At 30.0% G+C, this 57,671-nt stretch carries 49 protein-coding genes (1 of these 49 running past the window's edge); 10 read left to right on the plus strand and 39 right to left on the minus strand.

Annotated features, from left to right (window positions below; all coding sequences use genetic code 11):
- Nucleotides 1–314: 314 nt before the first annotated feature.
- The gene (gene msrA / locus ACYUEW_RS05035; RefSeq protein WP_042384950.1) at nucleotides 315–788 is read right to left on the minus strand and encodes a peptide-methionine (S)-S-oxide reductase MsrA; all 474 of its coding nucleotides are present in this window, start codon (nucleotides 786–788) and stop codon (nucleotides 315–317) included.
- Between the two features lie 368 nt (nucleotides 789–1,156).
- Between msrA and ACYUEW_RS05040 the strand changes: the two genes are divergently transcribed.
- Entirely contained in the window at nucleotides 1,157–1,945 is a 789-nt protein-coding gene (locus ACYUEW_RS05040) for a response regulator (protein WP_043031947.1), read from the plus strand.
- Between the two features lie 179 nt (nucleotides 1,946–2,124).
- Here ACYUEW_RS05040 and ACYUEW_RS05045 read toward each other — a convergent pair whose 3' ends face one another.
- The 7 genes from ACYUEW_RS05045 to ACYUEW_RS05075 form a co-directional block, all read right to left on the minus strand.
- On the minus strand, nucleotides 2,125–3,585 hold the full coding sequence (locus ACYUEW_RS05045) for a HAMP domain-containing sensor histidine kinase (RefSeq protein ID WP_460276330.1): 1,461 nt from the start codon (nucleotides 3,583–3,585) through the stop codon (nucleotides 2,125–2,127).
- Nucleotides 3,582–4,271 (minus strand): response regulator transcription factor, encoded by a 690-nt coding sequence (locus ACYUEW_RS05050; protein WP_003485785.1) that lies wholly within the window; start codon nucleotides 4,269–4,271, stop codon nucleotides 3,582–3,584. Before ACYUEW_RS05050 ends, ACYUEW_RS05045 begins: the two co-directional genes overlap by 4 nt.
- Nucleotides 4,272–4,556: 285 nt before the next feature.
- Nucleotides 4,557–5,333, minus strand: a complete 777-nt coding sequence (locus tag ACYUEW_RS05055) for a hypothetical protein (protein ID WP_460276331.1) — start codon at nucleotides 5,331–5,333, stop codon at nucleotides 4,557–4,559.
- 160 nt (nucleotides 5,334–5,493) lie between these two features.
- Complete coding sequence (locus ACYUEW_RS05060; RefSeq protein WP_257411639.1) at nucleotides 5,494–6,345, minus strand: ABC transporter permease subunit; 852 nt, start codon at nucleotides 6,343–6,345, stop codon at nucleotides 5,494–5,496.
- Nucleotides 6,345–7,088, minus strand: a complete 744-nt coding sequence (locus tag ACYUEW_RS05065) for an ABC transporter ATP-binding protein (protein ID WP_460276332.1) — start codon at nucleotides 7,086–7,088, stop codon at nucleotides 6,345–6,347. The genes ACYUEW_RS05060 and ACYUEW_RS05065 overlap by 1 nt, the downstream gene beginning before the upstream one ends.
- Nucleotides 7,089–7,534: 446 nt before the next feature.
- Nucleotides 7,535–9,397: an ABC transporter ATP-binding protein gene (locus tag ACYUEW_RS05070; protein WP_003485779.1), complete on the minus strand. Its 1,863-nt coding sequence runs from the start codon at nucleotides 9,395–9,397 to the stop codon at nucleotides 7,535–7,537.
- Entirely contained in the window at nucleotides 9,394–11,721 is a 2,328-nt protein-coding gene (locus tag ACYUEW_RS05075) for an ABC transporter ATP-binding protein (RefSeq protein WP_460276333.1), read from the minus strand. The genes ACYUEW_RS05070 and ACYUEW_RS05075 overlap by 4 nt, the downstream gene beginning before the upstream one ends.
- A gap of 414 nt (nucleotides 11,722–12,135) precedes the next feature.
- Here ACYUEW_RS05075 and ACYUEW_RS05080 point away from each other — a divergent pair, with 414 nt between their 5' ends.
- Nucleotides 12,136–12,579 carry a MarR family winged helix-turn-helix transcriptional regulator gene (locus tag ACYUEW_RS05080; protein ID WP_003358480.1) on the plus strand — a complete coding sequence of 148 codons (444 nt, stop codon included), beginning with the start codon at nucleotides 12,136–12,138 and terminating at the stop codon, nucleotides 12,577–12,579.
- A gap of 311 nt (nucleotides 12,580–12,890) precedes the next feature.
- Here the strand turns inward: ACYUEW_RS05080 and ACYUEW_RS05085 are convergent, their stop codons facing one another.
- The 18 genes from ACYUEW_RS05085 to ACYUEW_RS05170 form a co-directional block, all read right to left on the minus strand.
- Nucleotides 12,891–13,574, minus strand: a complete 684-nt coding sequence (locus tag ACYUEW_RS05085; RefSeq protein ID WP_003485777.1) for a HesA/MoeB/ThiF family protein — start codon at nucleotides 13,572–13,574, stop codon at nucleotides 12,891–12,893.
- 1 nt (nucleotide 13,575) lies between these two features.
- Nucleotides 13,576–13,803, minus strand: a complete 228-nt coding sequence (locus tag ACYUEW_RS05090; protein WP_003485776.1) for a MoaD/ThiS family protein — start codon at nucleotides 13,801–13,803, stop codon at nucleotides 13,576–13,578.
- A 279-nt stretch (nucleotides 13,804–14,082) separates the two neighbouring features.
- Nucleotides 14,083–15,900 (minus strand): aldehyde ferredoxin oxidoreductase family protein, encoded by a 1,818-nt coding sequence (locus ACYUEW_RS05095; protein WP_163201419.1) that lies wholly within the window; start codon nucleotides 15,898–15,900, stop codon nucleotides 14,083–14,085.
- A gap of 388 nt (nucleotides 15,901–16,288) precedes the next feature.
- Nucleotides 16,289–18,184: a sigma-54-dependent Fis family transcriptional regulator gene (locus ACYUEW_RS05100; protein ID WP_085333318.1), complete on the minus strand. Its 1,896-nt coding sequence runs from the start codon at nucleotides 18,182–18,184 to the stop codon at nucleotides 16,289–16,291.
- A gap of 49 nt (nucleotides 18,185–18,233) precedes the next feature.
- The gene (locus ACYUEW_RS05105; RefSeq protein ID WP_003485773.1) at nucleotides 18,234–18,674 is read right to left on the minus strand and encodes an MOSC domain-containing protein; all 441 of its coding nucleotides are present in this window, start codon (nucleotides 18,672–18,674) and stop codon (nucleotides 18,234–18,236) included.
- 1 nt (nucleotide 18,675) lies between these two features.
- Nucleotides 18,676–19,155, minus strand: a complete 480-nt coding sequence (gene moaC, locus ACYUEW_RS05110; protein ID WP_460276334.1) for a cyclic pyranopterin monophosphate synthase MoaC — start codon at nucleotides 19,153–19,155, stop codon at nucleotides 18,676–18,678.
- 3 nt (nucleotides 19,156–19,158) lie between these two features.
- The gene (gene moaA / locus ACYUEW_RS05115; protein ID WP_030035223.1) at nucleotides 19,159–20,118 is read right to left on the minus strand and encodes a GTP 3',8-cyclase MoaA; all 960 of its coding nucleotides are present in this window, start codon (nucleotides 20,116–20,118) and stop codon (nucleotides 19,159–19,161) included.
- A 73-nt stretch (nucleotides 20,119–20,191) separates the two neighbouring features.
- On the minus strand, nucleotides 20,192–22,096 hold the full coding sequence (locus tag ACYUEW_RS05120) for a molybdopterin biosynthesis protein (protein ID WP_460276335.1): 1,905 nt from the start codon (nucleotides 22,094–22,096) through the stop codon (nucleotides 20,192–20,194).
- An 11-nt stretch (nucleotides 22,097–22,107) separates the two neighbouring features.
- Nucleotides 22,108–23,334 (minus strand): molybdopterin molybdotransferase MoeA, encoded by a 1,227-nt coding sequence (locus ACYUEW_RS05125; protein WP_460276336.1) that lies wholly within the window; start codon nucleotides 23,332–23,334, stop codon nucleotides 22,108–22,110.
- Between the two features lie 24 nt (nucleotides 23,335–23,358).
- The gene (mog, locus tag ACYUEW_RS05130) at nucleotides 23,359–23,847 is read right to left on the minus strand and encodes a molybdopterin adenylyltransferase (protein WP_460276337.1); all 489 of its coding nucleotides are present in this window, start codon (nucleotides 23,845–23,847) and stop codon (nucleotides 23,359–23,361) included.
- A 27-nt stretch (nucleotides 23,848–23,874) separates the two neighbouring features.
- Nucleotides 23,875–24,567, minus strand: coding sequence for an ATP-binding cassette domain-containing protein (locus ACYUEW_RS05135; protein WP_460276338.1), 693 nt, complete (start codon nucleotides 24,565–24,567; stop codon nucleotides 23,875–23,877).
- A complete protein-coding gene (locus ACYUEW_RS05140; protein WP_003496259.1) occupies nucleotides 24,564–25,235 on the minus strand; it encodes an ABC transporter permease in 672 nt (223 codons plus the stop codon). Before ACYUEW_RS05140 ends, ACYUEW_RS05135 begins: the two co-directional genes overlap by 4 nt.
- 8 nt (nucleotides 25,236–25,243) lie before the next feature.
- Nucleotides 25,244–26,095 carry an ABC transporter substrate-binding protein gene (locus ACYUEW_RS05145; RefSeq protein ID WP_003485762.1) on the minus strand — a complete coding sequence of 284 codons (852 nt, stop codon included), beginning with the start codon at nucleotides 26,093–26,095 and terminating at the stop codon, nucleotides 25,244–25,246.
- A 218-nt stretch (nucleotides 26,096–26,313) separates the two neighbouring features.
- The gene (locus ACYUEW_RS05150) at nucleotides 26,314–27,636 is read right to left on the minus strand and encodes an MATE family efflux transporter (protein WP_003485760.1); all 1,323 of its coding nucleotides are present in this window, start codon (nucleotides 27,634–27,636) and stop codon (nucleotides 26,314–26,316) included.
- Nucleotides 27,629–27,832 carry a hypothetical protein gene (locus tag ACYUEW_RS05155; RefSeq protein ID WP_460276339.1) on the minus strand — a complete coding sequence of 68 codons (204 nt, stop codon included), beginning with the start codon at nucleotides 27,830–27,832 and terminating at the stop codon, nucleotides 27,629–27,631. Before ACYUEW_RS05155 ends, ACYUEW_RS05150 begins: the two co-directional genes overlap by 8 nt.
- A gap of 239 nt (nucleotides 27,833–28,071) precedes the next feature.
- A complete protein-coding gene (locus ACYUEW_RS05160; protein WP_460276340.1) occupies nucleotides 28,072–28,716 on the minus strand; it encodes a TVP38/TMEM64 family protein in 645 nt (214 codons plus the stop codon).
- A gap of 463 nt (nucleotides 28,717–29,179) precedes the next feature.
- Complete coding sequence (locus ACYUEW_RS05165; RefSeq protein WP_003485753.1) at nucleotides 29,180–29,851, minus strand: ABC transporter ATP-binding protein; 672 nt, start codon at nucleotides 29,849–29,851, stop codon at nucleotides 29,180–29,182.
- Nucleotides 29,852–29,865: 14 nt separating this feature from the next.
- A complete protein-coding gene (locus ACYUEW_RS05170; RefSeq protein WP_003485751.1) occupies nucleotides 29,866–31,338 on the minus strand; it encodes an ABC transporter permease in 1,473 nt (490 codons plus the stop codon).
- 325 nt (nucleotides 31,339–31,663) lie between these two features.
- Here ACYUEW_RS05170 and ACYUEW_RS05175 point away from each other — a divergent pair, with 325 nt between their 5' ends.
- Nucleotides 31,664–31,822, plus strand: a complete 159-nt coding sequence (locus tag ACYUEW_RS05175; RefSeq protein WP_003485750.1) for a hypothetical protein — start codon at nucleotides 31,664–31,666, stop codon at nucleotides 31,820–31,822.
- A gap of 367 nt (nucleotides 31,823–32,189) precedes the next feature.
- Here the strand turns inward: ACYUEW_RS05175 and ACYUEW_RS05180 are convergent, their stop codons facing one another.
- The 3 genes from ACYUEW_RS05180 to ACYUEW_RS05190 form a co-directional block, all read right to left on the minus strand.
- Nucleotides 32,190–33,005, minus strand: a complete 816-nt coding sequence (locus ACYUEW_RS05180; RefSeq protein ID WP_043031950.1) for an alpha/beta fold hydrolase — start codon at nucleotides 33,003–33,005, stop codon at nucleotides 32,190–32,192.
- Nucleotides 33,006–33,276: 271 nt separating this feature from the next.
- A complete protein-coding gene (locus tag ACYUEW_RS05185; protein WP_460276341.1) occupies nucleotides 33,277–35,040 on the minus strand; it encodes an ABC transporter ATP-binding protein in 1,764 nt (587 codons plus the stop codon).
- Nucleotides 35,037–36,767 carry an ABC transporter ATP-binding protein gene (locus ACYUEW_RS05190; protein WP_460276342.1) on the minus strand — a complete coding sequence of 577 codons (1,731 nt, stop codon included), beginning with the start codon at nucleotides 36,765–36,767 and terminating at the stop codon, nucleotides 35,037–35,039. The genes ACYUEW_RS05185 and ACYUEW_RS05190 overlap by 4 nt, the downstream gene beginning before the upstream one ends.
- A gap of 114 nt (nucleotides 36,768–36,881) precedes the next feature.
- Here ACYUEW_RS05190 and ACYUEW_RS05195 point away from each other — a divergent pair, with 114 nt between their 5' ends.
- Together ACYUEW_RS05195 and ACYUEW_RS05200 are read left to right on the plus strand one after the other, a co-directional pair.
- On the plus strand, nucleotides 36,882–37,703 hold the full coding sequence (locus ACYUEW_RS05195) for a MerR family transcriptional regulator (protein ID WP_003485740.1): 822 nt from the start codon (nucleotides 36,882–36,884) through the stop codon (nucleotides 37,701–37,703).
- Nucleotides 37,704–38,051: 348 nt separating this feature from the next.
- A complete protein-coding gene (locus ACYUEW_RS05200) occupies nucleotides 38,052–38,678 on the plus strand; it encodes a flavodoxin family protein (RefSeq protein WP_003485738.1) in 627 nt (208 codons plus the stop codon).
- Nucleotides 38,679–39,157: 479 nt separating this feature from the next.
- Here the strand turns inward: ACYUEW_RS05200 and ACYUEW_RS05205 are convergent, their stop codons facing one another.
- Entirely contained in the window at nucleotides 39,158–39,313 is a 156-nt protein-coding gene (locus tag ACYUEW_RS05205) for a BBE domain-containing protein (protein WP_021135334.1), read from the minus strand.
- A 361-nt stretch (nucleotides 39,314–39,674) separates the two neighbouring features.
- On the opposite strand from ACYUEW_RS05205, the gene ACYUEW_RS05210 reads away from it, so the two are divergent.
- Together ACYUEW_RS05210 and ACYUEW_RS05215 are read left to right on the plus strand one after the other, a co-directional pair.
- A complete protein-coding gene (locus ACYUEW_RS05210; RefSeq protein ID WP_265203757.1) occupies nucleotides 39,675–40,673 on the plus strand; it encodes a leucine-rich repeat domain-containing protein in 999 nt (332 codons plus the stop codon).
- A gap of 21 nt (nucleotides 40,674–40,694) precedes the next feature.
- Nucleotides 40,695–42,779: a M6 family metalloprotease domain-containing protein gene (locus ACYUEW_RS05215; RefSeq protein WP_460276343.1), complete on the plus strand. Its 2,085-nt coding sequence runs from the start codon at nucleotides 40,695–40,697 to the stop codon at nucleotides 42,777–42,779.
- Nucleotides 42,780–43,082: 303 nt separating this feature from the next.
- Here ACYUEW_RS05215 and ACYUEW_RS05220 read toward each other — a convergent pair whose 3' ends face one another.
- The 6 genes from ACYUEW_RS05220 to ACYUEW_RS05245 form a co-directional block, all read right to left on the minus strand.
- A complete protein-coding gene (locus ACYUEW_RS05220) occupies nucleotides 43,083–45,170 on the minus strand; it encodes a sigma-54 interaction domain-containing protein (protein WP_460276344.1) in 2,088 nt (695 codons plus the stop codon).
- 364 nt (nucleotides 45,171–45,534) lie between these two features.
- On the minus strand, nucleotides 45,535–45,789 hold the full coding sequence (locus tag ACYUEW_RS05225; RefSeq protein WP_003405252.1) for a glutaredoxin: 255 nt from the start codon (nucleotides 45,787–45,789) through the stop codon (nucleotides 45,535–45,537).
- Between the two features lie 12 nt (nucleotides 45,790–45,801).
- Entirely contained in the window at nucleotides 45,802–46,170 is a 369-nt protein-coding gene (locus ACYUEW_RS05230; protein ID WP_043031959.1) for a RidA family protein, read from the minus strand.
- A gap of 40 nt (nucleotides 46,171–46,210) precedes the next feature.
- Nucleotides 46,211–46,465, minus strand: coding sequence for a glutaredoxin (locus ACYUEW_RS05235; RefSeq protein WP_003485715.1), 255 nt, complete (start codon nucleotides 46,463–46,465; stop codon nucleotides 46,211–46,213).
- A gap of 44 nt (nucleotides 46,466–46,509) precedes the next feature.
- Nucleotides 46,510–47,805 (minus strand): dicarboxylate/amino acid:cation symporter, encoded by a 1,296-nt coding sequence (locus tag ACYUEW_RS05240; protein WP_080333527.1) that lies wholly within the window; start codon nucleotides 47,803–47,805, stop codon nucleotides 46,510–46,512.
- 21 nt (nucleotides 47,806–47,826) lie between these two features.
- Entirely contained in the window at nucleotides 47,827–48,996 is a 1,170-nt protein-coding gene (locus ACYUEW_RS05245) for a MalY/PatB family protein (RefSeq protein ID WP_460276345.1), read from the minus strand.
- 313 nt (nucleotides 48,997–49,309) lie between these two features.
- Here ACYUEW_RS05245 and ACYUEW_RS05250 point away from each other — a divergent pair, with 313 nt between their 5' ends.
- The 3 genes from ACYUEW_RS05250 to ACYUEW_RS05260 all read left to right on the plus strand — a co-directional run bounded on the left by ACYUEW_RS05250 (nucleotide 49,310) and on the right by ACYUEW_RS05260 (nucleotide 54,180).
- Nucleotides 49,310–50,599, plus strand: a complete 1,290-nt coding sequence (locus ACYUEW_RS05250; protein WP_460276346.1) for an L-cysteine desulfidase family protein — start codon at nucleotides 49,310–49,312, stop codon at nucleotides 50,597–50,599.
- Between the two features lie 345 nt (nucleotides 50,600–50,944).
- On the plus strand, nucleotides 50,945–51,940 hold the full coding sequence (locus ACYUEW_RS05255; protein ID WP_265203762.1) for a leucine-rich repeat domain-containing protein: 996 nt from the start codon (nucleotides 50,945–50,947) through the stop codon (nucleotides 51,938–51,940).
- 20 nt (nucleotides 51,941–51,960) lie between these two features.
- The gene (locus ACYUEW_RS05260) at nucleotides 51,961–54,180 is read left to right on the plus strand and encodes a M6 family metalloprotease domain-containing protein (protein ID WP_460276347.1); all 2,220 of its coding nucleotides are present in this window, start codon (nucleotides 51,961–51,963) and stop codon (nucleotides 54,178–54,180) included.
- A 230-nt stretch (nucleotides 54,181–54,410) separates the two neighbouring features.
- Here ACYUEW_RS05260 and ACYUEW_RS05265 read toward each other — a convergent pair whose 3' ends face one another.
- From ACYUEW_RS05265 to ACYUEW_RS05275, 3 genes are all read right to left on the minus strand, one after another.
- On the minus strand, nucleotides 54,411–55,850 hold the full coding sequence (locus ACYUEW_RS05265; protein ID WP_460276348.1) for a HAMP domain-containing sensor histidine kinase: 1,440 nt from the start codon (nucleotides 55,848–55,850) through the stop codon (nucleotides 54,411–54,413).
- The gene (locus ACYUEW_RS05270) at nucleotides 55,840–56,505 is read right to left on the minus strand and encodes a response regulator transcription factor (RefSeq protein ID WP_257411671.1); all 666 of its coding nucleotides are present in this window, start codon (nucleotides 56,503–56,505) and stop codon (nucleotides 55,840–55,842) included. The genes ACYUEW_RS05265 and ACYUEW_RS05270 overlap by 11 nt, the downstream gene beginning before the upstream one ends.
- A gap of 544 nt (nucleotides 56,506–57,049) precedes the next feature.
- Nucleotides 57,050–57,671: the 3' portion of a DUF169 domain-containing protein gene (locus ACYUEW_RS05275; RefSeq protein WP_265203765.1), read on the minus strand. Its footprint extends 194 nt past the window's final position; 622 of the gene's 816 nt are visible here — the last part of the coding sequence; the start codon falls outside the window, past its right edge — the gene reads right to left on this strand; its stop codon occupies nucleotides 57,050–57,052.

Raw genomic sequence — 57,671 nt, forward strand, 5'->3', positions numbered from 1 at the left:
ATTAATAATAATATAATTATATTTAAGATAAATATCAATATCAATACTTTGTAGAAAAAACTATAATTATGTATTATATTGATGATTTTTGTAATTTAAAATTTAAAAACAATTGAATCTTTTAATAATCGCAAATAATATAAAACCTATAGAATTTATTATATTTCTATTATTCTACTTATAACAAATCTAGCATTATTTAGTGAAAATTTTCATATAAAAACTCCTTTCTAGTTTTATACTTTTAGTTTTCACTAGAAAGGAGTTCTTAATTTTGCATTTTAAAAAAGTTATACATAATTAATAAAAAATAATTAATCTAAATGTATATGACAATATCCTTCTGGATTTTTCTTTAAATATTTTTGATGGTACTCTTCAGCCTTATAAAAACATTTTAAGGGCTCTACTTCAGTAACTATTGCTCTCTTATAATTTTTCTGTTCCCTAGATTTGCTTTCTGTAATTATATTTAAATCTTTTTCATTTAAGTAAAATATTCCTGTTCTATATTGTGTCCCCCTATCATTTCCCTGTTTATTTAGTACTGTTGGATCTATTATGTTCCAAAATTTATTTAATAGTTCTTCTAAGGAGATAATACTTTCATCATACTTTATGTAACAAGCTTCTGCATGACCTGTAGTTCCACTGCATACCTCTTTATAACTAGGGTTTTCTTTTATTCCATTAGCATAGCCTACTTTTGTTTCCACTATGCCTTTAATTCTTGACATATATTCTTCTACTCCCCAAAAACAACCTCCAGCTAAAACTATTTCTTTCATACTTAACACCTCCATAATTTCTTTAAGAACTCTTAATAACTTCAACTAGCAATTACTTAAACTTTATATATTACTTCATAATTAAGTTTAGAAACACTTTAAAAGTTTATATTTATTCTATTATAGTTAATTTTAAAATCTTTAATATTTCATGTTTCTACTATGATTCCCTACTTGTAGTATTAACTTGACTTAAATAAAAATTCTATATAGATTAAATCTTCCTTTATGTCAAATTAATTATACTATAACCATTTCCATATTTTAATATTTATGTTTAGTGATTTTGAATATCTGTTATATTTTTCTAAAGGCCTAAAGGTGAACTACGATAATATAAAAAATTAATATTATTGGAGGTACTTAATATGTATACCGTTCTTCATATAGAACAAAGCGATTTTTTTTGCAAAATGGTAGAAAATATTTTAAGAGAAAAAAATTATGATTACATAGCTACAGACAGTTTTAATGAGGCTTATAATCTAATAAAAGAATATGACATAGATCTTATAATAACTTCCCTTTATGGCAAAGGTGGAGATATAGAAGATTTTATAAAAAATATTGGATATATGGATTCTAATGAAATACCTATATTTATAGTTACAAGCGATAATGATCATGAGAAGAAGAAAAATCTTCTTAATCTAGGTGTATTTGATTATTTATTAAAAGATGATTTAAAAGAAGAGATTACAAAGCATGTGGATGCAGTATTCCAAGATGATGAATATATGAAAAATTTAAAAGAAGCAAAAATTGCAATTATAGATGATAACTCCTTTGATTGTACTCTAGAAAAAGATATGCTAGCAAGATATGGCATTGAAAATGTAGATTATTATAATTCTGGTAAAGAATTATTTAATAGTAATAAAAAATATGATATGTATTTAATTGATATGGTATTAGAAAATGAGTTTGGAAAAACTTTAATAAGACAAATAAGAAGAAATAATATAAACTCTTCTATAATAGCTGTTACTGTTTTAGACAATAATAAAACTCTATCTAATATTTTAAATTGTGGAGCAGATGATATTATAAACAAACCTTTAGATGAAAACTTATTTATAGCTAAATTAAAGTCTAATATAAGAATCTATACGTTGAATAAAAAAATAAAAAGCATACTAAAAGAAATGAAAAAATAAATAAAATGAAAATATTTGATACTAATAAAATACTTAAAGGCTGTAAATAATTCTCGAAATTTTTACAGCCTTTAAATATTTCTAATTTGATTCTTTTAAATCATCTTTAGCTTTTACACGTCAACTTAAATCTCTAGTTCTATCTCTAGAAATCCAGCATCTTCAATAATTTAAAATTACTATATTTCTTTAATAATAAATTTTATTCTTGCTCCACCATTTTCTTTATTTTCTGCTACGATCCAACCATTATGCTTTTCAACTAAAATTTTTACAATATACATTCCTAATCCAGAGTGACCTTTCTCTTTAGATCTTGAACTATCGCCCCTATAGAATTTTTCAAAAATATAGCATAATTCCTTATCATTAAAACCTGTTCCTTCGTCCTCCACAATAAATTTTATGATATTATTATGTATTTTTACTTTAGTAATTATAGATTTTCCATCAGGTGTATACCTTATGGCATTAGATATTATATTATCTAGTATTTGCTCTAGTCTCTCAGCATCTATAGAAAATTCCCTGTTTAAATCAAAATTCTTTTCTAAAAACAATTTAAATTCTATATTTTTGTCCTTACATAGCACTTTATAATCCTGTTGTTTTTTTTCTAAGAATTCAATTATGTCTACCTTTACAGGAGCTAAATCAAAGTTTTTATTCTCTATTTCTGATGTGAGATTCATATCTGAAATAAGCCTTCCCATTCTCTCTGTATTAGCTTTTATAATATTTAAATATTTTTCTACTCTAATGGGAGCTTTAGTTCCCTCTTCCATAAGTACCTCCACATGTCCTTGAATAACAGTAATAGGAGTTTTCAAATCATGAGCTATGGCTTTTATCATTTCTTTTCTGTCTTCTTCCATAATCCATTGTTTATTTAGTGATTCTTTTAAAGCATTTTTCATCTCTTCAAAAGAAGAAACTAATTTTCCTAACTCATTATTACTTTTATAATTTATTTCAAAATCTAAATCCTTTTCTTTTATCTTATTTGAAGCATCTATTATTTCATTTATAGGTTGTTGAATACTTTTAATTAATTTTCTTGTAAAAATAATTGTAAAAATAATTATATATACAAAAGGGGAGAATGGTAAGAATACTTGAAATACATGAACTATTTTTTCATTTTTATCTTTCTTCACACTTGTCTCAATATTGTATTTAATTATAGCAACGCCTTTCACATTGGAATCACTGTCCAATATAGGTATATACCTTTTAACCTTTGATCCAAAAACACTAGCTCTATCAAGATTATCAATATCTGTTTTATTTATTGATTCTATCAATTGTTTTTTATCTTTTATTATTCTTTCTTTTTCATTTCCATATATAATTTTACCCTCTAGATCTGTAATTTGATACCCTATACCTTTTTGGAGAATTAAACTTTCAAGTTCTAACCTATTTTTATCCTCTAATATATTTTCTCCCTTGCTAACTATAAATTGCTGAATTTTATCAGACTGTTTTTGATAATAGTTATCTGGTTTTAACATAGGATCTTTTCCAAAATACATAGTAAATAAATAGGTACCTATAGTAGCTATTGTACATACCATGCTTAAAAATATAATTAATAGAAAAGTACTTATAGTTTGTGTTTTTAAGGATGCTTTTTTCATATTTTATTTTTCTCCCATCTATAACCTACTCCCCATACCGTAGCTATATGATTAAGAGATGCACTTCTTTTTATAAACTTTGCTCTTATTTTTTTTATATGCTCTGCTACTGTATTTGCATCCCCTTCTGCATCATATCCCCAAACTTTTTCATATATTTGTTCTTTAGAAAATACCTGTTCTGGATGTAATGCTAGAAGTTCTACTATATCAAATTCTTTAGCTGTAAAAATAATCTCTTCCTCTTCATAGTAAACTTTACGACTACTTAAATCTAAATTAAGTTTTCCAAAGCTTATTTTAGATTTATTATTTAAAGGAACTCTTTTTTCTCTTCTAAGATGGGCCTGAACCCTTGCTTTTAATTCCTTTATACTAAAGGGTTTTACTATATAATCATCACCACCTACTGAAAGACCTTTAATTTTATCAACTTCACTTTGTCTAGCACTTAAAAATATTATAGGACAGGATACTTTGTTCCTTATCTTTTGGCAAACCTGAAAGCCATCAATATTAGGCATCATTATATCAAGCAAAATAATATCTATATCTTTATCACAGTATTCTATAGCCTCTCTACCATTACTAGCTGTAATAACGCGGTACCCTTGATCCTCAAAATAATCCTTTATAAAAGATACTATATCATCTTCATCATCTACTATTAATATTTTTTCCTGCATATAACCACCTCTATTTTTGCATTTTAATAATATTATAGCATGTACATTTAAATATAATATTTTTCAAGTTTCATACTCTATAAATTAAATTAGATATAAATTAAATTTATAAATACAAGTTCTAAACAGTTATTAGCTCTAACTTTTAGTAAAAAAGTCCCCCAAGTCTTAAGCCTAATAAATCCTCAATATATAAAATACTGATTAAGTTTATATCTCTTAAACCAAGCAGTATGAAAGTATAAAAATATAGCAATAACATAAATTATGCTTATGTCTTACTCTTTAGCATTTCAAATCTTTTCTAGTAAAAATCAATGTACTTAAAAAACTGCATATAAGTAGACAGGATACAACTGGAATATAAAAATCAGCTCTTTTTCCTAAACTTAAAAGTCTAATTATATTATGAAAAGGTAAAAATATAATTTGCAGCCCATGTCCTATATATATTCCTCCTATTAAAGAACATATAAGGATTAAGAAGGCTGCCACAGATTTAGATACCATTGAGGAAATTAAAGAAGCTAAAGCCAAAATTGCAATACTTACAAAGTACATTAATGCTATAACTTTAAAATTATATATAAAAGCTCCTAATTGATCATAAACTTTAGGTATATTGTAAAAGTTAGTTACAGTTGCCCTAGGAAATAAAATATATCCACTAATTACAGAAAGAATAAAAAATACAGCAAATATAACTAATGAAAATAAACTTTGGACTATTAACTTGGAAAACCATAACTTAATTTTACTATAGGGTCTTATTAATATAAGTCTATAAGCACCAGATTCGTATTCTCCACTTAAACTATCTATAAAAAGCATTGGAAAAACTATTAAAAATAGAATTAATGCTAAATCTTTCATTATAAAAATAGGTAGATTTAAAGAGTTTAGCTTTGTAGATATATGTGGGGTATAAAAACCTATACCTGCTCCAAAGGTTTTATACCAACAAATATTAAATATAAAATCAAGTAAAAGTATAATAAAACAGGCCTTATTCTTTTTTCTTCCTCTCATTCTTAAAAATTCGCTAATAATTAACTCTTTCATAAATTATATTTAGTGAGAATGTACATTATAAAAATACAAATACTCACTAAGTACTCACTTCCTTTCAGTTGTATAATAAAAATCTTTATATATAACAATTCTTAATTTCAATTGTAGTCTTACTTTTAAATATCCTATAATCTATTAAATAATTATAAAATCAAATAAAATTATCTCTTTTAGAAAATATAGTACAAGTTATAAATGTAAAGATAATTATATAGGCTGCTAAAACACCTAAAATCCAATGATTTAATATTGGTTTTTCAGCCAAAACAAAACATATACCAATATATTGAATCTGAGGAATAGTACTTAAATATAATTTTTCCACTATTTTAATAAGATTTATACCATTATGTGGATTCCTAACTAACATAATGTGCCATTGCTCAATAATTTTTGAAAAAATAAAACTTCCCATTAAAAAACATATACATGCAGCTATAGTTCCTGTAGAACTCTTAAAAGTCACTGAAAAAAGAGCAAATACAGAAAGTATTGCTAAAACAGTTAAAAATCCTAAAGCATAGTATTTTAAAGAATACAAGATAGCATTTAAGTTACTTACGGTGCTACTATGGAAAAAAAGCTTTACTCTATATAATTTAGGTGCTATAAAATATCCAATTGCTGTAGACAATATAAAATATGCTACAAAGAATATAACCATTGTAGATATGATAGAGGCTATTTTTGCAAAATATATTTCTTTAAAAGAATACCCTCTTATCATAATCAATCTGATTTGGCCTTTTCTATATTCTTCAGTAATAGATATACATACAAATAAAATAGCCATAAAATTAAATAAAGTAATTAACATTTCCTGAAACATCATAAAGGGATAGTTACCAAATGAAGTATACTCATCACTAGTTATAGGTAATTTCAAATTATTTCCAAGGTAATATTTTGAGGATCCTATTATAGCTAGAGGGATTAGTATAAAACAAAATAAAGTTAATTTGTTCTTCCATAATCTTTCAAATTCACTTTTAAAAAGTTCCATTATAAAGCTTCCTCCTTAGTTTTTAATATTTGCAAAAATACCTCTTCAATATTTCCTTCTCCCATAGAAAGAAGCTCTTCTAAAGATCCTTTAAATTTCAATCTACCCTGATTTATAATTATAATTTTATTAGAAAACTTTTGAAGCTCATCAAGTAAGTGACTAGATACTAAGAAGGTTATTTTAAATTCACTATTTAATTTTAAAATAATATCCCTTAAATCCTTAATTCCAATAGGATCCAAACCATTGGCTGGCTCATCTAAAATGATTATTTCAGGCCTTCCTAAAAGCGCCTGGGCAATACCTAATCTTTGTTTCATTCCTAGAGAGTAAGTAGACACCTTATCATTTTCTCTATTTTTTAAATCTACAAGTTCTAAAACCTCATCTACTCTTTTTTCTCTTTCTTCTTTGGGTATATTAGGGTGTAATCTTACAAGATTTTTTAAAATTTCTCTTCCTGTCATATACTCAAAAAATATAGGGCATTCTACTATAGCCCCAAGATTTAAAAGAGCTCCCTTTCTATCTTTGTTTACATCTATTCCATTGATTAAAATCTCTCCCTTAGTAGGTTTTATAAGCCCCGTAAGTAATCTAATCATGGTTGTTTTACCTGCTCCATTAGGACCTACAAATCCATATATATCCCCCCTTTCAATATTAAAACTCATATTTTCTATGATAGTCTTTCCTTTAATGTTTTTACTTAAATTTTTAACTTCTATTATATTATTCATCTCTAAATCCTCCCTTTCTTTTCTCTGTACTTTTATATTAAAGGGCAATTTTAAAGATTTTATAAAGATTTATAAAATTAGTAAAATATTATATAATATATTTCTAAAAAGGTAATTGAATTTTATTATTGTGCATACTAGCTTAAATAACTATAAGTATTTAAAAATTATAATTATAAAAGTTATAATTATAATTTTCAAACTTTATAATCATGGTAATTAATTTAATTATTCCTCTCAAAGTTATGAATATATTTATCAAATGATTATTAAAATATGATAAAGAAAAATAAAAAAATACAGGTAATAAACTAGTTAATGTTTATTACCTGTATTTTTTATTTTAATAATAATTATAAATATATCTATATACATTTATAAAAGGTAAATTTCATAAATATTTTAATAAATTTCATTAAATACAACTTAAAACTTTAAAAATATTTTTAAGACACTTCTGCATTTTCAAATTGGCTATTGTAAAGAGAATAGTAAAAGCCTTTAGCTTTTAATAATTCTTCATGATTTCCCTGTTCTATAATATCTCCATCTTTCATTACAAGAATTAAATCCGCATCTCTAATAGTAGATAATCTATGTGCAATTATAAAGCTAGTTCTTCCTTCCATTAAGTTTTCCATAGCTTTTTGTATAAGTAATTCTGTACGAGTATCTACAGAGCTAGTTGCCTCGTCTAATATTAATATTTTAGGATCTGACAATATTGCACGAGCGATGGTTAGTAATTGTTTTTGCCCTTGGGAAATATTACTTGCTTCTTCATTTAGTTCCATATCATATGACTTTGGTAAAGTCTCTACAAAATTATGAACATGAGCTGATTTTGCTGCTTTAATTATCTCTTCATCACTAGCTCCAAGCTTTCCATAGGCTATATTTTCCTTTATAGTACCTGTAAACAAGAAAGTATCTTGAAGTACCATTCCAAATATTTTACGCAAATCTGCTCTTTTAAAGTCATTTATATTATGTCCATCTATAAATATTCCACCCTTATTTACATCATAAAAACGCATTAAAAGTTTAATCATAGTGGTCTTACCTGCTCCTGTTGGTCCTACAATAGCTACCTTTTGTCCTGGTTTAATTTTAGCTGAAAAATCATTTATGATAATTTTATCCTTATTATATCCAAATTTAACATTTTTAAATTCAACTTCTCCATAAACTTTTTGAAGTTTAACAGGATTTTCTGTTTCTTTAACTTCCTCTTCCTCTTCTAAAAATTCAAAAACCCTTTCTGCACTAGCTGCTGTAGATTGAAGCACGTTAGCTATTTGAGCTACCTGTGATATAGGTTGGGTAAAACTTCTAACATATTGAATAAAAGATAAAATATCTCCAACTTCAATAGTTTTCTTTATGGCAAGCCATCCACCTAAAATAGATACAAGCACATATCCTATATTACCTATAAAGGACATAATTGGCATCATCATTCCAGATAAGAACTGAGATTTCCAAGCTGAACTATAAAGCTTATCATTTATTTTATCAAACTCTTCTATAGCTTCTTGTTCTCTATTAAAGGCCTTCATTATATTATGTCCACCATAAATTTCCTCTACATGACCATTAATATTACCTAAATCCTCCTGTTGAGCCTTAAAATATTTTTGTGATTTTTTTACGACGAGCATTATAATCATCATGGATACAGGTAATATTAATAAAGCTACAATGGTCATTTGCCAACTTATAGATAACATCATAATTAATACACCTATTATTGTAACAACAGAAGTAATTATTTGAGACATACTTTGATTTAAGGTTTGACTCACTGTATCTACATCATTAGTAACTCTAGATAATACTTCTCCATGAGTTTTATTGTCAAAATACTTAATAGGCATACGGTTTATTTTTTCAGAAATTTCACGTCTAAATTCATAAGAAATTTTTTGAGCCACTGAAGACATTATATATCCCTGTACAAAAGAAAATATAGCACTTATTATATATAATACAAGAAGTAAAATTATTATTTTACCTATATAATCAAAATCAATTAAAGCACCTTTTACTCCAGTAACCTTTTGTACTAATCCTTCAAATAATTTTGTAGTAGCTTTTCCTAAGATTTTAGGTCCTACTATAGAAAAAGCCGCACTACCTATAGCAAGAACAATTACAAAAATTATAGACATTTTATAAGGCATTATATATTTACCTAAATTTTTCATGGTACCCTTAAAATCTTTTGCCTTTTCAACTGCTCCCATAGGACCACCATGACGTGAGCCAAAACCACCTTTTCTTCTATTTTCTATTTTTTTATTGCTCATGATAAAAGTTCCTCCTTTGAAAGTTGTGATAAGGCAATTTCCTTATAAACTTCACAATTTTTCATTAATTCATCATGGGTACCCATTCCAACCATTTTTCCTTCATCTAATACAATTATCTTATCCGCATTTATTATAGTACTTATTCTTTGGGCTACAATTAATACTGTACTTTCCTTTGTTTCATCCTTTAAAGCCTTTCTAAGTGTTGCATCTGTTTTAAAGTCAAGGGCTGAAAAACTATCATCAAAAATATATATATCTGGTTTTTTTACAATGGCACGTGCAATAGAAAGTCTTTGTTTTTGTCCTCCAGAAACATTAGTACCTCCTTGGGATACCTCTGTCTTAAAGCCCTGTTCTTTAGATTCTATAAATTCCATAGCTTGAGCTATTCTTGTTGCTTTTTCTATATCTTTATCTGTAGCTGATTCATTACCATATTTAATATTACTTTCTATAGTGCCTGAAAATAATATTCCTTTTTGTGGTACGTAACCTATTTTTTCTCTTAAACGCCTTTGAGATATCTCTTTTAAATTAACCCCGTCTATTAATATTTCTCCTTCTGTTACATCATAAAATCTTGGTATTAGATTTATTAGAGTGGATTTACCACTACCTGTACTTCCTATAAAAGCTGTAGTTTCTCCTGGCAGTGCACTAAATGTAATATTAGAAAGTACATCCTTTTGTGCGCCTTCATATCTAAAGGAAACATTTTTAAATTCTATATATCCTTTTTTATAATTTGTGAACTCTTTTGGCTTTTCTATATCTTTAATAGTTATTGGTACATCTATAACTTCACTTATACGCTGAGCTGATACGGAAGCACGTGGAAGCATAATAGATACTATGGAAATCATTAAAAATGCCATAATTATTTGCATTGTATATTGCATAAAGGCCATCATATTTCCTACCTGCATAGCTCCTGCATCTACCTGATGAGATCCTACCCATACAATTAATAAAGTTATAAGATTCATAATTAACATCATCATTGGCATCATCATCGTCATTGCACGATTTATAAATAAATTAGTACGTGTTAACTCTTTATTAGTTTTATCGAATTTTTCTTCCTCATGCTTTTCAGTATTAAAAGCACGTATAACTAACATTCCTATTAAAGATTCACGAGTTATTAAGTTTATTTTGTCTATTAATTTTTGAACTCTTTTAAATTTAGGAATAGCTAATCCAAATAAAACAATAACTAAAGTTAAAATAGCCATAACTGCTACAGCTATGATCCAGGCCATAGAGGTATCTGTTTTTAGTACTTTAAGTATTCCACCTATACCTAAAATAGGTGCATAAAATACTATTCTAAGCAACATTACCATAAAAGTTTGAACCTGTTGAATATCGTTTGTACTTCTTGTAATTAAAGAAGCTGTAGAAAATTTATCAAATTCTCCCTTAGAAAAATCGGTAACCTTTGTAAATACATTTCTTCTAAGATTTTTTCCGAGTCCTGCAGCTACTCTTGCAGCTAGCATAGCAACCATAACTGTAGCCACCATACTAAGTAATGCTAAAAGTAGCATTTTAAATCCTTCCTTAAGAATGTAGTTTGATTGAAGTTTATCTGTATCTACTCCCATAGCTTTATACTCATCCTTAACAAAAATAACTGCTGACTGAGTAATCATACTTTCAGGCATATCCTTAAATTTTTTATCTAAACTTTCTTTTATTACATTAATTTGTTCCTTTGGCATATTTAAAAATGAATTAGCATTCCCTTTAGACATTTCACTTTTGGAAGGAACTTTAGTCATTTGATCTTCTGAAGAGGTTTTTATCTTATCATTTTGTTCAGATTGTGGATTCACTTTATTAGCTTTATTTTGAGGCGCTGATTCTTTAGCAATATTATTTGACTTTGACATATCAGCTTTTTCCATTCCCCCTACCATAATTATTGGTTTTGCTAATATACTGTTTAGTTCATTTATTGTATTTTTATCCTTTGTATTTAATTTATAAATAGGTTCTTTATTAAGATTTGGATAATCCTTTAAATAATTTTCAAAATCCTCTTTAGAAAGGTTTTTCTTATCTAATAGTATGTAATTATCTTCTATTTTTTTTACATCCCCTTCATCTAAAAAAACCTTAATTTTATCCAATTCACTTTTACGAATTACTTTTGGTACTGCATTATCTACCCCGCCTTGTTGAATGCCTACATTAACAATATTAGACATATAATCTGGTAAGGATAGATCACATACAGCTTGCACAAATAAAAGCCCTAATACTAGAAGTATTGAAGCAATAAATGGTTTTAAGTGCTTTATTATCTTTAACATTCAATATCATCTCTCCATTTCGTCCATTTTATAAATGATTAAATTTATAAAAAGCTATTATTATATTGTTCCTAACTAAGATAAATAATTCCCCCTTAAAAAATTAAATTTATAATGATTATATTTCCTGTTTTTAACAATGTAATCATTATAAATTCATAACTATTATATTTTAATATATTTTATGTGTCAATAACTTTTGTATTGTAAAATTATGAAAAATACAATATAATTTAATTAAAAATCTTTAAAATATACACTATCTTACCTTCGCCTATGTCAATATAATAGTTATATTTTCATAACTATTATATTTTAATATATTTTATATGTCAATAACTTTTTTATATTGTATAATAAGGTTGAATACAATATAATGTAATTAGAGCATAAAATTAACTAAGGAGGATAAAAATGAATAATACTCAACTTAATGAAATATCTCAAGATCTATATGATTTATTATTAAATTTACATAAAAAACTTTTGAATCCAGATGAATTAAAGAAAAAATTCCCTCTACCTCCCTCCCATGTAAAAGTTATTGTTTATCTTAAGCATAATGGCAATTGTTCTATTTCTAAAATTGCTAAGGATTTATTGATTTCTAAACCTAATATGACTCCTATCATTGATAAACTAATTTCTGAAAATATGGTTACTAGATATACTGACTCAAAGGATAGAAGAGTTATAAGAGTTGAATTAACAGAAAAAGGATCAATCTTTATAAAGGATCAAGAAAAATTAGTAAAGACTTTGCTAACAGAAAAAATATCTAATCTTTCTTCTGAAGATTTACAATACCTTAGCGACCATATAATAGGAATAAAAAATATTATTTTAAAAATAAATTAATTTTTTGTAAATGTAACATAGTATAAAATAATTTTAATACTTAAAAATCCATTATTAACAATAACTTTTTTATATGATTACATATAAAATCAAATCTATATTTAAATAGAATTAATTGAAATTACATATAATCTAATATTGCTTTTTAAAACTATTACCCCTTAATTTATTATTATATATAATAATAAATTAAGGGGTAATTATTTATGGAATAATTTTTAATTTCAGGTYGAATTCACTTATGAAATATATTTTCTTAGTCTAGAAATAACTTATGAAGTTGGATAAAAACACCTATATACAACTTTAAACTACTCTTTTAAATTCAATATATAGAAATCTTGGTACAGTAAATCTATCATAAATATTTTATTTCTCAAAATTTCCCCTCTATTAATTAATACTTTTAGTGCTTCACTTACCTGTATAGAAGCCACTAAAGCTGGTGTAAAAGAAGGATTTCCAAGAACATCCTCTATGCCCTTTTTACTTTTATTCTTATAAATAATATCCAGTGTTCTATCCCCCGGAAATATAGTTGTTACTTGTCCATACCAGCCTGCAATAGCACCATGAATAAATGGTATTCTAAGCTTCTCACAACTTTCTTGTAATAAAAATCTAGTTTCTATATTATCCACAGCATCAATAACTATATAATGTTCTTTTAAAATATCTAATACATTATCCTTATTTATAAATGTTGTAATAGGATTTACATATATTAAATCATTAACTATTTTCATTCTTTTTTTAGCTTCTATAGCTTTATTTTTTCCTAAATTTAAATCATTACTAATAATTTGTCTGTTCAAATTAGATTCGCTAAAATTATCACCATCCACTGCTGTTATATAGCCTATTCCAATTCTTCCTAGCATCTCAATTATATATCCACCTAGTCCTCCACATCCAACTACGCAGACTTTAAAATCTTTAAGTTTTTCATTTTCCTCTAAAGAAAGAGTTTTTATATTTCTATCATATCTAGACATTCTATCCTCCTCCTACTGGTGGGAATAAAGATAATACATCTCCATCCTTTAATAAAGTATCCACATTTCCATCTCTTCCATTAATAAGTAATATAGCCACTTCTTCTACTTTAATATTTAATTTTTCAAGTATATGCCTTGGGGTTATATTTTCCTTATTTATTTCCATAAAATATTTTTTATCTCTTCCTTCTCTAAAATATGCAAATAATCTTACTTCAATTTTCAAAAATTCACCCCCTTATCTTTATATTAAAATTATAGAAAGGCTTTTATTTTTTTAGTTTTGAAAGCCTCTCTATTTTTAAATATTTACTATCTGCTTTTAATGCATCTTTATTTCATAATTATTTTCATCTGATTATCTATTTATCCGATGACTACCCGCTCTAATACTCCCATCTTCTCCAAAGTGGGAGTAAAGAGCGGGTACTTCCCTGGATAACAATTTCTAAACTTCAGTTGGAGTAAAAACTCCCTCTGAAGCCAAGAACTCTGTTTATATTTCCTACTTTATATATTCTTCAAGCCCTAATTTTTTCAATGTATCCTCTGATGGTATACCATTCTTGTCCCATCCTCTTATTGCATAATATTCTGGAAGTAATTCACTTAATTTATGAACACATCCCTTAGAAGGTCCTTCTGGAATAGGTTCTTTAAGCAATCTTTTTGGAAGGGTATCATGGGAACTGTCCATGCCAGCTTTTAAATTAAATAACTTTTCTAATGTCCAAATTCTATCTCCTGCTTCCATTATAGATTCTGCATCATGTAACTTACCACCTACAACTACATTATACATATCTACATAATCCTGTACGCCAAGTCCAAAAGTTGTAAATATGCACAATCCTAAAGAATCTATTACAGCTGTTAAGTCGTGGAATATTTTAGCATAGGCTGCCTTTCCTTCTAGAGAGAATCTGTCAAGTTTTTCTGGATATCCTAGTATTTCCGGACTTATCATATAACCTTTTATATGACAACCACCTCTATTGTTAACTGCATAAGTTATACCATGTCCTTGAATTCCTCTTGGATCATAAGCTGGTAATTCTTGCTTTTTAACTGTCATAGAGAACTCTGGAACACCATAGGATTCACATAATCTATAGGATCCATCTGCCATTTTATCTCCAAAACCTTCCCTTAATGCCATCTTTTTTGTCCATCCAACAACAGCCTCTGCATCTCCCCATTTTAAAGATAATCCATCCTCTTTTATATCTTCATCCTTTATATATCCTTTTTCATATAGCTCCATGGCTGCTGCAATGGTAGCCCCTGCTGAAATTGTATCGAGACCATATTCATTACAAAGCATATTAGCTACATTAATAGCATTTAAATCATATACGTCACAGTCAGATCCAAAGGACCATAAAGTCTCATATTCTGGGCCTCCACATTCTGTACCATCATCTAATTTTACCCATCTACCACAGGCTATTGGACATCTATAACATGGATTTTTTCTTACAAGACAATCCTCTGTAAGAGTTTCTCCACTTATTTTATCAGCCTCATCTGTATAGGATTTTTGGAAATTTCTCACGGGATGTACGCCATTTTCATTAATTATATTTACAAGTACAGCAGAACCATAAGTAGGTAGTCCTCCACCTGCAACTGGATCTTCTCTTAATATTTTAATTTTTTCTAAGGATACTTTTTTTGCTTCCTCTTCATTAAACACTTTAACTTTTCCAGAACCTTTAACTACTATGGCTTTTAAATTCTTTGAACCCATTACAGCTCCAACGCCACCTCTTCCTGCTGCTCTATCTATATCATTCATAATAGCTGCCATAAGAGATAATTTTTCTCCTGCAGGCCCTATACATAGTACTTTTGCTCTTTCATTGTTCTCATTACAAAGAATTTTTGTAGTTTCTAATGAAGTCTTACCCCATAGATGATTTGCTTCTTTTATTTCTATTTTATCATCTTCTATGTTTACATAAACAGGTACATCTGATTTACCCTGTACTATTATCATATCGTATCCTGCATTTTTAAGTTCTGTTCCCCATTTTCCACCAGAGTTTGATATTGCAATAGTACCAGTTAAAGGCGCCTTTGTTACTACCATATATCTACCACTGGTTGGCATAGGAGCTCCAGTAATAGGACCTGTAACTATAACAAGTTTATTTTCAATAGATAATGGATCTATTTTAGGGTCTATTTCTTCTAATAAAGTCTTAACTCCAAGTCCTCTAGCCCCTATAAACTTTTTAGCCTTTTCTTCATCTAAAGACTCTAAAGTACATTCTCTATTTGTTAAATCAATTCTTAAAATCTTTCCATTATAACCATACATAAATAAATCCTCCTTATAAAAATTTATACATTACTTACTATATAATAAGATAATAAGCAAGTTTTATGCCAAAAAATTATAATTGTAAAAAAGAGAACATATATTATGTATAAACTAACATACTATGTCTATAGTTACTAGTAATAATATTTGTACAAACTCTATGAAAAAAACCATATTGGGTATATTTAAAGGCTTCTATATACCTAGATAAGAGCTTAACTCTATCTAAAGTCAAACTCTCTTCTTTGTATAATATATACCCTGTCTAAAAAAAATATTTAAATTATACTTACTTAAAGTTAATATTAAAAATAACAATCCTTTTTGTTCTATTTAGATACATTTTTTTATGTTTTATTGTTCTTTTTTGGAACTTTGTTCTATATTAGTACAGTGAGTATTTTTCTATTTTTCTATAAAGAGTATTTCTTCCTATACCTAGAGCCTTTGCAGCGGAAGAAACATTACCATCAAACTTATTTAATACCTCTTTAATGTGGTTTTTCTCCACAATTTCAAGATTAAACACCATAGTTTCTTCTTTTGCCTTATCTCTAACTTCCTTGCTACTATGATGGTTTATATTATTAATAATTTCAACACTTTCTGCATTTATTATCAATTCTACTATATTTTCTAATTCCCTTATATTACCTGGCCAATGATAATTAATAAGCCTTTCCATATATGCAGGTGGTATTTCTACCTTCCTTTTATTTAAATGTTTAGATGTTTTGTTCATAAAATAATTTATAAGTAAAGGTATATCCTCTCGTCTTTCTTTTAATGCTGGTAAATATACTGGTAATACATTTATTCTATAAAACAAATCCTTTCTAAAATTCCCCTTCTCTACCTCTTCTCTTAAATCCTTATTAGTAGCAGCTATTATTCTAGAATTTACAGGTATTTGTTTAGAACTTCCTATTCTATTTATAACGCCCTCTTCTATAACCCTTAAAAGTTTTATCTGCATATCTAAGGGCATTTCTCCTATTTCATCAAGAAATATTGTTCCACCATGGGAATTTTCAAATTTTCCTCTATATCCTCCTCTTTTTGCTCCAGTAAAGGCTCCCTCTTCATATCCAAAAAGTTCAGATTCAATTAAATTTCTTGGGATAGCTCCACAATTAACAGCTATAAAGGGCTTATCTTTTCTATCACTATAGTTGTGTATTGACTGTGCAAAAACTTCCTTTCCCGTTCCACTATCACCAGTAATAAGTATAGTAGATCTGCTATCTGCAATTTTCTTTGAATAATCTATTATATTAAGAAGTTTTTTGCTTTCACCTATAATTTTATCAAAGGTATAGATAGCTTGACCACTAAGTATTTTTCCTGCAAGTTTCCGAGTTTTTTGTATATCTGAAAGTAAACAGGTTACTTCAATAATTCTCATGGATGAATCATATATAGGATAGGCACTCAAATTTAATTGAAGTTTATTTTTAAGACAGTGTACATATACATCTTCATCTACAAAACTCCCTTTGTCATAGATCTCATCTAAAACCATAGACCAGTCAGGTATTAAATCCCACATCTTCATACTTTTTATATCATTTTCATTAAAACCTAAAAGTTCTATAGCGTTGTTGTTTATAGTCTTTATTGCACCTGACAAATCCACCCTTAATATAGCTCTCTGTATAGAATTAAACACATTTTCAATACTCTTTTTAGATACCTGCAAAGCTCTATTATAATTATTTAATTCTATCATTTTTTCAATGGCATTAGTTGCAGCCACTACCATTCCTAAGGTATGAGAATGTACATTTTCACTATATCCTGTCAAATCAAGAGTACCAATTATTTTCCCATTAATATCTTTTATGGGAGCTGCAGAACAAGTCCATCTATGATAAGCTTTAACATAGTGTTCCTCTCCAGATATCTGAATTGGAGACTTTTCACTTAAAGCCATCCCCATGGCGTTTGTCCCCATATTTTTTTCATCCATATAGGCTCCTGGAATCATTTTTACATTAAAAGCTTCCTTTAATATACTCTCATCTCCTATGACATTTAGTATACAACCATCCCCATCTGTAAGAATAACGAAAAAGTTAGAGCCTTTAACAAATTGATAGAGCTTGTTCATAAAAGGTGTAGCAATAATAATTAACTCTGAATTATTATTTAGTTCCCTTTTAAGTTCTTCATCCCTTATTATTTTTTTACTGTATACTAAATCTTTACTAATCCCTAAACTATTACACTTTTCGTGAGACTTTAATACGCAAAATTTTTCTTTTACAAAATCATCCTTCATATAAATCTTCCCCTTTAAGATAAAGACAACTTATCAAGTTATTAAAATTTTAAACCTGGGATAAGACCTCTATTTCATCATTGGGTTTAATAAAGCCTTCCTTTAATACTTTTGTAAAAATCCCTTCTCTAGGCATTATGCAATCTCCTATAAGATTTCTTATTTCACATCCTGCATGACATTCCTTACCTATTTGAGTTACCTCCATAAGTACTTCACCTATTTTTAATTTAGTTCCAATAGGTAATTCATACAAAATCAAGCCCTCTGTAGTTATATTTTCTGCAAATTTACCTGTACATAGTCCTTGAAGACCTAACTTTTTCATTTTATCTATACTTTCTGTACCTAAAAGACTTACTTGTCTATGCCAGTTTCCAGCATGAGCATCTCCCACAAGACCGTGATCCACTTTAAATAACCCTTTATCTATAGGATGTTTTATCTCACCTTTTTTTTCACTTATATTAACTGCTATTACCTTTGCCATGTTATGATTCCTCCCTTTGAAATAATCCTGATTTTCCACCATTTTTTTTCATAAGTTTTACATTTGATATTATCATTTCTCTGTCTACAGCTTTACACATATCATATATAGTTAGAGCTGCTACTGTAACTGCAGTTAAAGCTTCCATTTCTACTCCTGTTTTCCCTGTATTTTTTACTGAGCATGTTATATCTATGTTATTGTTTTCAAAATCAAAATGAAAATTTATGTCACAACCATTTATCATTATGGGATGACACATGGGTATAATATTAGCGGTATTTTTTGCTGCCATAATACCTGCTACTTGAGCCACAGATAGCACATCTCCCTTTGATATAGTACCTTCTTTTATTTTATTTAAAGTTTCTCTCTTCATATTTATATGCCCATAGGCAATAGCCTCTCTTTTTGTATCTCCTTTACTGCCTACATCCACCATTTTTGCTCTTCCTTGCTTATTTATATGTGTTAAATTCATAAACTAGCCTCCAATCTGATACATCATTTTTTTGCTTTTACTTTTTTCTTCTTCTATCATATGATGTTCTAAGGGTTTATTATAAATAGCTTCATTTATCTTAGATAAAAGTGCTTGGTTATTTCCTACATAGTTTTTAAGATTTACTTCCTTTTCAGAATGAAGGCAAGGTTTCAATGTGCCCTCTGCAGTTAATCTTACTCTATTACAGCCACTACAAAATTTGCAACTCATAGGACTTATAAACCCAATATTTTCTTTAGATTCTTTAAATTTATATAATAGAGCCGTACTACTTTTATCAGTTTCCACAGGTATAAGATCTGTATTCTTGGATATTATTTCTTCTGAGCTTATATAACTATCTTTGTATAATTTTCTGCCTTCTCCTATAGGCATAAGTTCTATAAATCTTACGGATATGGGATATTCCTTTGTTAAATTCATAAAATCCTCTATTTCATCATCATTTATGCCCTTCATTATTACTGTATTAATTTTTATTGGTCTTATACCGATGGATAAAGATTTTTCAATGCTTTTAAAAACTTTATTAATATCCCCACCTCTTGTAATGCTCTTAAATCTATCTTCTTTTAAAGAATCAAGACTTATATTAACTCTTTTAAGACCAGCTTTTTTTAAATCCTCTACTCTATCTTCTAAAAGTGTAGCATTGGTAGTCATAGCAATATCCTTAATGGAACTTATTTTCGATGTATTGTAGATTAATTTATCTATATCTTTAAGTATAAGAGGCTCTCCACCTGTGAATCTAATTTTATCTATTCCTAATAAAGAAGCTTCTTTAACTACATTAAAAATCTCTTCATATCTCATTATATTATCATGTTCTTTTTTAACAATACCTTCAGGAGGCATACAATAAACACATCTTAAATTACATCTATCTGTTACAGATACTCTTAAATAGTTAATTTTTCTTCCATGCTTGTCTAACATTAACTTCCTCCTTTGTATAAAAATAATATTAATTAATATTTAGCTTTGTAAAAACTAAAATTATTTATTCTCTTTATAGTAAAATAATATTGCCTGCCTCACTATAATCATATCCACCTAGCTCCTCTAATTTCTCTTTAAATTTATCAGCTTTTATAATATTTATAAGTTCTTTTATAGATGGCATATCTAAAAACTCTTGAAAGATTGCTAAATCATATTCTTCACTGCAAACTGGTATAAAATCTAGCCCCATCATATTTGCTGCAGAATATACTCCAAGTCCACAATGAGCATCTCCATTTAAAATAGCTGCGGCCACTTGTAAATGAGTATACTCTTCCCTTTCATAACCCCGTATTTCTCTAGGATTTATATTTAATTTTCTAAGATTATAATCAAAAAGAAGTCTTGTACCTGCTCCCCTTTGTCTATTTACAAATTTTAATTTTTTATCCCTTATATCTTTAATAGAAGTAATACTGTTAGGATTTCCTTTAGGAACCATAATTCCTTGAATTCTTTTTACGCACTTTATAAGAGCCATAGGTCTATTACCAATATATTTTTTAATGTAGCTTACATTGTATTCTCCGCTTTCCATATCTAAAAGATGTATAGGAGCTATATGGGTTTCACCATTTTTAAGTGCCATTATTCCTCCCATACTACCTACATGAGCAGAGGATAAATAATATCCACCCTGTTTTACATGAATTAAATCTGCTATAACATCTATGATAGGATCATGACTTCCTATACAAACTATAGTATTATTTATTTCCTCTTCATCCTTTAGAAGTTTTATATCTACTTCCGTTCCTTTTTCGATACCTTCCACATTTTGTGGAACTTCAAGTATTCCATCTGCTCTAACAAGAGACATGGTGGCGCCAGCTCCCCTATTTAAAGGTGTGGCTACTATTTTTTCTCCTACTTTACCTAATTTTATCCTAATAAATTCAACATATTTTAATGAAGACATAACCCTTTTAGATAATATCGCTTTAATTTTTTTATATTTGTAGGGTTTTTCCCCTGCAAATTTTTCCACAATAGGTCTTACAAAGTTTTCCATAATAACATAGGCTGACACAGGATATCCAGGTATTCCTATAACAGGTTTATTATCTATCTTTCCTAAAATAACCGGTTTTCCTGGCTTTATAGCTACTCCATGTATATATACCTTACCTAAATCTTCTATAATTTTAGCTGTGTAATCCTCTCTTCCTGCAGAGGAACCAGCGTTTACAAGAACTATATCACATTCTTTTACTGCCTTTTTTATAGTAGCTTTAATTTTTTCATAATTATCTTTAACTATTTCATACCTTTTAGCAATACCACCATACTGAAAGATCTGTGCTGCAAAGGTTCTTGAATTAAAATCTATTATATCTCCTACTTTTAAATTATTACCTGGCTCTACAAGCTCTGTGCCAGTTGGAATTATACCTACCACAGGTTTTTTATAAACTTCTACTTCATTTACTCCTCCAGCAATCATTGCTGAAATATCCACAGGTCTTATCTTATGATAGGAAGGAACTATAAGGGATTTCTCCACTATATCCTCTCCTAAAGGTCTTATGTTTTCATAAGGGGCTATACTTTTATATATTTCCACCCTTTTATCATCTACTTTAATTAAATCTTCCACCATTATCACAGAATCATACTCTCTAGGTATAGGATCTCCCGTATCTACCACTATATAATCCTTTTCTTCTTCTAAAGCTATATGATTCTTTTCATTTGCACCTAAGGTTTTTTCGCTATTAACTGCGATACCATCCATAGCTGAAGAATTGTAGAAAGGAGAAGATATATTAGAATATATAGGTGATGCTGTTATTCTACCACTTGAATATTCTGTATTTACAAATTCCTTTTGTTTTTTTATGCTTATCTTACTAAAATAAAGTTTTAATGCCTCTTCAATTTCATAATTTGAAAGATAAATATTTTGCCCCATACTAAAACCTCCTAAAATCTATATACAAAAACCTTTTCATCCTTCTTTATTCCCTCAAGATTCTTATCTATTTTTATAAAACCATAAGCCTTAGAAAAACCACTTATAAGTCCAGACTTAGAAAATACAGGTGATGCAATTATTTCATCTCCTTCCCAATTTAATGTTACTGGCAAATATTCTTCTCTTCCCTTTGCACTATGATAATTTATATTAAACTTACAAATTATAGGGAAAACCTCTTCTTTAGCACCTGCAATTTTATCTATATAATGTTTAACTATAATCTTATATACAATAGCTGCTGACAGAGGATGTCCTGGTAGTCCAAAAACTATTTTATCCTTAGCCTTTCCTATAATAGTTGGTTTACCAGGTTTTATTGCTATTCCATGAACAAAAACTCCAGGATCTCCCAAACTATTTATGACATCTATGGTTACATCTTTTTTTCCTACAGAACTCCCCCCGGATATAAGTACAATATCCGTATCTTCTATAGCTTTTTCTACTGTATTTTTTAAAAGATTAAAATCATCTCTTATAATTCCATAATTTATAGGAATACCTCCATCTTCAATAATGGAAGCCTGTAAAAGATAAGAATTTATATCTCTAACCTGGCCTAATTTTGGTTCTTTATTAGGATCTATTATCTCATCTCCTGTAGATATTATAGCTACTTTAGGTTTTCTACATACAGGCACTTTAGTTATTCCAAGACTAGATAATACCCCTATTTCATAGGGTCTTAATCTTTTACCTTTTTTTATTATTACTTCCTCTTTAGCTATATCTTCACCTATTTCTACTACCTTTTCACCATAGGCTGTAGGTTTATTTATAAGTACTGTATCCTCATGAACTCTTTCTGTATATTCCACCATGACTACAGAATCTGCACCTTCTGGAATCATACCTCCCGTTGGAACATACACACAATCCCCAGGGAAATCCATATTAACTTCAGGAATTTTTCCCATGAGAACTTCCCCCTTATAGTTCATCATAGCGGGCATACTTTCACTAGCACCTGCTACATCTTTAGAGTTTACAGCATATCCATCTACGGTAGATCTTCTAAAATTAGGTACATTTATTTGAGAAATTATATCCTCATATATAACCCTGTCCATACTATTTAAAAGCTCCACTTCTTCCTTTATTGGTTTTACATTAAAATTTTTTTCTATAAGATCTTTAGCCTCTTTAATAGATACAACATTAAATAAGTCCACTTAATATTACCTCCTTAAACCAATCTATCTAGCACATTCTGATGCCTCACCTAATAGAATCTCTATTCCATGAGGTATAGCCCCTAATACTGCCTGCAAATTTTCTACTGCAGCTTTTGGGCTTCCTGGAAGGTTTATTATAAGAGAATCTTTTCTAATTCCAGCAATTCCTCTAGAAAGTATGGCCTTTGGCGTTATAGAAAGGGAACTGGCCCTCATAGCTTCACCAAAACCTGGTACATGTTTTTCAATAACCTTTTCTGTAGCCTCTGGAGTTACATCTCTTTTAGAAAAGCCTGTACCTCCATTAGTAATAATAAGATTTACTTTCTTTTCATCACATAACTTTATAAGCTCTTCACTTATAATATTGATTTCATCTGGTATTATTTTATACTCCTCTACTTTATATCCTTCTTTTTCTAAAATATCCTGTAGCACCTTTCCTGTTTCGTCTTTTCTCTCGCCCTTTGAACTCTTATCACTTATTGTAACAATAGCAGTCTTTATCATAGTTATACCCCCTTATACTCTGTTTTCTCACTTGTTTAACATCATCTTAACTTTAGCATTCTTAGGATCATTAAATATAATATCTTTTTCACCCTGTTCTATAATTTTACCCTTATCCATAAATATTACATAATCTGCAATTCTCTCTGCTTGATAAAAATCATGAGTTACAAAAATCACGGTTCTTTTATCTTCCATAATATCTTTAATTAAAGTTTCAGAAGCTAAAGTGCTTTCTATATCCATACTTGCAGTAGGTTCATCTAATATTATAACATCACTTTCTAATATAACCGTTCTAAGTAAGGCTACCTTTTGAGTTTCTCCTCCAGATAATTTTTTTCCGTTTTTATTAAGAATTTCATTTATATTAAAATATTTTATGTATTTTTCAAACCTAGCATCAATAGTTTTTTTAGGTGTTTTTCTAAATTTAAGTCCCATTATAATATTTTCACCTGCAGAACAATTAAATAAAAGCGGTCTTTGATTCATCATAGAAATTTTATCTTTTACTTTATTAAAATCTTTTCCATCATAAATAATTTCCCCTTCATTTAATTTATTAAATCCTGCTATGCTTTGTAATAAAGTACTTTTTCCACTTCCATTTAATCCTAATATTCCATATATACCTCCCTCTTTAAAAACCATATGCTCTATATCTAATACTTTTCTACCAGCATACTCTTTTACTGCATTAACTACCTCTATTTTCAAAAACTTTCACTCCCTTGAAAAAAATGAAGAATAGCATTAATTATAAAAGATATAACTAGTAATATTCCTCCTATTGCTAAAGCTTCATTAAAATTACCTTTGCCTGTCTCCAATGCAATATATGTGGTCATAACCCTTGTAAATCCTTTAATGTTTCCTCCTACTATCATAACTGCACCAACTTCAGATATAGCTCTTCCAAAGGCTGCTGTTACAACTGATAATAATTGTATCTTGTTTTCTTTTATAATAATTAAAAAGGTTTGAAATCTATTAGCTCCTAATGTGGTACATGTATTTTTTATATCTTTACCATTTTTCATTATAATAGATATGCTAAGACCAAATACTATAGGAAATATAAGTGATGTCTGGGCTATTATCATAGCGGTAGGAGTAAACAATAATTCAAATTCACCTAAAGGTCCCTTTCTCGATAATAAAAGATAAACCAATAATCCCATAAGAACTGGTGGTATACTCATTAAAGTATGATTAATTTGAATTATAATCTTTTTTAATTTAAAGTTTAATAAAGCACAGGGAATGCCTAAAAGCATTCCCAATATTGAAGCGATTAAAGTTGAAGTTAATGAAACATAAAGAGACATTAATACCACAGGAATAATTTCTTTTAAATTTATTATATTAAAAATTTCCTGCTCCATGATATCACCTATTTCTTTCCGTTAGCTACAAAAAGTGCTTGTCCGTATTTTTCTTTTCCATACTCTCCTATAAGTTTTTGCCCTTTATCAGAAAGCATCCAATCTATATATTCTCTGGCTTCCTTTTCTTTAATTTTATTTTTTTCAGTATTTAACATTATAACTCCATACTGATTATATAAATCATTACTTTTTTCAGTTACAATTACTAAATCTAATTTATCCTTCATAGACAAATAAGTAGCTCTATCTGTTAAAGTATAGGCCTTTTTTTCATTTGCCATCTGTAATACTGCTCCCATACCTTTACCTGCACTTATATACCATTCTCCCTTAGGATCTACTTTAATATCTTTCCAAAGCTTCTTTTCTTTAGTATGGGTTCCTGATTCATCTCCTCTAGAAACAAAACTAGCTTTACTTTCACTAATTAATTTAAGAGCTTCTGCTGCATTATTAGGAGCTTTTTCTTTTAACTTTGCAGTATCTTCCTTTGGACCAACTATAATAAAATCATTGTACATAACATCATGTCTTTCAGTACCATAACCTTTTTTAATAAACTCTTCTTCTTTAGCTTTGGCATGAACTAAAAGACAATCTGCATCACCATTTTGTCCAAGTTTAAGAGCTTCACCAGTTCCCTTTGCAACTACTTTAACATCTATTCCTGTATCCTTTTTAAACTCAGGAAGCAAATAATCTAAAAGTCCTGAATCTTGAGTACTGGTAGTTGTAGCCAGTATCATAGTCCTACTCTTATCCTTTTCCTTAGTACTTTCTGTGGAATTACTTTTATCACAGGCCACTAAACTTAATGTTAAAAAAATACTAGATAAAAGTAACAAAAGTTTTTTCATGAAAACATCCCCCTCATTGTACTTGCTAAGTATATAGAATATTCTGTATTTTCCGTATATTAAATTATAAAAAATACAAAATATTATATACTCTACATTATATAATATTTTGTACCATTATAACACATTTTTATATTATTTTTTTATAAATCTACTAAATTTATAATTTTTGTTCCATTTTGGATCATTTTATTTTTAAACTCTATATCAATTTAACATTAACTAATAAATTTATAATATATCATTCCTACTACATCTGCTATAATCCACCCTATAGGAATTGCCCACCAAATTCCCTTTAATCCTAAATAAGGAGCTGTAATAAAAGCAAGAGCCACTCTAAGACCAAGGGATATTATTGTCAAGACTATGGACATCTTAACCTTGCCTAAACCTCTATATAAACCATAAAACATAAATAAGTAACCTATGAAACAATAAAATGTACATACAATTCGTAAATACTGTACTCCTATTTTTATAACCTGGGTTTCTGTAGAATTTATAAATATTAGCATAAACTTATCTGCCATAATCCATACAACTAAAGATATAAAAATACAAAATATAGTTATAATCTTTAAAGATACTTTGATACCACTTTTGATTCTTTCATCTTTCTCTGCTCCTTTGTTTTGCGCAATATAGGTAGAGAAAGCATTTCCAAAATCTTGTACAGGCATATAAGCAAAGGAATCAATCTTAACTGCTGCTGCAAAGGCTGCCATAGGAGCTATACCAAAGGAATTTACCAATCCCTGTATCATTAATATTCCAAAATTCATAATAGATTGTTGTATTGATGTAAGCAAGGAATAACTGGCAGTTAGTTTAAATATTTCTTTATCAAATTTAATTTCACTTAGTTTAAACTCTAAGAAATCTAGCTTTTTTATACAATATACAATACACAAAATAGCCGAAACAAATTGGGCAATAACCGTAGCTAGAGCTGCACCAGATACACCCATATTAAAAGTAATTACAAATACAAGATCTAATACTATATTTATAATAGCAGCTAAAATCAAAAAATATAATGGCACTTTAGAATTTCCAAGAGCCCTTAAAAGACCTGCTGCCCAATTATATAAAAAGGTGAAAAATATACCACTAAATATTATCTTAAGATAACTTCTAGTATCTACAAATAACTCTTTAGGAATTTTCATAAATAAAATAATCTGATCTACAAATATTAAGGATAATCCACTTATTACAATAGAGGTAATTCCTATAAAAATAAAGGATGTAGATATACTAGCCTTTAGCTTATTTATTTTTTTACCTCCAAAAAATTGTGAAAACACAATAGAAGTGCCCATGCATAATCCTAGCAAAATTGATGTTATAAAAACCATAATAGCAAAGGAAGAGCCTACAGCGGCTAAAGCCTTTGTACCTATAAATTTCCCTACTATTATTGAATCTACAACATTATATAATTGCTGAAATATATTTCCTACTATCATAGGTAATGAAAATTTAAGTATTACTTTTAAAGGAGAGCCCTTAGTTAAATCCTTAGTTGTGCTACTCATTATTCTTCTCCAAATCTAATGTATGAATCAAAAGCTCCTGGGGTAAGTTTGGCAAAAGAAGCTTGTCCTTACAAGAATGTGTATTAAATTTCATAATTTTTTTAACTTCAACATGAGAAGTTAAAGAATAAACCTTTTGGGCATCACCTAAAGATATGCTTTTTAATATTGAATTTTTTGTTTCTAATATAATCATTCCCTCTTCATCCTATCTTCTTTATCTTTAAGAAAATTAGAAAATAATTTCTATTTCATAACATAAAAAGTTTTATATTATTTTTTTAATATTATTTTATTTCCAATGTTTAGTTTATCATAGGATGCTATATATTTGAACACTTACTTTTAAATCTTATGTGATGTTGCTCCATAAAAATACTAAATCATAAGCAAATTTTAATAATAACTACTTTGTTAAATTTATTCATCTAAAATTTATAAATAATTTGTTTTTAAACTATTCCAAATTTTCATTGTATATAATGCTAATATACTTATTGATAAACAAAGTATTATAACACTTAATGAAGATTCTTTATAACTTATGCCCATATAACTATAAATGGATGTTATTGGTATGTTAGAAATAATTATTGTTAATATATATCTTATATAGCTTAACCCCACTGATGAGGATAAAAAGCATACCACATCTGTAGGTGCTATAGGGCATACTATGCCCAAGGCTAAAAATCTAAAATTATATTTTTTTATTAATGGCTCTATGTAATCATACTTCTTTTTAATTAAATTTTTTATATTCCAATTAGAAAATACTTTAGCTATCACATATATTAATGTTTCACTTAGAATCATTCCTGTCATAGATAATAAAAATCCATTAATTGTTCCAAATAAAGTACCTCCTAATATTATTAATGTAAATCCTGGCAATAAAATCGGCAGTCTTACTATCCATAGTAAAACAAAAATAATCATTATTCCTGCTTTATTTGAATTTAAATAACCCTTCATAATTTCTATAGTAAGTGATATAAAATCATACTTATTAAAGATGTATATTGATATAATCCATACTATACATAAAGCAAAAAGTAAGTATTTTTTATTTATCTTCATAACTATCTCCTCCTACTATTTTTAAATATAAGTATAAAAAGTCACATTTTTTTATTTTTTATAATATAGCTATGATTGTTAATACTTATTACCTAGTTGATAAAATTAGAAACTTTTAATATCTGATTTTTATAAAAAATTGAGAATAAAAAATGAAATGATTTTGTATAAGCACTTGCTTCTGAAAGATACTAATTTCTCCTAAAAGATAAGGACTTCTAAAAAACTTCTAAAAATTTTTTACTAATAAAAAAGATTCCAAGAACTTTGTTAATAAGATTCAAATGGAGAGACTATCTGTCATAATCAAACTCCATCTGAATCTAAAAGTCACTTAATAAACACTAAATTTGAGTATTTTTTAATTTTACTTATTAAGTTAAAGGATCAGGCAAGCCTAATAAATTTATTTTAACAAGTTTAATTTTCTAGTTATAAACAATATAGATTACTTTTAAAGTTCTTATTTAACCTTAAACTTCTTATTGTCTAAATTTATAATTATATCAGACATAGATGCAATCTCTAAAGAGTGAGTTACCATTATTATGCATTTATTATCTTCATGAGCTAATTTCTGAAAAAGCTTTATTATATCTATAGAGGTTTTACTGTCCAAATTTCCAGTAGGCTCATCTGCCAATATAATTTTGGCATTTGTAGATAGAGCTCTTGCTACTGCTACCCTTTGTTGTTGTCCTCCACTAAGATTTAATACACTTCTATCTCCTTCTCCTCTTGTAAGCCCTACCTTTTCTATTAATTCATAAGCCTTTTGTTTTTTATCTGAAATTTCATTCTTGGTAATTTCCATAGCAGTAATAATATTTTGTATACCTGTCATGTAATTAATTAAATTGTATGCTTGAAATACTATTCCTATATATTGATTTCTATAGTTGGTTAAGCCAATTTTCTTTATATCCTTACCTTCATATAAAATTTCACCACTTTTAGGACTATCTAGTGCACTTGCCAAGGATAAAGCAGTAGTTTTTCCTGATCCAGAAGCTCCTAATATAGTGTAAAATTTCCCACCTTCAAAATTAAAATCTACACTATCCAAAATTACTAATTCTTTTCCTCCATCTTTATAGCTATAATTTACATTCTTAAATTCTAAAACTGCATTCATATATATCACCCCATCTATTCTCTTTTACTTAGTATAGTTTTAGGACTAAATCTTAGTACAGATATAGTTGGTATAGCTGCAGAGGCTATTACTATAAGTAATCCTATACCTGCTAATTTTTCTAAATCCTTTGAAGTTATAGAAACATCCATGTCTTTTACCACATCTGCATTTTTAATAGCATTACTATTCATTCTACCAGGACCTACTACCATAGGACCACGCCCACCAAAATTCTGATTTTCTTGCGTTGAAGATGATTCTGTTACTTTAATTTCATTTGCAAGTAAACTATCTCCTATTTTGTTAGCTGCTAAATTTCCTGTAAATGCAGAAGTAGCAAAAGCTATAGAAGCTACTAAAAGTACTTCAACTACTAGTTGAGAAATAACTTTAAATTTGCTTTCTCCCAGGGATAGTAATACTCCTATTTCATATTTTCTATCCTTAAGAGATAATGCTATTATAAGAACTAAGATCATTGCTCCTGCAATGGATACAGTTGCTACTAAAGTTTTTGAGAAGGATCCTACATTTTCAATAGGTCCTACCATTTGTGTATATAATTGATCATTAGCATCTAATGTATAGGTTTCTAAATCTATTTTCTTATTTTTTGCATATTCTCTGAAACTTTCTATATTATCAGCATTGTCCATAAAATATACTGCAGAAGTAATATTTTTACTATTAGTACTATCCCCAGTTGAAACCTTAGAAACTACATCATAAGGCATATATATTTTATTATATGGGTTTAAAAAATCCATATTTCTATTATCATTAGTACTTTCATCTGAATTTGCCTCATATATCCCCACAACTTCAAGTTCTAGTGTAGTATTTTCATCAATAGAAGCTACTTGTATTTTGCTTCCTACTTTTAAGCTATTTTCTTTAGCCAAATTTTTCTCAATTATAGCCACATTTTTTCCTGCATCATCTTTTGTAATTCCTCTACCTTCTGCGATTTTACTATCTCCATTCTTAAAATCTGATAAAAGATTTGTAGCTATAGTACCTGAAAAAGAAACCTCTGGCATAGTAGTAACATTAGTACCTGCCATTTTGAACATACCTTTTGGTTTTTCTTCACCTTCTTCGGAAGTAGTATCATCACTGCTTTCTTCGCTCTTTACATTTTCAAAGTTTTTAGCCAACCCAAAACCTGAAGAAATATAGTTATACTGAGTTACATGTTCATTATCCTTTAAAGTATCTGCAATATCTGTAGTTAAAGATGGTCTGCTGCTTGATCCTTCCTCCTTATTATTTCTTCTTTGTTCCATAAATTTTTGTTCATTAATTTTAAGTGTTACATCACTGCCTAATTTTTCTCTAGCTAATTCTGTGGATTTTTTTGTAGCAGTTTGTATCGATAAACCCACCAACACCATATTGGCAATTATTAAGAGTACAACAAATAATATCAAAGACTTTATTTTCTTTTTTGATATACTAAGCATAGCTCTCTTTAAAAAATTCATATTATATAACCTCCTAAGTCTTATAAATTTCTTACAAAGGTTATTCTAATAAAGCTTTATGTGTTTTTTGTGAAGTTAATTTGTTTTTTATATAAAATATAAATTCCTTTATATATAAAAATCATATTAATTAAAATTCTATATGTTGTTAAAATTCTATATAACTAAAGTTTTAATTCATGTTTTCTATATTTATTTTTATTACAAAAAATATCCTAAAATCATAATAAAATAATAAGATATTTGTAAAATATGCTATAATAACATTGTATTTCTCTAAAGAAATAGTTAAATATATATGAGTAATAAATAGGGGGATTATTTAATGAAAAGCATAAAAAGGGACTGTATAGTTTCAGGTATAGTTTGGATAATAATATTATTAACACTTCCCTATGAAGCTAAATTAAAATATATTGGATACTCTTTGGTAGGATTAATTATTGTTTTTATAACCTATAAATTTAGAAAAGATGATAAGTAGAATTGAGGATGTCTAAAAATAGCCTTAATTTTAAAACCGTAAATATAAATAATACATTCATAAAGCAATTCATTTTGCTAAGCAGTTCTAAATTTTACTCCATTAAAAATTTTTTACCCAGTAAAAGAGGCAACCTCCTCTGGCTTCACCACTGACTCCTCACGTCCTGTGAGGAATTACAAAAATTTTTAATTCCGTCAAATTAAGAACTACTAAAGCTCATTCATATGTTTATTACATATATTATTTATATTTACTATATTAAAATTAAGGCTATTTTTGTTTTGAGATACTCTCATTTTTTATATTTAAATAATATGTTTTATATGATTAATTCTTCAAAGTAATTATTAATCATAATAAAACTTTATTTTTCAATAAACTTGGTCAATTCCTTGTTAAACTTTTCTTTTTGATCGTAGAATAACCCATGACCGCTCTCTTCAAATGGTACAAGTTTTGAATTTTTAATTCCTTTTTTTTGTGCTTCAGCTAATGGGAATAGACAAACCTTGTCATGGATCCCATGAAGAATTAGAGTTGGAACTTTTATTTTCTTAAGATCAGAAAATAACCCTTCTTCATCTAACCATGTGTTTGCAATTTCTGCAGTAGCCCAGCCTGCCGCCTGTAATCCTAATTGGAAGAACCAATCGGAGAAAGGCTTAGTTATATATTTGAAAAAAAATATATCTCCAAAGTCTTGCAACATTTTTGGACGATCATTATATGTTCCTTCAATAATTTTATCCACAGCCTCCCTTTCTAAACCATAAGGGAAATATGGACGCTTAATAAGACTAGGAGCCGCAGCTGCACAAAGAACAAGTTTAGATACACCATATCCACTATGCCTTGCCATATATCTAATAGCAATGGCTCCTCCTGTAGAATGACCTAACAACGTAACGTTCTTTAATTTAAGTGCTTCAACTACACATCGAACATCATCTGATAATCGATCATATGAGTAGCCCCTAAAAGGCTTATCGGATTCGCCAAATCCTCTCTGATCTATACCTATACATCGATACCCCATTTTAGGAAGCTGATCAAATTGATATTCAAACAGCTTATGACTTCCGGGCCATCCATGTAGAAATAGAATTGTTTTTTTCCCTTCTGGATTAAGATCCTCTACATAAAGTTTTACATTTGGTTCTACTTTAACATAACATCCCATACAAATACCTCTTATAATAAAATTCTTTCATTATAAGTTTATTCTATTAATCAGAAATAAGTGAATTTTATTTATTATTTAAAAGTACCCAACCCACCTTTTGTTATATAAAAAGATTTACACCTTAATATATTCTTCATTATTGGACATAAATAAACCACCTTTTATAGTTAATTAATTTTATACTATAAAGGGTGATTCTTTATTATTTTTTATAAAAATTTAAAAGTTACCATTTATATGTGAACTTAATAAATATAGCATAATACTTTTACTCCATATTCAAATTGCCAAATTGGGCATGGTAAAGCTGTTCATAATATCCCTTCTTCTCTAGCAACTCATTGTGTGTTCCTTGCTCCACGATATTTCCATCTCTCATTACCAGGATTAAATCTGCATTTTTAATTGTAGACAATCTGTGGGCGATTACAAAGGAAGTTCTCCCCTTCATAATTTTTCTCATGGCATCCTGGAGTTTTTGTTCCAGCCTTGTATCCACGGAGCTAGTAGCTTCATCCAAAATCATGATAGGTGGATCGCAGAGAATAGACCTAGCTATAGTCAAAAGCTGTTTTTCTCCTTGAGAGATGTTACTGGCCTCTTCATTCAGTATCATGTTGTAGCCTTCGGGAAGTGTGGTAATAAAGTGGTGTACATTTGCTACCTTAGCTGCATTTATGATCTCTTCTTCCGTGGCGCCTTCTTTTCCATAGGCTATATTTTCTTTAATACTTCCATTAAAGAGCCAGGTATCCTGAAGAACCATTCCAAATTTTGCTCTTAAATCATCTCGCTTCATATGTTGAATATCTACACCATCTATCTTGATAGAACCACCAGTTACATCATAAAATCTCATAAGTAAATTGATTAATGTAGTTTTTCCTACTCCTGTAGGCCCTACTATAGCAACCATCTGGCCACTTTTTACTTGTACATTCAGATCGTGAAGTAAAGTTTTCTCCTTTGTATAAGAGAATTCTACATTTTCAAATGATACATTACCATGAACTTCTTTATCTGGTTTTACTAACTCCACTTCTTCGAATTCTTCCTCTTCATTTAAGAATTCAAAAACCCTGTGCACTGCAGCTACAGAAGACTGTATTGCTGAGGATAACTGAGTAATCTGAGACATAGGCTGATTTACCTGCCATATATAACGAATAAAAGCCTGAAGCTGTCCTACAGTAATAATTCCCCCAATGGCATAAAATGCACCTGCAATGGCTACGCATCCAATTCCAATATATGTTACAAAGGCTACAAGTGGAGACATTAAACCACTGATGAACTGAGCTTTAAAACCATTTTTACACAATTCTTCATTAGCATTCATAAATTCCGTCAATGCATCTTCCTGTTTACCGAATAATTTAATTTCATTAAAACCAGTAAATTTTTCTTGAACAATTCCATTTAAATGTCCTAGAGCATTTTGCTGCTTTTGAAATATCGGCTGGGATTTCTTCACAATTACCTTAGATATAATAACCGATACTAGGATAATTGCAATAGAAGATAGAGCCATTACCCATTGAATCTTAAACATCATAAATACCGCAAGGCTTAATCCTAAAATAGCATTTAAAATCTGAGCGAAGCTTTGTTGAAGAGCATTTGAAATGGTCTCCACATCGTTGGATACACGACTCAAAGTATCTCCCAAGGCATTTCTATCAAAATATGCAATGGGAAGTTTTCTAATTTTACCTTCCACATCATTTCTTAAATCCACCATAGCGCTTTGTATTGCATCCGTTAATAAGAACTGATAAGCACAGTTGCTTAAAGCTCCTGCAGCATAGACACAGATTAAAATTAAAATAATTCTATTGATCTTTGCAAAATCTACCCTTTGTCCTTTTGTAATATCGGAAAATAATTGAGTAGTAATCATCCCCTCTAAAGTAGGGCTTAATGCGATTAAGCAGGCCGCCACAATGATTAATAATATTGCTGAGATAATCTTTATGTTATATTTCTTTAAATATGGAATCAAACGTTTAATACCAGTATTTTTCTTTTTCATCGTTTCAATTCCTCCTTTGACATCTGGCTAGCGGCTATCTCATAATAAATTTTGCAGTTTCTTAGTAGCTGCTCATGAGTTCCTATACCAACCACTTCTCCTTCGTTCAATACAATAATTTTTGTGGCATCCATAATAGAAGATACTTTCTGAGCCACGATCAAAGTAATAGCATCTGTAGTTTCATTTTTTAATCTCTTTCTCAATTTAGCATCTGTTTTAGAATCCAATGCGGAAAAAGAATCATCAAATATATAAATGTCCGGCTTTCTTACAACGGCTCTTGCAATGCTCAACCTTTGTTTTTGTCCACCAGATACGTTGCTTCCTCCCTCTTCTATCATTTCCTCAAACTGGTCTGGCTTATCTTTGATAAAATCATAAGCTTGGGAAATTTTGGCGCTATGCTCTATTTCAGATTGCACCGCATTATGTTTTCCATAGCGGATATTTTCATTGATGCTACCAGAAAACAGCAGGGCTTTTTGTGGAATAAAACCGATTTTTTGACGTAATGATATTAAATCATATTTTCTAACATCTACTCCATCTACTTTAATACTACCTTTAGTTACATCATAAAATCTAGGAATAAGATTGATTAACGTACTCTTACCACTACCAGTACTTCCAATAAAAGCAACTTTCTCCCCTTTCTCTGCCTGAAAACTTATATCATGTAATACAGGAACTTCACCGTCAGGATATTGAAAGGTTACATGATCAAATTCTAAAGTTCCCCTTTCATCTCCATAGGTTACTGCATTTTCAGGATTTTTAATAACCGGCTCTTCCTCTAGAAGCTCTTGGATACGTCTAGCACTAATTTCTGCACGGGGATACATTACGAATATCATAGAAAACAGCATCATAGAAAACATGGCATGGAACATATATTCCTGGAATGCCACTAATTTTCCCACCTGTAGTGTTCCTGCATCAATCATTTTGCTAGATAGGATAAATACAATTACAACTGCAAGATTTAATAGCAGGAAGAAGGCTGGCTGAGCAATAGACATCAACTTAAATAACTTTTTTGCATTAGATGCATAATCTTCGTTGGCTTCGTAAAATCGCTTAGTTTCATAGCGATCTTTCCGGAATGCACGAATAACTCTAACTCCAGTTAAATTCTCTCTTGTAATTCGATTTAACCTGTCCATTCCCTTCTGTTGCCTAGTACTAATTGGATTACTGGTTCTAGCAATGAGATATACTCCAAAGCATATAATAGGAATACATCCTCCAATTACCATAGACAAAGTTACACTTGTCTTTATTACCATAAACATGCTGATTAAAATCATTATCGGCGTTAAAAAGGCCATTCTAAGTAGAACATTAATAAACTGCATGAGAATAAAAGCATCATTGGTGGTTCTGGTAATCATACTGGATACACCAAATTTATTATATTCCCTATGAGAAAATTCCTGGGCTTTTTTGAAAATGTCATTTCTAATATCTCTTGTAATTGAGGTACTCACCTTGGAACTACAATAGGCCAAAACAATATTCCCAATACCACCAATAATGGCCAAAATCAAAATGATAATACCCAGCTTATAAATATAGACTCTATCTTTCAATACAATGCCCCGGTCTATCATATTAGAGACAATTGTAGGAATTCCAAGCTCTGCTGCAGCAAATCCAAGCACCGCTAGGATGTTGCAAAATACGTATAGCTTATACTTTTTTAAATACTGTAAAATTAACTTCATATTCAACCTCTCTTTTGTCAGCGATTTTTTGTAAAATCAATCCTTGATTTCCCCATCAACATATATTATGATAAACTATAATGTTACCTTATAGTCAAGAGGAGATTTTAAAAAATGCAAGAAAAATATTTTACCACTGGAGAATTCGCTAAGATGTGTAATGTTGAAAAACATGTTCTTTTTCACTATGATGACATCGGCCTATTCCGACCGGCAATAATTAAAAAAAATGGTTACCGTTATTACTCTTATCATCAGTATTTTACATTCTCTGTTATATTGAACCTAAAAAAAATTGGAATGTCTTTAAAGGACATAAAAATCTATCTTGAGCATCGCAATCCATCCATGTTTTTAGATTTATTAGAAGAAAAAAGTAAAGAGGTAGCTGAAAAAATAAAATATTTTGAAGATATACAGGAAATGATTGAAAGCATGAAAGCCATGACCACAGAAGGTATAAATAGCCACAATAACATTTACTTAGAATACTTACCTCAGGAGACTATTCTCCCATCGAATAATATGGAGAATTCGACAAATAAAACCTTTGCCAACTATATGCAAGAGTATATTAAATTCTGTCAAGATCTAGGAATTGCAGTTCAGGAATCTGTCGGTGGCATCATATCAGTTAAAAACTTGAGAAAGAATAAATCCACAAATCTTTCTTATCTGTATATCAAAACAAAATCCTTTCTACCGGGTAAAACAGTAATTCGAAAACCAGGAATCTATCTATGTGGATACTTTGAAGGTACATACGATGACTTATGCCATGCTTATGAGAAAATGCTAAATTATGCGGATGAGAATGGAATTTCTTTAGGAGATTACTCTTTTGAGGAGTATCTAATTTCTGATATTTCCCAAAAAGAACAAAAACATTATATTACAAAACTGATGATAGAAACTTTAGAAAATGACTTAACATAGTATAGGCATCTGCCATATGTTAAGTCATTTATTTATATACCTTTTCATCAAAGTTAAGCCCTATATCATCTATATCTTTTATAGTTATCTTGCTTAAGATTATAACACTATTATCTTTCTTAAGGCCAATGATATCAACAGCTTCAAAGGAAGCCTGCGTTATTTGTGGTACATTTCACCATAACGGGTATAACATATACTTTTCCTATCTTTTATACGCTACTTATTTTTTAAAGTATCCTTTTTGGTACTATAATACTAAAAAGTACGTACTTGCAATAGTAATACTTGTATTCTAGAATAATATCATAATACAAAAATAGTATAAAAGTAAAGCGAGGTATAAAAATGAAAGTATTACTTATTAATGGAAGTCCTAAGGTTAAAGGATGTACCTATACTGCCTTATGCGAAGTAGCAAAGGAACTGGAAAAAGAAAATATTGAAACAGAAATTTTCCATATTGGAAACAAGCCTATTCGCGGTTGCATGGCTTGCGGAGGTTGTTCTAGAAATGAGGCTAGCAAGTGCGTATTTGACGATGATACTGTAAATATAGCCCTTGAAAAAGCTAAAGAAGCCGATGGTTTTATCTTTGGTTCCCCTGTACATTATGCCGCTTCCTCTGGCCAAATAACATCTTTTTTAGATAGATTCTTTTATGCAGGAAATAGCTTTCAGTATAAACCTGGTGCCGCTATTGTAAGCTGTCGCCGTGGTGGTTCAACTGCAGCCTTTGATCAGTTAAATAAATATTTTACTATTTCAAACATGCCTATTGTATCTTCTCAATATTGGAATATGGTTCATGGAAATACTCCTGAAGAAGTAAAACAGGATTTAGAAGGAATGCAAACAATGAGAGTATTAGGTAAAAATATGGCCTGGCTTTTGAAAAATATAAATGCTGGTAAAGAAGCAGGAGTTGCACTCCCAGAAAAAGAACCAAGAGCATGGACCAATTTTATACGTTAATCTTAGAAGAGGATGTCTCAAAATAGCCTTAATTTTAATATATTTATGGTTTTAGAATTAAGGCTATTTTTATTTTGAGACACCCTCTTCTAATTTAAAAATCCCTTCATCACTTGTGGTTATATATACATTGCTATAAAAAATCTATGATATTTATGGCATTATTTGCCGTAACAGATATAACATAAACTTTTTCTAAGTTATACATTATGTATATTATATAAATAGAGGCTTACACTCTTTTAGGTAAGCCTCTTATATACTTTATTAAATATTCAGCATTTAAAAATATAGTTCAACAGTGAAATAGAAAAAATAGTATAAATTATTATATACTATCCCTTCTAATAATATATCAATAATTATATATTGAAAAGTTTTTAATTCAACATCGTCTTTAATAAAGCCTATCAATTTTACATATATTTCTTCAAGCATTTTGTATTTGGGTGACTATTAAATTTCCTCTTATCCATTTTTTAGTCACATTCAGTTGCAGGCGGTATACTTTGTGGGAATCTAAATATATTCTCAGAATCGTATTTGCCCTTAACTTGGGTCAGTAGATTAAAATTTCTACCATAGTAAGCCCTTGTCCAATATGAAAATAAGTTAATAATTACTCGCATAGTCATCACGAGTGCCTAGCCCTCCATTTATTGTTACCATACCCGTGAAACAAGCATCGCCGTTATTATATATTTTTTCCTTCCAATTTAAGCCTAAGTTTCTATTAAGTAATCTATTTAAATCCTAATTTCTTTCTTATACTTTATATAGTATAATTCACGATTTTAAAATAGCTTAATTATTAAAATTAGCTATTATTTATCATAAATAGAAAAAGAATTTAAATAATTTATTTTTTGTAATCAGTATACCTTTATATAAAAATATACTCTTTATATAAAGTTTTGAGAAATAATTGCAATAACAAGAAAAAATTGGTATACTAACAATAAATAGCAGAAAATTCCAAAAACGGAGGTGAAAAAAGTGAAGAAGAAAAGAATTTTTTTAATCATATTTTGTCTAATTATAATTACATCTACAGTTTTAATTTATAATCACAATAAAACTAAAGTTACCCCTACTGAGGCAAATATACAAAAAGTTCAGTCTGAAAAAAATTCATCTCAAAACAATGTAAGAAATAATAAAAATTCTAAAAATAATTCTGGTAATAAGGAAGTCCTTGAAGAAGAGGGAAAAAATGATGATTCAGAATCTAAGGAGACTGAAACACCTACTATTATTAAAAACAATAATTCAAAAAACTTAGACCATGTAAAAAATTTAGATAAAATATCCTCATTAGAAATTGTTGATAGTTCTATAGAAAAAATAGATAAATTAAAAGGAAAAGATAATATTAAAACTTTAAAAATAGTTCACTGCAATGTAAAGGATTTAGAGGTTGTATCTACATTAAAAAATCTTGAGAATTTAGAAATTGTAGATTGTAAATTAAGTAATGTATCCATAGTTAAAGATTTAAAAAGATTAAAAAGATTAGATATTAGCAATAATGAAATAAGTAGTTTAAATGGATTAGAAAATCTAACAAATTTAAAAGAACTTTATATGGCAAACAATAATATAGCAAATTTAAAACCAATTCATAACTTACTTAAACTAACCAATTTAGATATTAGTGATAATAAAATTACTAGCATCAAAGAATTAAAAAATATGAAATCCATTAAAGAACTCAATATATGCAACAATAATATATCTAATTTAGAAGGAATAGAAAATATGAGCAAAATTACAGGTCTTTGGGTTAGTAATAATAAACTAAATAATATTTCTATACTTTCAGATAAAAATGAAATAGTAAATTTAGCACTAGATAATAATAAAATATCAGACATATCAACTATAACTAATTTTAAAAAATTGAAATCTCTGAAACTAGATAAAAATAATATATCAAGTTATAAACCATTAAAAGATATATATAAAAATCTAGTTGACCCAGATTTTTCAATATAAAATAAAAAAGGGGGAAAAATAATGAAAAAAAATCTTTTACCCAAATTAGTTTTACCAATCTTAGTTGCATCGTCTACTATTATAGGAGCAAATAATACCAAAGTCAGTGCTGCACCTATAAAGGATGCAGAAATAAAATTAACTCAACCTGATGGACAAGTTATTCAATGTTACGCATCAGGAGATGAATTCTACAACTATTTTCATGATTCAAACGGAAGAGCTATCCTTAAAGATGAAAAAACAGGTTATTATGTCTATGGAAAATATGTGAAAGATGAGGTACAACCATCCAGAGAAAGAGTAACAGAGGCTAATATTGAAAATTTAAAACAAATTGATTCTGATAGTAGAGTTAATATGAAAGATGTTAAACTTCCAAAAGATAAAATACAAGAACGAAGAAAATTACTCAATGCAGACAAACCAGCTCAAAGGACAACAAATACTGGGAAACTTAATAATATAGTTATTTTTATAAAATTTAGTGATCAAGATGAATTTAAAACAAGTTTGTCCAAATACGATAATGAATTTAATTCAAAAGACCAAGTATCTGTAAATAATTATTTTAAAGAAATATCCTATGACAAACTAGATATTAATACAACTTTTTACCCTAAACCTAATGGAAATACTATTTTAAGTTATACTGACAGTCATCCAAGAAGCTATTATACTAATGTTCCAGAAAACCAAAGAGCAGCAAAAGAACAAACTTTGCTAAAAAATGCTGTAGAATCTGTTAGAAATCAAATTCCAAGTGATTTAAATGTAGACTCAGATAATGATGGTAAAGTTGATAATGTATGCTTTATTATAAAAGGAGCAACAACTGAATGGTCATCACTTTTATGGCCACATAAATGGAATATGTTCTACGATGTAAGAATAAATAATAAAAGAATAGATACTTATAATTTCCAATTAGAAGATCATTTAAATACTCAGGGTGTTGGAGTTTTAAGCCATGAAATGTTCCATACATTAGGCGCACCAGATCTTTATCATTATCACCAAGAGAGTAGATGCACTAACGATCCTGTAGGGCCATGGGATATAATGGCTTCAACTTCTCATACCCCTCAATCAACAGGCGCTTACATGAAAATGAACTATGGAAAATGGATTGATGATATAAAAGAAATAAATAAACCAGGCAAATATTCAATAAACAAGATAGGTAATGAAGCTAATAATAGTTATATAATAAAATCACCAAATTCAGATAAAGAATATTTCGTAGTAGAATACAGAAAAAGAGAAGGAAAATATGATTCAAATTTACATGGAGAAGGATTATTAGTTTATAGAATTAATACAGCCTTTGCAGGCAAGGGTAATATGGATGGTGCTGATATTGGTGGTACAGGTATCGGTGGTGATGAAGTATATTTATATAGACCAAATGGAAGTTTAAATAATATTGGAGATCTTATTAAAGCTCCTTTAGGCTATAATAGATCAAGCATAGATTCAAAAGAATTATTCTTATCAGATGGAAGAGATAGTGGAATAAGTTTAAAAAATATTAGTACATTGGGGGATACTGCTAATTTTGATGTTGTTATAAATGGACAAACTGGTAATGGCGAAACTGGAGATGAAAAATTACCACTTAAATATAATGTAAACTTTAACGATACTAAAACATTATCAAAAGCTGAAGATATAAGCGGTGAATGTGTATATGGAAAGAAAATTAATAATATAGAATTATATTTAAATGGCTCTAAATATATGGATGCTGAACGTGGTAGACTAAATGATCCTGAAAATAAATATAAAGGTTATGACTTATCTAAAGCTGCCTTTAAATTTTCAGTAGACTTTTCAAAATTCTCTGATGGAGATTATCCATACGAAATAAGAGTAACTACTGAAGATGGACAAAAAATTTCAATTAAACAAGGTTATTTAAAGGTAAAAAAACAAACTGGCGGTACAGAAGATAAGGATATTAAGGAATGGAAACCTGGTACAAGCTATAAAGCTGGCGATATAGTAACTTATAATAATTATAAATATAAATGCCTTCAAGCTCATAATGCCATAGTTACTTGGGAGCCATCAAAAACACCAGCTCTTTGGGCAAGAATTTATTAAATATAAACTTATAATTAATCACACTGCTCTAAGATAAAAACACCAATTAATTGTTTTAAAGAATATAAATAAAAAACTTATTTATCACTATAATTTAAGACATATAGAAAGAAAGCAGTGCTAAGTATATTATAACTTGGCACTGCTCTATTTATCCAAAGGCTTATCCCCTTTAAGACTCACATCTCATTAAAAGCCTGTTTTCAGTCATTATCTAGTGCTTAAGGATGGTTTTACCAATGTATTAGTTAAGCAAATAATAACGTCGCCTTTCTTTAATGATAGCATTCTAAAATAATTTCATCAACGACACATAATATCCCGGCTCTGCCAGTATTCCTTCCCCTCCAGGGTAATTCTGCTACCGCCTCTTCCTTTTCCGATTTTTACAAAACCTTTTTTCTCCATATCCTTTAAAATATCTCGAATCTCCTTTTGGGACAATAGAAGATACTGCTTCTTCGCCTTCAACAGCAACTTATCCCTTCCGATAAATTCATTCCTCTCTGCTGCCATATAAAGCTGTTCCAGAACAAACCAGAAGGGCGAAACCACCTCCTGCAGTCTCTCCTTCTTCTCCACACTCACCGGTCTGGATGTCCGGTCATGGAAAATAGTAGGGGGTAAATCATCCATATCAATCACCTGTTTCCCGGTATAAACAAAATATTCCACTGTGTTATGCAGTTCCCGGATATTTCCCGGCCAGGAATACTGACGCAGAAAGTCTTTCACTTCCTCCGATAACTTAAAGTCACCCCGGAGCTCCTCTTTAAAATGCTCCATCAAAAGAAAGACATCCTCTCCCCGTTCCTGTAACAGCGGTACTACAACCGTCAAAGTATTCAGACGATAATACAGATCCTTTCGGAAGCTTCCTTCCTCCACCTTCTGCTCCAAAGATTCATTGGTTGCTGCAACAATTCTAACATCAACGCTTACGATTCTGCTGCCACCTACACGCATGACTTCGCCTTCCTGCAGAACTCTCAGAAGCTTTACCTGCATAGCCTGGCTCATACCTTCTACTTCATCGAGGAATAAGGTACCACCATGGGCAAATTCAAACAGTCCAGGGCGTCCGCCTTTCTTCGCCCCGGTAAATGCACCCTCTTCATAGCCAAAAAGCTCGCTTTCCAGAAGATTTTCCGGCATGGCTGCCACATTAATGGCAATAAAAGGACCTTTACTTCGCTTAGATGCACAATGCACCGCATGAGCCAGCAGTTCTTTTCCCGTTCCTGTTTCACCTACAATTAAAACCGGACTTTCGGTAGCCGCCATCCGTTTCAAAATCCCCTTTGTCTGGCAGATACAATCTGACTCTCCGATTACATCATTAAAGGTGTACTTTGCACAATAACCCTTTTTTAGAAGCTGGCTTCTTAGCTCATTCTGTTTGGATTCCAGCTCACTAAATTCCTGCAGGGTAGCAAATGCACCAATGCATTTCTTCTGCCGCAGAACCGGTATAACTTCAATACTTACGTTTACGCCACCCAGCTTAATCACTTTAGGCGGAATTTCTTTCTTATCCTTCAAGGCGCTGTAAAAGGGAATATAGGGAAATACTTTTTCCCCGCACCTGCCAATGACAAGATTTTCCGCAATTTTTGCAATCTGGCAGGCTTTCTTATTGCATGCAAAAATCTCCCCCTTTTCATTAACGCCTACCAGTCCCTCATCCAATATTTCCATCAAAATATGAAATTGGCTTTCCAGTCTTCTAGAACGGGCATATATCTGATTAAAGCTGTAATTATTCGTTGCCATCGCTTGGAAATAATTTTGGAATTTTTTCGTCTCTAACAACTGTTCAAGTCCCATACGCAAGGCAATCTCAATCATCATTCCCGAGGTACAGGAACGGTGTCCGATATTTAAAACTTTATTTACACTCTGAGGTACATATCTCTCCTCCTCCGGCGTTACAGCCATATCCACCGGCTCTTCCAAAACAGCACCTGGATAAAATGGAATAAAACGAATATGGTTTACTCCCAGCTGTTGCAGCTGTGCAATAGCCTCTCGAGCCATGGTATCTGTCATATTTACAAAAAGAGCTCGGGTTCCCTTTGGTATCATACTAAGATTTTGCAACGTACTCCACCGGTAGGAAACTTCAATTCCCATGGTAAGGCTGTCTATAGGAACATGACGGGCCACCTCTTCTGCTGAACCATATGCATCTGTTGAAATCACAAATAAATCTGCCTTTGGCAACGTTCCCACGGCAGACCCGTCACTCACATTGTAGGATGCTATCTCCACATATTCCCCAAACAGCTCATTGATTTCTTTTGCATAAAACTCTCCGGCTCTGGCATCCAAAGCCACTACAGACATCGTTTTTTTCATGATCCCTTCATGATTCCTCCATAATTTTCTCATATTACCTACATCTATTATAGCTTAAAGAATAAGTGAATGCAATTTTGTATAAATGTCAAGATTAGATTAGAATGTAACTTTTTGATCATTTAAGAATGTAGTTTTGTACTCATACCCCATGTCAATAAACTGTAAAAATAATTTAGAATTATAATTACCTCCAATTTAAATATTGGTAATTATACTATACACATACCTAATTAGTACATTCTTAAATGATCATTTTTTTACATTCCTATAGTATAATTTATACCATTCTCCTTATATGACAAAAGGATGCTGCAAACGTTTTTATACAGCATCCTTTTTCTTCCCCTCTGTCAGGTATCTGTATCAGGCCTGATATGTCTTCCAGGTCTTTTTCTTAACCCTCCAGAGCCTTTTTGATATCCATGGTGATTTCATTATTTTCTAAAACGAAACATGGAATTCCTAGGCTTTCTGTTCCTCTGATTTCTTCGTAAAGAGCATTAGTATCTCTTAGTTTTAAATATTCCTTTAAATCTGCATGACAAGACAGAATATCCTTAAAATCAATATCTGCTTCAACAGCAGAAAGCTTGTTTAATGCAGCTAAGGTATCTGGGCAAAGATGGCTTCCAATTACAGTAATTTTCATATTATTTCCTCCTTATTTTACAGCAATTGCTTCAATTTCACATAATACACCCTTCGGAAGGGTCTTTACTGCTATACAACTGCGGGCCGGCTTTGATACGAAATATTTTGCATAAACCTCATTAAAATCTGCAAAATCCCCCATATCCGCTAAAAAGCAGGTGGTTTTAAATACTTTTTCAAATCCGGTGCCTGCCGCTTCCAGAATGGCACCCACATTTTCGCAACTTTGTTTTGCTTGTTCTGAAATTTCCTTCCCTATTTCTCCATTTTCCGGATTAACCGGTATCTGGCCGGAAGTATAAACAATACCGTTTACTTCATATCCCTGAGAGTATGGTCCAATAGCTCCTGGGGCTTTTATTGTTTCAATAATTTTCATATGTTCTTCTTCCTTTCTTTTTATATATTCTAGGACTTTTTTAGTCCTCCATAACCTTTTTGATATCCATGGTCAGTTCATTATTTTCTAAAACAAAACATGGAATTCCTAGGCTTTCTGTTCCTTTGATTTCTTCGTAAAGAGCATTAGTATCTCTTAGTTTTAAATATTCCTTTAAATCTGCATGGCAGGACAGTATATCCTTAAAATCAATATCTGCTCCAACAGCAGAAAGCTTATTTAATGCAGCTAAGGTATCTGGGCAAAGATGACTTCCAATTACAGTAATTTTCATGTATTCATCTTCCTTTCTTTTTATTTTTTTCTTTTTCTCTCTCTTTAACAGCTAATTTCTATTTTATTTTTCTCTCCCTTTTTATTTTTCTCTCCCTTTAACAGCCAATCCTTGCCTTCCACAAAACGTGCAATAATCATGGAAGCAATAGTATCACCTGACGAATTTAGGCAGGTAGCTGCTGGGTCCACCAAAAATCCGATGGTGGCGATTAATGGGAACGCTTCACCTGGAAAACCAAAGAAACTGACAATCAGCATTTCTCCTACCAGACCGCCACCTGGAGCACCAGATAATACAAATGCACTTAAAATTGATACCAGGACAGCCATAGCATAGGTTCCTATCCCTGTAAACGGCATTTTGAACACACCGAACAGAAAAGCGATCTTTGTTATGGACGAAATTACGGAACCGTCCATATGCATGGTAGCTCCCATAGGGAGAACGATGTTAGAGATATCCTCCGGTACTCCGATATTTTTACAGGCTTTCATATTAACGGGCAAGGTAGCCACAGAGCTTTGTGTGGCAAATGAAGTAACTGCAGGATCCAAAATATTCTGCAGCATTTTCCTTACTCCCAGCCTTCCTCCAGCAAAATATGTATAAGCCGGGTAGAAAACCATCCCATAAACAAGACACATCGGATAATAAATCAGCATCGTACGTCCATAATCCCCAATCAGCTGAGGACCAAATTTACCAATCAGATTTGCAAAATAAGCGCCCAATCCAATAGGAGCTAACTTCATAATCATTTCCACAATCCGCATAATAACCCTATTCAGGTTTTCTAATAACTTACCTACAGCACTTTCTTCCCCACCGCAGGCAGATACAGCCAAACCGGAAATGATGGCAAATACAATAATCGGCAACATGTTTTTACGACTCATAAGACCAGAAAAATCGTCAACCGTCAAAGAGCCTACAATCATAGAGCTGATACTTGCACTCTCCTGCACCTTTGCGCTTTCCATTGCAATTGCAGTATTCGCTGCCGGCGACCAGATATTGACAACTACCAGAACCAGCACTGCCGCGAAACATCCGGTTACCACAAAGGTCAGCATCAGACTTCCCAAGATTTTACCCAAACGTTTCATATTCAGCATACTGCCTACAGCAGTTGCTATTGAAACAAATACCATGGGAACTACAATAGTAAACATTAAATTAATAAAAATATTTCCTAAAGGCTCAAATACTGTTGCCTTTTCCCCCAAAACAACACCCAATATAGCTCCCGTAATAATCCCCCCAAGCAAAATGAGTGGAGATCGATAACTCTCCCATATTTTCTTCTTCCCCATATTTTCTCCTTTCCAGCATTTCATAAAAACCCTAGCTTTTGTATTTTATAATTTATCCATTGCTTCTTTTAACTGTTTCAATGCCTGTTCCAGTACAGAGCGCGGGCATGCTGCATTAAGTCTCATGTATCCGGAAAGACTGCGTCCAAAACTGCATCCTTCATTTAAGCCTAAACCAGCTTTATGAATCATGAAGTCACGGAGCTCTTCATTGCTCATGCCTAATTCTCGGCAGTCCAGCCAGACCAGATATGTAGCATCTGGAACATTAGGCTTGATTTTTGGAATGTTTTCATCAAAATATTTCTTAATAAAATCAAAGTTTTCTGAGATGTAAGCAAGCAACTGTGTTAGCCACTCTTCGCCTTCATTGTAAGCTGCTTCCATGGCTACTGAGCTAAAAGCATTATTTCTTTGAATATCCATATTCTTCCAAAAATCGTCGAACTTCTGTTTCATCTGCTCATTTGGAAAGATAGTCGTAGAAGCCTGAAGACCTGCTAGGTTGAAAGTTTTAGTTGCAGATACACAGGTAATAATTTTTTTTGCAATTTCTTTGGAAAGTGTTGCTGTAGGCGTATGCTTCTTTCCATGGAAAATTAAATCTGAGTGTATTTCATCTGACACTAGAAGCACATCATTTGCAATACAGATTTCCACCATGCGTTTTAATTCCTCCGGCTCCCATACAATGCCAAGGGGATTGTGGGGATTACACAGAAGAAAAATCTTACACTCTTTTGCTTTTTTTTCAAACTCCTCAAAATCAACATGCCATTTTTCATTTTTTTCTATAAGCTGATTTTCTACCACTACTCGTCCCCAAGCTTCTGTGACATCATAAAACTCTGAATAAACCGGAGTCTGAATCAAAATTTTGTCGCCAGTGTGGCTGAAAACTTTAACAATAGCCGATAATGCAGGAACAACTCCTAAGCTCCAGCTCATCAGGGATACATCAACATCCCATTGATTCCGCTTTTTTTCCCATTCCTGTACAGCCTTAAAATAACTGTCTGGCCTGGAAGTATAACCCCAGAGGCCCTCCTCGGCTTTTCTTTTGCAAGCATCGATGATTGGTTGAGCAATTCTGAAATCCATATCCGCAATCCACAAAGGAATTACTTCATTGGTACCGAATTTTTTCACACGTTCATCATACTTTGCAGCACGATTATTGCTACGGTCAATGATTTCATCAAAATCATATTTCATAATAAATCTTCCTTTCCTTACTGTCCTCGTTGTTTACAGTTGATACTAATATGATGAGCAAAAACCATGCCAAAAAATTTTTTTGCATTTTTAAACAAATTTTATATTTTTTCACCTTCTCAGCTTATCTTAATTGGTCTATTTGGTCATATATATGGTTAATATGTTTTATATGACCATTTTAACCATATTCTGTGATTATTTTACCTTTCTTTCCGATTCTAATCCCCTTCTTTTTCTCTTATTTAAAAATTGGCATATTTTTTGCTCTATATAAAAAGTAAAAAACAAAGCCTGAAAGGAGATTTTTCTAATGCTAACAAAAGAAAATTTATTAACCTTATTAAAGCAGGAGGTTGTTCCTGCCCTCGGATGTACCGAACCTGTCTGTGTAGCCCTGGCTACGGCAGACGCCTATCATGCCATAGGAGGCGGAATTGTTTCTATTAAAATAGAAGTAAATCCTGGAATCTATAAAAACGGAATGTCTGTAGGTATCCCCGGCTTCGACCGCGTAGGCCTTAAATATGCAGCCTCACTAGGAGCAGTCATGGGAAATCCTGAGAAGAAGCTAGAGCTTTTAGAGGACATCACACCAGAGTTAAGCCAAAGAGCCATAAAAATTGTAGAAAACAGCCAGGTTGTAGTAGTAATTAATCATGAAGAAGCTCAGTTATACGTACGGGCGGAAATCATCACCACTGCCGGAATCGGCATCAGCGAAATCCGTGGCACCCATTCCAATATAATTTTTACTAAACGAAATAATGATATGCTTCTGCAGAAGGAATACTCTGCCGACTCTGACGATTCCCTTCATCAGCAGCTGAAGCTTATGAGCATAGCTGAAATTCGTAAGTTGATTGACGAGTGCAAGGAAGAAGAGCTTTCCTTCCTATTAGACGGCGTTGATATGAATGAAAGGCTAGCGGACTATGGTCTGGATCATTCTCTTGGAATCGGCATCGCTTCTGCCCTACAGGAAAAAATGACCACAGATATTATGGGAGATAATTTATTCAGTCGAACTATGCTCCGCGTTGCTAGTAGCGCTGAAGGTCGTATGAGCGGCTGTCCCTACGCCGTCATGAGCAGTGCCGGTAGCGGCAATCACGGAATCACAGCTATTCTGCCCGTAACCGAAATGGCCCGTTACTTAAATTCCTCTAGAGAGCAGCTGGTAAAAGCACTGGCATTTTCACACACTCTGAACGTCTATATCAAGCTTTTTACAGGCAAGCTGTCTGCCACCTGTGGCTGCGGCGTATCCGCTGCTACAGCAGCATCAGCAGCTATGGTATGGCTGATGGGGGGAAATGACCACCAGATTGCCAATGCCATTATCAACATGAGTGGAAATTTAACTGGTATGATTTGTGACGGCGGAAAAATCGGCTGTGCCTTAAAGTTGGCTACCGCAACAAATGCAGCATTAATGTGCGCTTATCTGGCTATGTCTGACGTAGCGCTGCAGCCATCAGATGGAATCTGCGATGTAACAGCGGAACAAGTTATCCGAAACATGGGACAAGTCAGCAATCCTGGCATGGTTGAAACAGACCGAACCATTCTATCTATCATGATAGATAAAGACCAAAGATAGTAAACTGTACACTGTAAGATAAACACAGAAAAGAGGCTGTGTTAACTTACAGGGTACTTTTTTCCTTTCAATTTAATTAAGCCTAAATTTTTATTAAGTAATCTATCAAATTTTAATTACAAGGATAATCTTTCTTATACTTTATATAGCATAATCTACGATTCTAAAATAGCTTGATCATTAAAATTATCTATTATTTATCATAAATAGAAAAAGAATTTAAATAATTTATTTTTTATAATTAATATAAATTTATATAAAATTATACTTTTTATGTAAAGCTTCAAACAATAATTGCGATAATAAACAGAAAAAGTAAAATTTGAAAAAAAGGGGGTGAAAAAAGTGAAAAAGAGAAAGATTTCTATAATAATAGTTTGTCTAATTATAATTACATCTATAATTTTAATTTACAATCACAATAAAGCTAATAAAAATGACACTGAGACCAATATACAAAAAGTTCAGTCTGAAAAAAATTCATCTAGGAGCAATGTAAAGAATAACAATTCTAAAAATAATTCTAAGAATAAAAAAGAAACCTCTAAAAATGGAGAAAATGAGGATTCAAAAATCAATGAAGATGAGATGTCTAGTGTTATTAAAAATAATAATGCAAAAAACTTAGATGATGTAAAAAATTTAGATAAAATATCCTCATTAGAAATTATTGATAGTGATATAGAACATATAGATAAATTAAAAGGGAAAGAAAATATTAAAGCTTTAAAAATAGTCCACTGTAATATAAAAGATTTAGAAATTATATCTACATTAAAAAACCTTGAGAATTTAGAAATTATAGATTGCAAATTAAATGATGTATCAATAGTTAAAAACTTAAAACAATTAAAAAGATTAGATATTAGCAATAATCAAATAAATAACTTAGAAGGAATAGGAAACTTAACAAATTTAAAAGAGCTTTATATGTCAAACAACAATATAACAAATATAAAACCAATGTGCAGTTTACTTAAATTAACTAATTTGGATATTAGTGATAATAGAGTTAATACAATTAAAGAATTAAAAAATATGAAATCTATTAAAGAACTTAATATCTGTAATAACAATATATCTGATCTAGAAGGGATAAAAAATATGGAACAACTTATAGGTCTTTGGGCCAGTAACAATAAAATAAGTAATGTTTCTATACTCTCAAATAAAAATGAAATAGTGAACTTAGCATTAGATAACAACAAAATATCAGATATATCAGTTATAAGTAATTTTAAAAAATTGAAATCTCTAAAACTAGATAAAAATAATATATCCAATTATAAACCAGTAAAAGATATATATATAAATCTAGTTGAACCAGATTTCTCAATATAAAATAAAAAGGGGGAAAAACAATGAAAAAAAATCTTTTACCAAAACTGGTCTTACCAATTTTAGTTGCTTCATCTACTATTATAGGAGCAAATCAAACCAAGGTTAGTGCTGCGCCTATAAAGGATGCAGAAGTAAAATTAACTCAACCTGATGGACAAGTTATTCAATGTTACGCCTCAGGAGATGAATTTTATAACTATTTACACGATTCAAATGGAAGAGCTATAGTTAAGGATGAAAAAACGGGCTATTATGTTTATGGAAAATATGTAAAAAGTAAAGTACAACCATCTAGAGAAAGAGTAACAAAGAGCAATATTGAAACTTTAAAACAAATTGATTCTGATAGCAAAGTTAACATGAAAGATGTTAAAGCTCCAAAGGATGAGATTGAAAAACAAAGAGAATTGCTCAATGCAAACAATCCAATGCAAAGAACAAAAAATATTGGACAACTTAATAATATAGTTATTTTTATAAAATTTAGCGATCAAGATGAAATAACAAGAGATTTTTCTATCTATGATAGGCAATTTAATTCAAAAAATCAGGCATCTTTAAATAATTATTACAAAGAAGTATCATATAACAAACTAGATGTTAATACAACTTTTTATCCTAAACCTAATGGAGATAAAGTTTTAAGTTATACTGACAGTCACCCAAGAAGTTATTATACTAATGTTCCACAAAATGAAAGAGCAGCAAGAGAGCAAACCTTACTTAAAAATGCTGTTGATTCTGTCAAAAGTGAAATTCCAAAGGACTTAAATGTGGACTCAGATAATGATGGCAAAGTTGATAATGTATGCTTTATTATAAAAGGAGCAACAACTGGATGGTCATCACTTTTATGGCCTCATAAATGGAATATGTTCTACCAAGATGTAAGAATAAATGGTAAAAAAATAGATACTTATAATTTCCAATTGGAAGATTTTATAGGTGATAATGGTATTGGAGTTTTAAGCCATGAAATGTTCCATACCTTAGGAGCGCCGGATCTTTATCACTATAATTATGATGGCAAAGTTGCTGTAGGACCATGGGATGTAATGGATCAAACCGCATCTATTCCTCAATCCATGGGGGCATACATGAAAATGAATTACGGTAAGTGGCTTAATAACATAAATGAAATAAATAAACCAGGAAAATATTCAATAGGTAAAATAGGTAATGAAGCTAATAACAGTTATATTATAAAGTCACCAAATTCAAACAAAGAATATTTTGTAGTAGAATACAGAAAAAATGAAGGACAATATGAATCGAATTTACCTGGAGAAGGGTTATTAGTTTATAGAATTAATACAGCATTTCAAGGTAGAGGTAATTCTAGTGGTAATGATGAAGTATATGTATACAGACCAAATGGAAGTTTAAATAATGTTGGAGATATATCTAAAGCAGCTTTAGCTTATAATAAAACAAGTATAAATTCAAAGGAATTATTCTTATCAGATGGAAGTGATAGCGGAATAAGTTTAGAAAATATTAATGTATCAGGTAACACTGTTAACTTTAATGTTGTTATAAATGGACAAACTGCTGGTGGTGAAACTGTTGATAAAAACTTACCACTTAAGCACCAAGTGAATTTTGATGATACCAAAACATTATCAAACACTGAAAATATAATTGGTGAATGTGTATATGGAAAGAAAATTAATAATATAGAATTATATATAAATGGATATAAATATATGGATGCTGAACGTAGCAAATTAAATGATCCAGGAAATAAATATAAAGGTTATGACTTATCCAAAGCTGCATTCAAATTTTCAATGGACTTTTCAAGATGGTATGAATCTAATTATCCATACGAAATAAAGGTAACTACAGAAGATGGACAAAGGATTTCAATTAAAAAAGGTTATTTAAGAGTAAAAAAACAGGGAAACAGCAAGAAATTACCTTTCAAAGGTAATTTCAACTTAGGAGATAATGAAGCTTTATATGGCGCTAGAACTTTAACCGGTGAATGTGTTTATGGAAAAGAAATTAAAGCAGTTAAATTATATGTCAACGGATACCCATATGTTGATGCAAAAAGATATGCAATAAGAGATTACAAAAATAAATATGCTGGATATGATTTATCAAAAGCAGGATTTAAATTTGATTTATATTTTTCAAATTGGCACAATTATGACTATCCTTACAAAATAGTAGCAATAGACTCTGAAGGAAATGAAATGTTAATTAAAGAAGGTCATTTAAAGGTTAGAAACTAATATTATAAATTAAAATACTTTAAATGATGTGTTAAGTATATGTAAGTAGGTAAATTTGTATAAAAACAAATTTACCTACATTTTTTATAGCATAAGCAAATAAATTTTGAGCAATTATAAATAAGTCTTTGCTATATCTATTATTACATCAATCCCATCTCTATATTTAATTTTATTCTATTATGGTTTATCTTCTATGCTTAAAAATTACTTAATAATGATCAATTCTTTTAACTATACTTTTTTAGACAAAGTTTAAATTCCACTCCCTTTTCACTGTTTGAAATAGAATACTTTCCATTATGTGCATCTAAAATCATTTTTACTATATAAAGTCCAAGGCCACTACCTCCACTTTTCCTATTACGAGATTTCTCAATTCTATAAAAAGGTTTAAATATTTCTTTAAGTTCATTTTCCTCTATATAGATTCCTGTATTTTCTATATTTAATATAATTTCATCTCTTTCTTCATAGAGACTTGCATAAACTTTCTCATTTTCTGGAGAATGATTAATAGCATTGGTTATTATATTGTTCACTACTTTTTTTAATAATTTACTATCTCCACAAACAAATAAATCTTCTTTTATATTTTTATCTATGAATATATTCTTTCTTTTAGATATAAAGGAGGTATTATAAATACATTCTTCAACCATTTTACTTAAAAAAACTTGCTCTTTTTTAGGTTTAAAGCCCTGAGACTCTAATTTTGATATTTCTAAAGTTTCCTTAACCATATATTCCATATCATTTAAAACTTCAAGGTTTCTTTTTAAATATTTATCCCTGTCTTTATAAATACCTATATTAGATAGCATTCCTTCTATTTGACCCTTTAAAATAGTTATAGGGGTTTTTAATTCATGAGATATAGTTGCTATAAATTCTCTTCTTTTTTTCTCTATTTCTCTTTCTTTTAAAATATCATCTAATAATTGTTCATTAGCCCTTTGGAGTTCTTCCATAGAGATCCTTAAATTGTCAGATAGATCATTCAAACTTTGAGAAAGTTCTCCTATTTCATCCTCTCCTTTTACGGTACACTTTTTAGTAAAATCTAATTTTGTCATTTCCTTAGCTACTTTGTTTATACTTATTAAAGGTTTAGATATAAATCTAGAATAAATTAATCCTCCTATTATAGAAATTAAAATTACAACCAATCCTATGTAAGGTATAAGTAGAACTAAAACTTTAGATGCCTCTGATATAGGCTGAAGTGGAGCAGTTAAATATAAATTATATTCTTCCTCACTATTACGAAATTTTATTTTTCTATAACTTCTATATGTAGACCTATTATTAAGTTTTTCCTTATTTTTAAAATGGGGTAAATCTTCTTCTTTAGGTATAGCTATAGGACTTTTTTGAGAAAAATTAGTAAAATAAATAGCTCTTCCATATTCGTCTGTTACTAATATAGTTGCATTATTATCAAATGAAATTTTCCCTAAATATTCTTCAATATTATTTATGTCTAACTTAGGTGAATTAGTTACTATACTATCTAATTGGTTTTCTATAGTCATTTTTTTATATTTATGATAATAATTAGGAAGTAACATATAAATTATAGAGTAAGTACATATAGAGCTTATTACTAATAATAATGTAGTTACTAAAAATAGTTTATATACTATACTTTTTTTAAATTTATTTTTCAATTTTATACCCCACTCCTCTTATGGTTTTTATATAATCTACATTTAACTTTTGTCTCAAATTTTTGATATGGGTATCAATAACACGGGTATCTCCAAAATAATCATAACCCCATATTTGATTTAATAAAGATTCTCTCGAAAAAACCCTTCCTACATTTAATATTAATATTTCTAATATTTGAAATTCCTTATAAGTTAGTTCTATTTCTTTACTATTAACTAAAGTTTTATAATTAGAAGGATCTATTTTTATTTCTTCAAAAGTTAAGGTTGAATTATTTCCTTCTAAACCATTAACTCTTCTAAGTACTGCTTCCACTCTTTTTATTAATAAATTAATAGAAAAGGGTTTTGTTATGTAATCATCTACTTTTAATTCAAAACCTCTCATTTCATCCTCTTCTTCCCCTAAAGCAGTAAGCATTATTATAGGCACACTTGATTCTTTTCTTATAATTTCACACACTACAAATCCATCGATTTTAGGAAGCATCACATCTAAAATTATTAAATCAAAATTCCCCTCTCTAAACATCTCCACCGCCATTAATCCATCTGTAGCTTCCTCTACTAAATATCCACTTTCCTTTAAAACTTCACTTATAATAGTTTGTATATCAAAATCGTCCTCTACTACAAGAATTTTCTTTGGCATTGTAATTCCTCTCCTGTTTAAATATATCATTAATTATGCATAACTATTTTTGCATATTAATATATTTATAATCTTTACTTTATTTATTATTTATAAATTAATAAAAATAAATTCCTTTATATTTTATACTAATAAATACTCAAAATCTATGAACATATTTTAAATAATCATTATGTATCATTATTTAAAATAAAAAATAGGGCTATCTCAAAATAAAAATAGCTTTAATTTTAAAACCGTAAATATAAATAATATATTCATAAAGCACTTCATTTTGCTAAGTAGTTCTAAATTTGACTCCATTAAAAATTTTTTACCCAGTAGAGGCACCATCCTTGGTTTCACTACTGGCTCCTCACGTCCTGTGAGGAATTACAAAAATTTTTAATTTCGTCAAATTAAGAACTACTAAAGCTCATTCATATGTTTATTACATATATTATTTATATTTACTCTATTAAAATTAAAGCTATTTTGAGATGCTATTTTTTATTATCTTAGTTATCTAAGTTGTGTTTGTACAAAACTTAGGTAGTTAAAAGTTTTAATATTCTAAATTTATATTCTTATTTTTTTCGGCAAATCTTTCCTTAATCTCATCTTTTCTACGTTTAATATCTGTAGTATTTATGGTGGCTATTACCCCTTCTACCACACTTTGAAATCTTTCAAAAGGGATTCCTACTGCCATTTCTTCATCCCTCCATTTTGCTAAAAATCTAGTGCTTGGACAAAGTACTGTAGTATTTAATCTACCCTTTATATAAGGTTCTACAGTAGCTTCTGCACAAATTGCTTGCATTGAAGCACCTGTAATTTCTAATCTACCACCTTCATGGTATACATATCCTTGCTGAATTCTCATAGCTTGATAAGGATTTACTATAAAAATAACTACATCTGGAATAGTTTTAAATTCTTCTAAGGGTGCTACTGCAACACCATATGTAGTAGCACCTGTTCTATATAATCCAGGTACTCCTTCTCTTACTCTTCTTGCCGCAGCTGGGGTTTTATATAAATTATAAGAAAAATATTCTGTACCGGACTCTATCCTTTCTGTGGAAGGCTCAAGATTTAATGCAGTAGTGCCTCCATCGCAGCTTAAATGTTCAAGTCTTATTTTGAATGCTTTCCCTCTAGTAGCTTTCTCTACTACACAGCAA

The organism is Clostridium sp. CTA-1 (assembly GCF_054768215.1).

Bases quoted from the DNA above. Each gene is read 5' to 3' on its own strand.
- ACYUEW_RS05225 (WP_003405252.1), bottom strand. From the start codon at position 45,789: ATGAAAATTACTGTAATTGGAAGCCATCTTTGCCCAGATACCTTAGCT.
- msrA (WP_042384950.1), bottom strand. From the start codon at position 788: ATGAAAGAAATAGTTTTAGCTGGAGGTTGTTTTTGGGGAGTAGAAGAA.
- ACYUEW_RS05180 (WP_043031950.1), bottom strand. From the start codon at position 33,005: ATGGGATGTTATGTTAAAGTAGAACCAAATGTAAAACTTTATGTAGAG.
- ACYUEW_RS05055 (WP_460276331.1), bottom strand. From the start codon at position 5,333: ATGAAAGAGTTAATTATTAGCGAATTTTTAAGAATGAGAGGAAGAAAA.
- ACYUEW_RS05270 (WP_257411671.1), bottom strand. From the start codon at position 56,505: ATGCCAAAGAAAATTCTTGTAGTAGAGGACGATTTTGATATACAAACT.
- ACYUEW_RS05145 (WP_003485762.1), bottom strand. From the start codon at position 26,095: ATGAAAAAACTTTTGTTACTTTTATCTAGTATTTTTTTAACATTAAGT.
- ACYUEW_RS05060 (WP_257411639.1), bottom strand. From the start codon at position 6,345: ATGGAACTTTTTAAAAGTGAATTTGAAAGATTATGGAAGAACAAATTA.
- ACYUEW_RS05050 (WP_003485785.1), bottom strand. From the start codon at position 4,271: ATGCAGGAAAAAATATTAATAGTAGATGATGAAGATGATATAGTATCT.
- ACYUEW_RS05235 (WP_003485715.1), bottom strand. From the start codon at position 46,465: ATGAAAATTACTGTAATTGGAAGTCATCTTTGCCCAGATACCTTAGCT.
- ACYUEW_RS05170 (WP_003485751.1), bottom strand. From the start codon at position 31,338: ATGAATTTTTTAAAGAGAGCTATGCTTAGTATATCAAAAAAGAAAATA.
- ACYUEW_RS05080 (WP_003358480.1), top strand. From the start codon at position 12,136: ATGAATAATACTCAACTTAATGAAATATCTCAAGATCTATATGATTTA.
- ACYUEW_RS05215 (WP_460276343.1), top strand. From the start codon at position 40,695: ATGAAAAAAAATCTTTTACCCAAATTAGTTTTACCAATCTTAGTTGCA.
- moaA (WP_030035223.1), bottom strand. From the start codon at position 20,118: ATGTTAGACAAGCATGGAAGAAAAATTAACTATTTAAGAGTATCTGTA.
- ACYUEW_RS05245 (WP_460276345.1), bottom strand. From the start codon at position 48,996: ATGAAATATGATTTTGATGAAATCATTGACCGTAGCAATAATCGTGCT.
- ACYUEW_RS05065 (WP_460276332.1), bottom strand. From the start codon at position 7,088: ATGAATAATATAATAGAAGTTAAAAATTTAAGTAAAAACATTAAAGGA.
- ACYUEW_RS05150 (WP_003485760.1), bottom strand. From the start codon at position 27,636: ATGAGTAGCACAACTAAGGATTTAACTAAGGGCTCTCCTTTAAAAGTA.
- ACYUEW_RS05160 (WP_460276340.1), bottom strand. From the start codon at position 28,716: ATGAAGATAAATAAAAAATACTTACTTTTTGCTTTATGTATAGTATGG.
- ACYUEW_RS05105 (WP_003485773.1), bottom strand. From the start codon at position 18,674: ATGGCAAAGGTAATAGCAGTTAATATAAGTGAAAAAAAAGGTGAGATA.
- ACYUEW_RS05045 (WP_460276330.1), bottom strand. From the start codon at position 3,585: ATGAAAAAAGCATCCTTAAAAACACAAACTATAAGTACTTTTCTATTA.
- ACYUEW_RS05165 (WP_003485753.1), bottom strand. From the start codon at position 29,851: ATGAATGCAGTTTTAGAATTTAAGAATGTAAATTATAGCTATAAAGAT.
- ACYUEW_RS05260 (WP_460276347.1), top strand. From the start codon at position 51,961: ATGAAAAAAAATCTTTTACCAAAACTGGTCTTACCAATTTTAGTTGCT.
- ACYUEW_RS05250 (WP_460276346.1), top strand. From the start codon at position 49,310: ATGCTAACAAAAGAAAATTTATTAACCTTATTAAAGCAGGAGGTTGTT.
- moaC (WP_460276334.1), bottom strand. From the start codon at position 19,155: ATGAATTTAACACATATAAATAAGCAAGGAAGAGCAAAAATGGTGGAT.
- ACYUEW_RS05195 (WP_003485740.1), top strand. From the start codon at position 36,882: ATGCAAGAAAAATATTTTACCACTGGAGAATTCGCTAAGATGTGTAAT.
- ACYUEW_RS05120 (WP_460276335.1), bottom strand. From the start codon at position 22,096: ATGGGGCAAAATATTTATCTTTCAAATTATGAAATTGAAGAGGCATTA.
- ACYUEW_RS05070 (WP_003485779.1), bottom strand. From the start codon at position 9,397: ATGAGCAATAAAAAAATAGAAAATAGAAGAAAAGGTGGTTTTGGCTCA.
- ACYUEW_RS05095 (WP_163201419.1), bottom strand. From the start codon at position 15,900: ATGTATGGTTATAATGGAAAGATTTTAAGAATTGATTTAACAAATAGA.
- ACYUEW_RS05205 (WP_021135334.1), bottom strand. From the start codon at position 39,313: ATGACTATGCGAGTAATTATTAACTTATTTTCATATTGGACAAGGGCT.
- ACYUEW_RS05230 (WP_043031959.1), bottom strand. From the start codon at position 46,170: ATGAAAATTATTGAAACAATAAAAGCCCCAGGAGCTATTGGACCATAC.
- ACYUEW_RS05155 (WP_460276339.1), bottom strand. From the start codon at position 27,832: ATGATTATATTAGAAACAAAAAATTCAATATTAAAAAGCATATCTTTA.
- ACYUEW_RS05240 (WP_080333527.1), bottom strand. From the start codon at position 47,805: ATGAAATGCTGGAAAGGAGAAAATATGGGGAAGAAGAAAATATGGGAG.
- ACYUEW_RS05040 (WP_043031947.1), top strand. From the start codon at position 1,157: ATGTATACCGTTCTTCATATAGAACAAAGCGATTTTTTTTGCAAAATG.
- ACYUEW_RS05085 (WP_003485777.1), bottom strand. From the start codon at position 13,574: ATGTCTAGATATGATAGAAATATAAAAACTCTTTCTTTAGAGGAAAAT.
- ACYUEW_RS05075 (WP_460276333.1), bottom strand. From the start codon at position 11,721: ATGTTAAAGATAATAAAGCACTTAAAACCATTTATTGCTTCAATACTT.
- mog (WP_460276337.1), bottom strand. From the start codon at position 23,847: ATGATAAAGACTGCTATTGTTACAATAAGTGATAAGAGTTCAAAGGGC.
- ACYUEW_RS05200 (WP_003485738.1), top strand. From the start codon at position 38,052: ATGAAAGTATTACTTATTAATGGAAGTCCTAAGGTTAAAGGATGTACC.
- ACYUEW_RS05220 (WP_460276344.1), bottom strand. From the start codon at position 45,170: ATGAGAAAATTATGGAGGAATCATGAAGGGATCATGAAAAAAACGATG.
- ACYUEW_RS05140 (WP_003496259.1), bottom strand. From the start codon at position 25,235: ATGGAGCAGGAAATTTTTAATATAATAAATTTAAAAGAAATTATTCCT.
- ACYUEW_RS05175 (WP_003485750.1), top strand. From the start codon at position 31,664: ATGAAAAGCATAAAAAGGGACTGTATAGTTTCAGGTATAGTTTGGATA.
- ACYUEW_RS05185 (WP_460276341.1), bottom strand. From the start codon at position 35,040: ATGAAAAAGAAAAATACTGGTATTAAACGTTTGATTCCATATTTAAAG.
- ACYUEW_RS05100 (WP_085333318.1), bottom strand. From the start codon at position 18,184: ATGAAGGATGATTTTGTAAAAGAAAAATTTTGCGTATTAAAGTCTCAC.
- ACYUEW_RS05190 (WP_460276342.1), bottom strand. From the start codon at position 36,767: ATGAAGTTAATTTTACAGTATTTAAAAAAGTATAAGCTATACGTATTT.